Below are 57,671 nucleotides of genomic sequence, written 5' to 3' on the forward strand. Positions count from 1 at the left end.
AAAGCCGCCACGGCTGACCCGGTTCAGGCGGATGCCGAACACCTTCAGCGAATGCCGGATCGCGTTCTCGAGATCCAGAAACTTGCGCTTCAGATTGCGCCGGTGCGTCAGCAGCAGCCGCAGCCGGTAGCAGGCCGCGCTCTTGATATGCGCACGCCGGAACCAGCCGGTGCGCATGATATGGGCAATCCCGAGCGCGTCCGCCTTGTCGGTCTTGTTGCGCTGCGCCTTCAGCGCCGCGCGCACATGCAGGGTCTCCAGGCAGACCGCCGGCAATCCAAGTCTTAACAGCTCCGGATGCAGCCAGGGCGACAGCGAGCCGGCCTCGTGGCCAAGCCGCCGCAAGCGGCCGAGATACAGCGCCAGCGCCGCCTTGATCGCGTCGGGATCGGTCACCACCGCCGCCTCCAGCAGCACCTTGCCCTTGTCGTCCACCACGCAGATCGCCGTCTCGTCCATGCCGACATCCAGGCCACAGAAGAATTCCATCACACGCCTCCCGCGTTGCTGAGGCGACGCAGTGTGCGGGTTATTCAGCGTGCAGACCACTTGCGCTGCGGCCGCACGCTCCGCAGCAGGCCGATTACGGGCGGCCTTCCTAATCGGGCGTTCAAAGTCAACTCATTCCTACGCTTTTCCTCGTTTCCTCGACTCCTCGCAAAATAAGCATCGCTGCTTCCCTCCACCAATAAGCACAAACTTCACCTCAGCCGCGATCGCGACATGCATTCGCAGGCGGGGTCCATGCGTTCCTTCGCGTTCAGCACTTCGGCCGTCGCATGCTCTTCATCAGGTTCGTAAACAGGGCTGTCCAAGCACTTTAGCGCTCTCGTCCCCGAAGGGCGGCAGCAGGCAAGAGATAGCGGACATTCCCCGTTTCGCGGCCCCGCCAGGGGACGCTCACCGCGCGCGCGGATCTCTAATTGTGCTCCTCCTCAACCTACTGGGCGTTGACCCAGCACCTTCCTAACCGAGCCTGCGCCGCAGCTACGACGCTGGCCTTAAGCGCAGCCGTTGCGTGATCTTCGCTCCGAATCCGACGTGGAAATCGGTCTCGCTGACCAACATCCGGTGAAGAACGCCCGCGAGCTTTCGCGCGACCGCAGTAATCGCGCACAGCATGCTCGATCGCTTAGCAATTCGCAGGCCCCACGCGCGCAATGCCGACCATTTTCTGACCCGTAGCAGCAGACTTGCAGCCGCTTCGCACAGCGCCTCCCGCACGGAGATGTCGCCCTGTTTGCTGATGTGACCTTCAAAATCGATCGATGTACCGGACTGGTGGCGCTTCGGCGTCAGGCCAAAATGGGCGCCCACTGTGCGTGATCGGCTAAAGCGATGAGGGTCATCAACCCCGACCTTGAATGACAAGGCGACGACCGGACCGACACCGGGAACCGTCATCAGACGCCGGCAAACAGTATCATGCTGGACCACCTGAAGCAGCACGCGATGCAGTCGATCGTAGCCTTCGAGAAGCGCACGGCGCACATCCAGCATGACCCGGATGGACATCACGAAGATCGGGTCGCTGTGCTCGATCAGCTCGCGGGTGCGAGTCTCAAAGGCCGGCCCCTCGGGAGACGGCTCCGACGAGCAACCCATAGGCTGGCAGTGCACCGCGAACATGGTTCTCGAGGTCGACCAACTTGCGCTTCAGCAGCTTCCGGTTGGTCAGCAGGGTACGCATTTTCTGCATGTCGATATTCTTGACATGGACGGCGCGGTACCAGCCCAACCGCATGATTCGCGCGATGCCGCGCGCATCGTTTCGGTCGGTTTTGTTGCGCATTGTCGACAGCGAAACGCGCATGTGGCGCGCCTCCACGACAATGATTGGAAGCCCCGCTGACTGCAATTCGCGGTACAGCCAGATGCCTAGCGACGACGCCTCGACCTCCACTCTATCGAGGCGATCCGCGTAACCTTCTACAGCGGAGCGGATCGCCTCCGGCTCCGTACTAACCTTAATTTCGCGGACCGTGAGACCCTCGCTATCGACGATGCAAACGCTGGTTTCTTCAAGGCCGACGTCCAATCCAACGTACTGTTTCATCGGAGCTCTCCCTTGTGGCAACGACCTTCCAAGTCGTTGCACCAGGCTCCGGATTTGGCCACGGCCGTCCTATCCCCGTGCACCGCTATCTCGAAGCCCGATTTGAAGAGCCGTCTTAATCGGGCGTCTCGTCCCTCTGACCTCGGCCATTCTCGCTTCCTTTCTTTTCTGCGACAAGGCCCGCTGCGCCACGCGGCAACGCGATGCACCACCCCAACAGCGAGTCCCGAGGCGCCGAGCACTCTTCCGCGCTCAGCGACGGCCAGTCGTCGCTGCAGCAAGGCAGCGCGGACGCTATCGCGGCGCACTTTTCCATCGACTGGACGGAGCCACGTCACAGGCATTCCGGCGTGGTCCGGATCGCACATTGGGTGCGTGGCCACAGGCAAGATAGCGTGCGTTCCGTCGTCGTTGATCTGCACCAGGTCTCTTCCGCTGTCGCGGAGCTCCGTGTTCAAGACGTTGCGCTCATCGGGTCATCGCTCGGCCATCGGTTCGGGTCGGTCAGGCATGGTCGCCGAGCAAGCGGCGGTCCTTGGCCGTATACCTCTCGTCGAGATCCGCCTCCGATGCTGACGGATCACCGCAGCAGAATATACGGCGCCGCCACATCGCATGCATGATCACGGCGAGTTCGCGCGCCACCGCCACCGCTGCCTTGCGGTCCGACGAGCGCTTGGCCAGCGCCAGGCCCCAGCTCTTGAACCTGTCCGGCTTCTTGCAGAGAGTCAGCAATGCACTCGCCGCCTCATAGAACGCCCTACCCGCGTCGCGGTCGGCCGCCTTGCTGATCCGGCCCTGGACGTCGACCGAGATTCCGGATTGCCAGCGCCGCGCGGTCAGGCCAAAATACGCTGCCGCGTCGCGCGAGCTCCTGAAGCGCGTCGGATTGTCGGCAGCAGTCATGAAGCTGCGCGCCGCCACCGGGCCCGCGCCGGGGATCTGCACGAAGCGTGTGGCCGGCGACCAGCCGATCGTGCAGCCGGCAGTACTCCTTCCACAACGCAGCACGCGCGTTCAGCATGCGTAGATCAGCTCGCTCACCAGCGCATCACCGGCCACCGCCTCGCGCTCCGCTTGCACAGAACCGCCCCGTCCGACCTGGTTGAGGCGAATGCCGAACACGCTGAGCTGGTGGCGGATCGCGTTCTCGAAGTCCAAGAACTTGCGCTTCAGACTGCGTCGGCGCGTCAGCAACAACCGCAGCCGGTAGCAGGCCGCGCTCTTGATACGTGTCGTGCGGTACCAACCGGTGCCCATCAGATGGGCGATCACAAGCGCGTCCGCCCTGTCGGGCTTGTTGCGCCGCCCCTTCAGCGCCGCGCGCCGCATGCGGGGTCTCCAGGCAGACCGCCGGCAGGCGCGCCGCAGCAGAACTCGGTCGCTGCCGCCTCCACCATCACCCTTCCCCTGTCATCCACCACGCGAATCGCGGTCCCGTCCATGCCGACATCCAGGCCACAGAAGTACTCCATCGCACGCGTCCCGCGTTGCTGAGCGGCCGCAGTGCGTGCGTCCTTCAGCGTGCCGACGACCTGCGCAGCGGCAGCAATTCCTGGCGCACCGATTACGGGCGGCCTTCCTAATCGGGCGTTCAAAGTCAACTCCATTGTTCGACTCTTTGCACTTCAGCCAATGTAGACTCTTTGCATCGACAATGCGCTTGTCACTACATCGCGCTCGCGATCAGCATTCACCAGTCAGGGTCCATGCGTTCGTCCCGGCTACAAGGATGTCGCGGGCCTGGCACGGCTCGGTTTTCCGATCGGCGAGGTCGGCGAAGACGCCTCGCTGGTAGTGACCAAGGTGCCGGGCAGCGGTGGTGCTCGCGTTCCGCACTTTGGCCGTCGCATGCTCTTCATCAGTTCGTAAACAGGGCTGTCCGAGCGGTCTGGCGGTCTCATCAGGCAGATGGCAGCATGTAAGAGATAGCTGACATTCCCGGTTTCACGGCCCGCCAGGGGGACACTCAGCGCGCGTGGATCCCTATTGGTTACTCCTTCTCAACATGCCAACAGCAACACTAGCGCAGACCTTTTACGCCCTCGCTGCAGTTACCGCACAGGTTTCAAACGAAGTCGTTGCGTGACCTTGGCACCAAAGCCGACATGGAAATCGGTCTCATGACCTACATTCTGTGCAGGAATACCCGTCGCCCTTCGATGAGATGATTTGCGGACGTAGTACCTGGGGAGGTTGCTCGCGAACCGTTTCAAGGCGATGGGTGCGACAGCGCTGACGGGCGCGACCCACCGGAATTCCCTGCCCTCCTTGCCGATGAACGCCGCTTGTTCGACCAGCCACGCCATGCTGCCAACGGTCTTGCCGCGCTTGGTGCTGCCCTCGATCCAGGAATAGCGCTCAGCGCCGAAGAGCGCCGGCGGCCTGTTTGGCGCAGAGCTTTGGCCGTTGTAGACGTAGTGGCTGAGGCACGGGGTTAACTGTTATCGCTTTTGAGCGTGAACACGGGCGGCGATTTCTTAGTCCGCAGTGCGGTTCACGTCGACCCTGTCGCCATATTTCTTCGGCTGCGACTTGCCCATCAACCACTTTCGCGCTTCGACGTGAAGCTTCGAGCGCTCAGCGGCATCGCGGTTGAGCTTCGGGCCGAATTTGGTCTCCCACCAGTCGTTGCTGGCATCGTCTGTGATGTTGATGATTTCATCCGTACCGGCATCGTTTCGATGCTCCATCGCGCGCGCGTATTGGTCTTTAAAGGCCTCATCGTTCGGTAGTGGCTGGACAAAGAAATAGCTCCGGCTGCACAGCGAAACCAATTTGCTGAGTTTGAACAAGCCGACCTGACCGGAAAGGTCGATGAATCCCTCGAGAAAGGCGCGATTTCAGGTGCCTTCGAACACGCTGCGGTAAAATGGGGCGTGGGGCGATATCTATATGACCTTGACAGCCTTGGGTCGAGATCGAGCCGCGCGGCAACGGCTACACAATCACCGAGCAAGGGGTGGCCAAGCTCAAGGGGTCCCTGCTCGCCGCTGACCCCGAGGCCCGCGCAACCATTTGGGCACAGGACAATGTCGCCACGATGAAGCGTGCCCTCACCTATCCGGTCGCCGCAGAGTTGCTGGCGCCGGTTATCAACCCAACGAAAGCATAGAAAGTGAAAGTCGAAACCAATATCCCAACGCCCACGCGCTCGCATGGACCTACCAGAAGGACAGCCAGATGAAGTATGTGACCGAAAACGTCGGCAGCATCATCGAAACCTCCTAGGGTCTGCGGCTCAAGCTGAAGGCATCGTTTAATCCGGCCGGATGCGAGCACGACGGCGACGGCCACATCTCGCTTGCTCTGTTCGAGCCTAAGCCCAAGAAGGACGAACTCGACCATCGTACAGCGCACGAGGACTTCTAATGGACGACGCGAAGGCCGCGTGGCTTCAAGCCGAGCAAGTCGCCCTCAACGCCTACACGGCTTATCTATCACTTCGGGCTAATGCAGATGCTGCCAAGGAGCGGTACCGCAAGGTGTTGCTCGCACAGGAGCGTGCGGGATGAAAGGCAGTCGCCGACCAGGTGCCGGCCGGAAGAAAGGCTTGACTAAGGACTAACACGTTATTCACCCACTCTACCGATGAGCGTGATGTGTGCAAACACCCAGGTCGAATCCGGGTTCTTAAGGTCGTAGGTAACGACTTTGTCCACCTTCACTTTGCTGCCGGGACCTATGACGCCCTTGGAAGCCGTCATCTCTGGCCGACTTCCGTCTTTGGGCATCTCCGGGCTCTTCTCACGAAGATACACGGTCTGCAGTACCGCATAGGTGTCTCCTTCTTGAGGTAGTCCACCTGTCTGCAGCGTAAGCGGAGGCTCTTTCTCTTCTCGCTTTGTAACGTCCCACGTATTTCCAACGCGCGTGCCAACGTAGATCCAGCCGGTTGCTCCTATTGCTAAGCCGGTTGCCTTAGGTAGTTCACCTTCGCACCATGACCACTGCGAGATCTTACAAGACGCTGCTACAACAGCCTGATAGATTGGTGTGGCGGCCGCTATCAACGCTCCAACCGCAACTAGAACAGCGGTGACGCTGGCTAACTTCGCAGCAAGATCTGCAGGCTTCTTTTTTGGAGGCATCAATGACTCCATATTGAAGACGGCAGCTTAGAGTTGCGCGTATCGGACGTCTAGAGGTACCCGCCCAACGTGTGCTAGCCTACAGAGGTTCGGCGCCTTCGCGCCACCCCTCGGCGGCGACGAGCCCCGTAACCAGTCGGGGCTTTTTCCTAGGTCACTTATGGCTTCGAAGCGTTGTCTGTATATTTCGACTTTTGGCCCTCAAAAAGCTCCGCAGAACAACGCGGCCGAGGCCATTTTCAATGTGCTCGTGGCTCCCGTTTTTCGGCACGATTTTCCCGACTTTGAGATGATCCGGTACAATTCTGAGATCGTCCATGGCGCGATAAACGAAAAGATCCTGGAGGATGTCCAGACGGCCGATTTGGTCTTAGCCGACCTGACAGAACTAACGCCGAACGGCTTTTATGAGCTGGGAGTGCGGCATGCGACGGGCCTTCCGACGGTCCTGCTTGCACAGACCGGCCACGCAATCCCCTTTGACATGAAAGAGTTTCGCTTTGTCATCTACTCGTACAAAGCGACTGACGACGAGCTCGAACGGGGAACGAGCGAAGCACTCATTGAATCCGTCAGGAGCGCTCTTCGCACTCCCTTGGCTACGCCTGGCGCCGGCCTCCCCACAAGCACCCCGCGCGCAACGCGCCACGAACTCGCCGCTCGGATACAGGAGTCCGCCGATTTGCTCCAATCGCTGCGGATTAATTCAGCCGCAGAGATCGTGGCGTCCCTGCAAACGATAGCTATTGAGCTTGAAGCCATCGAAGACGAAAAGACACCGTCCGCGATCAGAGAAGCTGGCTTAAAGGTTCTGAAAATCCTCTCCCAAATTGCGGATCAACTTGCGACTGTTGCAGGCGCCCGCATCATCGTCACCGGCATCATTTCTTTTGTTCTGGGTGCGGCCGGCTATCCGGTAATGACGATCTACGGGCTCACTTTAGCGTTTTGGCAAGGACCGGAGATTTTTTCCAAAGCGATCGAGGCAATGGCGAAGCGCAACAGGTAGCCGTTCACGCTTCCGACCCCTTCCGTTCGCAAAGAACGAATCAGAATCGAGCAAATCAGAGCGACGCACTTCCTAACTTTCGATTACCACACTGCTCTGCGAGCTTGCAGATTAGAAACTCGGTCAAATCCTCCGTATGGTCGGCCTTCAAGATCCCCGGCTGTTCTTCCAGCTCACCTTGATGCTTTTGCCGGTCACCTTGATGTCCGTGTGGTCGGCGATTTCCGGCACGATCAGTAGATTGTCACGAGGCTGATTGAAAAACGGAAGATTGCGTTCAGCAGGGATCTTGCCCATGCCCACCAAGAGGTAAAACAGCTTCTGATGATTGGGATCTGCTCCATGCTCGCTTCCTGGCGCACCCATTCGGCATGGACCTATCGATCCAGATACACCCCGCTTTATCCACATACGAATAGCTCGCCATGTTATTGAGCCTCCTTGAGGGCGAATGGCGAGCGCTACCTTAACTTCCGCATCGGATGCACCGCCGTTGTACAGGGCGTGCATGATATCCCGCCAATCCCTCTCCTAAAGCGTATCCATGACGAGTATCATCGCATCGGCGTGAAGAGCTGGGAGGCGAAGTACGGGAGCCATGAGGATCTGCTGCGCAAGACGTGGCGCCGGCTACGTTACAGAGTGTAAAGGACCTCTCGCGCCTCGAAGGTGCGGTCGCTGCGGTACCAGCTCTCATAAACCTCACCTATCTTGTCGCCGTAGAACGCGGAATGGATACCGTACTCGTTGGTGTCCTTGAACCAGTACCCTTCCATCGATTCCGCGATGTCGTAGAGCTTGTAAACCGCAATTTCCCGCGATTCATAAAGCTTGTCGCCATCGGTTGATGAGAAGTCTGTGAGCTTGCTTGACCGCGCCGCGTCATATTCCCGGACCGCCTGCTTAAGACGATTCTTGAACTTAGTGTCCCTGACCTGCCGGATGTATTTGCCTAGGTGCTCTTGCTCTTGCTGGCCCAGCATCGGGAACAGCCGCCGCCACTCCTCTGACCCCGCACGCTGCAAAGAATGGAATTTAACGAGGTTGAGGAAGTGCTCCTCAATATCGTCTATGTCATAGCGCTCCAGTGTCTCGCTGTAGATGACGTAGGGTCGTGTCCCAACAAAATCGAAGTTCTCATAGTTGGGGTAACGCTCGGTCAAGATATGAAGCTGCGCCTCGCGGGTTGTTTTATCCGCGGCGAACAGCTTCTGTTGCTCATCTAAGGCCTTGTTGTAGACCTTGTAATACCGGTCGGGGTTGATCTGTACGAGATAGTTTGACAGCTCCCGCACGTACGCCTGCAAAAGATTGCTGCGATCGATTGCTGAAGCCCGGGAAGAGATTGAGGTGTCCTGCGACACCTTTGGCGTCGGCCGAAACCCATACCCCGCTAATGCCCCCATGCCGAAGGCAAGAAACCATCCCCACTCCATTTCTAATCCTCGCCCCGGGTGTAAAGTCGCTGTTCGGTCTTAAAGGTCCGATCGGTGCGGTAGTAGCTGTCAAAGTATTGGCCAGGCTCCCCAGCGAAGAAGCCGTAGAGCCCATATTCATCGAGGTCTTTGAAATAGAAGCCGACGCGGCTTTCCGCGAAGTGACGCACCTTGTAAGCGGTCCAGTGCGCGGTCTCCAGCAACAGCTCGCCATCGTTTGGCAGAGTGAAGCCCTTGTCCTTTTCGTGCCAATCCAGCTCGCGTTTCGCGGCTTTGATGTGCTCAAGCAGACGAGTGTCTCGGTCCAATCGAGCGTTCGCAGCTTTGGCTCGCTCTGCGTTCTTTGTATGCCGCCACCAGAAAAACGCGCCGACCAGCACCACCGCCAAAATCGTCCAGTCCATTACCACCCCCAGGCGCCCATTATCGCCCAAGGGTTGCAGCGGCTCAATACTGCGGTCGCCTCAGCAACTCAGGTAGTCTAGAGATGGCCTTTGCAATCCGCCTCGCCTCATCCCGTGAAAGGAAGTTGCTGGCGTACTGGTATCGGCCTTGGTGAAGGTCCTCTCGGTGAGCGATGCCGCAGATGAAGAAGCCGGTGGCGTCCCTCACCCGGAGCCGTGCTCGTCCTCCTCCATCACCCACGGCGCCGGAAACCGCCGGGGATTATCCATCACATCCTGCGGTGTGCTGGGGTGCCCCTCTTGCCCGGACCGTAGAGCTTTGCCGCGGCCTTCTGTCGGTCCCGCTCGGTGCAGAGGGTGTCGATCTTGTCCAGCATCCACTGCAGCAGCTCTTCCGCCGAGGCGGTCGGGATACCGGCCCGCTGGAGGGTCAGGATTTCCTTGCGCTGGCGGCCGACCTGCACGCGCATGCGCTCGATCTCCCAACGGAGATAGTCGAGTGTGGGCATGGTTCGCTCTGAAATGGCGGTGAGTGCCCACCGTGAACGAACCACGAACATGAGTCAATTTCGGCGCCGAAAATATTTTTCAGGAATCGCCCAGAATCTCCAAATGCTGCGATGCAGCAATCGATACATACTCACGATACCAACACCGGTATCTTAACCTATAAGGATAAAGATATTAAATGAAACAAGTACTTAAATCTAAGGAAATCCGTACTATCACCTGTGAGGATTGTGGTCCCCAGCTCGTGTTTTGGGCTTGGAGATGTCCAGGTGACGCTGAGATCACCTGCCCATCTTGTGGAAAGGGCTTGGGGATCAGGGTCAACAACATCAGGGACCAACTCCACCACCACGGATTGAGAGATGTAAAGAAAATTCTCAGAGGTTGATAATTGGAAGGGGGCCGAAAGGAGGCCCCCTTTCTCGTTCAGGGGCCGGTAGTTGGTCGCCATCCTCCAAATGAAAGGGCCGCCCCGAAGGACGGAACGCCGACACACTGGGAAGCTTCTCCCTCCCGGTCACCGCCCACTTCGCCGCCTTGCGGATGGCGAACAGCGGGTATTCACCTACGGCTTCGCACCAGTCGGCGACCTGCATCTTCAGCTTCGCATCGTCCCCGGTGTAGACGTTCATCACGGCGAACATACTGCCGATGGCGACATCCAGCTCGGGACCGCGCACCCTCGCCGGCTGCAAGATCTCAGAAATGGATTTCACCTGGTGGGATAGCTGAGACCGTTGTTCGCTCGTCAGCGCCGGAATCGCTGGGGGATGTCCCCCGACCGACGCCACTACCAGGCTGTGCTGCTCCATGGCGTGCAACCAAGCTTGAACGCATGGCGCCAGCAAGTCCCCGGTCAAGGCTACCGCTAGATGTTCGGCCTCCGCCGCGGTTCGCGGAGCGGCGACAGTGAGAGCGCCAGGTTGCTGGCCAATCTGCTTTGCGACCTCCATGGACGGCGTTGCCGCTGGTCCAGTAGTCGGAGAACTCTGCCCATTCGTTGTTGACCCGCTCAACACTCCATCCGAACTCTCGATAAGCCCATCCTCTCCAGTCGTCTGGCAACGCGCATTCGCTGTTTGGCAGAAACTCTTCATGACGGATTGCAGGTGTTGACCCACGTCGGGATGCTTTCGTTGGTTTGGGGGACACAGGGGGACTTACTTCATCAGTATTGGTGAGATCGATATTACTATTGCGCGTACCCATAAATTCGCCCGCCGAACGAAGTTCGTATTACCGTCAGAAGCGGACAAAAGAAGCTCGTTTGGTCAAGTCGGCCAAGGGCCAACAGGAGACGTCGTCGGCGGTGTGACAGCTTCTTAGATGACAGGCGATATAACCGAAATGAAGTCTGGATTATTTCACTCCCTGCGTTTCGGTGCCGCTTTCAAGGGAATCGTCATTAGGTCTTGCCCGATGATCAACTCCCCTGAGATCCTATTGCGCCCGTTCGTGTCGCACGACGGCACCACGAAACTGATGATGGCGGTGAGCGCTCTGACGGGCCTGAGCGTAATCCTGCTCTGGCGCTCGACGGGCGTTGCGGCGGTCGCGAGTTTGGGCAACCGGCGCGCTTGCCGTTTTGAGTTTGCTTGCGCTGGCCGCGACGCGCAAACGGTTTCCGTTTCTGGCGGTGATCGTGCTGTTTCCGCTGGCATTGGGCGCACTCAATCTCGACAACCATGCGCAGGTGTTCCCAAAGCCCTCCGCCCGGGTCCCGCTCGATGCCAGATCCGCGTTCGTCGACTGGGTGAAGAAGCGCGCCCCGCGGCCAAAAAGCCCCTACCGGCCTTCATCGTTGCGGCGGAGGGCGGCGGCATACGCGCAGCGGCCATGACTGCGATCGTGCTCAAGGAACTGAGCCTCCGAAATCCGAAGTTCGCGGACCACCTGTTTGCGATCGTCGGCGTGTCCGGTGGCAGCGTCGGAGCTGCGACGTATGCGGCAGCCTTGGCGCAGGGCTGGCTCCGTCAGGATGCCGCGGCTGGCGCTCCGTCGATACCGCCCAATTGGGAAAATACATTGCAAGCCGAAACCTTCTCGCCCCGACCGTGCGATCCTTCCTGAGCACTACGGTTCTCACGCAATACGTTCCGCAGCCCTTGATGGATCTGTCTGAGTGGGATCGGTCACGCGCCCTCGAGACCGCCTGGTCGAATGGCTGGCAAACCGCAACGAAAACCAGCGCCTTGAAGGATCTCTGGTTCAGTGACCTGCAGCGCGACGACGTTCCCAAGCTGATCTTGATGACGACGTCAGTGCAGGATGGCGAGCCGATGGCGATCAGTCACCTTTGCAATTTCGGTGTGCGGACCCTGCACGACGTCAAGCCAGGCGACATTCCGCTGACGACGGCCAGCATCATAAGCGCACGGTTTCCATTCATTTCGTCGACCGCGCACGTGCCTGATGGCGCCGGTGCCTCGGATTTTGTCGAGGGCGGCTATTTCGAGAATTCGGAACTGACGGCTGCGATCCGGCTGATCCGGACGCTGCGCGGCGGCCAGCAAGATCCGGCGGCGGCAGAAAGCTCCAGCTGTGGGCCCTTCAAGCCCGCCGTAACAGTTCACGATGATCCCCGTCTTGCGAATGCATCGATCATCGTCGTCAGGATCCGCAATGGCGCTAGCAAAGAGGATCGCCACAGGCAGGCGCCTTTCTTCGGGTTAAGCTCCCAATTGTCCGCGCTTTATGCAACCGGCGATGCGCGCGCCGCAGAGGCGACCCAGACACTCGACCAGCTCGAGGGTAATTCTCCGGCCGAGTGCGCCAACCGACCGGGGTGTCTGTTGGTCAAGCAGGTCACGTTCAGCCTGTCGCCAACCGAGATCCCGCTGCCGCTCGGTTGGCAGTTGTCATCCAAGGCCCGCGACGAAATCATTCGCCAGCTCGGCCTGCCTTGCAACCAGGAGGCCTTTACTTTCGTGAAGAATGCAATCGATAATGTGAGCGGCAGTTTATCATGCTGATAGGATGCAGCCAGCAACCGCTTATCGTTAGGACGGCTCGTTGACCTGGCGAACCGACAGCAGCCCACGATCAGCGCTGATGTCAAGGATCAGGTCGAAGATCGCCGGATCTCAGGATTCGAGATATTCGCCATGCGGCACCCCGAGGCCACGAGGTTTGAGCTGTTGCCGTGATGCCGCGCAGTCGAGTCGATCCAGCTTCCAAAGGTAACGGCATCAAGGGATCGCAAACCGGAGACCTCAGCCGAGACTCGCTCGCGGTTGAAGTCGGCGCGTGGCGGACTTTCGAGGCGGTCCTCGCTTGGGCGCCGGCTCTCACTGTCCTCCCTTGCTAGTCAATTCGAGTTTGTTGGCACTCATACTCGACCACGCTAACCTAGCTCCGCAGATCGAGCACTCTAGGGCTTGGGCGTTGGCAGCATTCCAAAGAGACCTTCGGCGACGCCTTTTAAATCTCGCTCAGCCTGTCGCGTCGCGCCCTTCAGAGCACCGTGGCGCTCATTTTGGGATCGGTAGCCCGCACGGCTCCTAAGAGGGCGGTCGGCTCAACGCCCTTTTCCCTGGCCCACTTAGCCAGGTTGGAGGGGCGATAGGAATTGTCGGCCCGCCACCGATCGAACACCGACCCGTCGATGGTCTCGTTGATCCTCATCGTCGTGGCTTGAGTTCCAACGTCCGGAGCGAGGCCGACGGGCCGATAGAATGGCCGCGAGACGAAGCGATAAAGCCCGTATGCGAAGTTACGATAAGAGTCGGTGACGGGCGGCACGATCTGCGAACTATCGATCGCGACCTGGTCTCGGAAGACGAGCCCGACTCCGGCGGCTTTGTCCATGAGCCACTTCAGCGGGCGCTGCGCCAACGCGTCGCTTGCGTACCCGCCGCCAACGTTCGCATGAGCGCCGACGAACCAGCGCTGCTCAACGTGTTCGATCGGGCGTTCCGGTGCGCCGGCCTGCCCGGCCCTCACCGTCCTGGTCCAGAAGGTTGGCTCGAAGTTCTTTCGGTGCTCGTCCAGTGCTAGCGCATGAAAGGCGTACCCGTTGTCGAGGCGCAGATGTGTATCCAGAAACCGATATTTATGGACCTTCGCCGCCATGCTCCAAGCCGGCAGCCCAAGCGAGCCGACGGTGTCCCAGACCCCGACGAACTTGACCTTCGTTGGGCGCGAATACTTCGTCAGCCACTGTTCCTCGATCGAGGCGCCCGCCGGCAAGGCCTTATCCAAGAGTGTCCTGATCGTCGGCGCGTCGTAGATTCGGTATCGCGCGTACAATTGCTCGATCGACAGCGGCGCGCCTAGCCTGAGAATGCCGCACTTGCAGATCAGCCCCGATAGACTGCGGGCCGTGTAGGCGCCGCGGCTGAAGCCGAAGATGAAAATGTCGTCGCCATCGTCGAAGTTCTGGATGAGCCATGTGTAGGCTTCAATAATCTCGTCGTCGATCCCCCACCCGGTGATGCCACCGCGCGCGGACTCGCCTCGCTTCGTCCCGACGCCCTGCGAGTAGTAGACCCGCTGGTCGGGCGCTTGCGCCGTCAAAGACTTCAAGCGCCACACGTTCGTGTTGTTGTTCAACGTGTTCCAGGTGCCATCGAGAAGAATCGCAAGCCGCTTCATGGAATTCTTTCCTGCTGCCTAGCGCGGGTAACGCCGCCGAGGTGCATACCTCTGGCGCAGCGCATCGCCGTTGGCGTCGAGAATGTGGACCTTCTTTGAGACGAATCTCGCGGTCGACGAGACTTCGGTGGACTTGGCCTTGAGATTGATGACATCGTAGACGCCGGTGTGACTTTCGGCCGACTGGACGATGACGTCGCCCGTCTTGGTCGTCATCAGCCGGATGCCCTCTTCGTGCAACAGCTCGCGGATTTCCTGGCGCGGATGGTCGTACTGGTTGTCGTAATTCGACGAGCAGATCGCCACTGTCGGATCGATGTGTCGCAGAAATTTCTTGGTCGTGAAGCCGTTGTCAGCGCCGTGATGGGCCAAGATCATGATGTCGGTTTCGCTTCTGAGGATCTGGCACCTCCGGAGCCTGGCGCTAATCAAGGAGTCCTCTACGTCCCCAAGACTCAGAACGTTGAAGCTTCCCTCGCGGAAAAGCTTGACCGTCGAGTTGTCGTTCGCGTTCTCCACGATGTGGTATGGGTTGTAGAACATGTTGCTGAAGCCCAACGCCGACGCGTGCTCCAATCCCTCGATGTAAGCCGGGGTGATATGCGTGACGGCAGGCACGAAGCCGGTGTTGCGACGTCTTGAACGGTACTCGGCGATCATTGCGAGGCAGTCCTCGCCGTGACCGTAGTCCTTGATCGGATCGTAACCGGGGCACTCGATCCGCCGAGGCCGGATCAGGTTAAGCAGCTCCGGCAGCTCGTACTTGTTGCAGTGGTCGGCATCCCAACTGGTGATGTGGAGGCTGGTCGCTTCCTCAACACCACAGATTTCCATCTCGCTCTCGACCTGGCGCCGGCTGTCATCGGTCAGCCGGCCCTCGATCATCGTGAAGCGCCCGTCGGCGAAGTAGGAGAAGGATGAGCCGGAGCAGCCGAGATGGTAGGCCCGCAAACGCGTTACGATGCTCCTCAAGCGGGGTCTCCCCAACACGACGATTGCGGAACGCGGACCGGCGCCGCATGAAGATTTCCCAGATCAGCGGACGCCAGCCAATTAGGAAACATTCCCAACCTATTGATTAATAATAAGAATAAAGCGAATTATCACGACAACCATTAGGTAGGTTGGCGCTCTCTGGTCGACATAGGATCGCAAATGCAGCACGCAAGATCTGGCCCGTGCATTAATTGCAGCCACCATATATATGATAGGTTTAGACTTTCAACGGCTGAAGGCCGATGGTCGGCGGTTACGGGGTTGGAACCGGTAGGGAAGCTGCCTCCAGCGTCAAAAGGTCAATAGAAGCCATTGAATTTTGGGCGCAAAAAATGATTGATCCAGGGATCTCGCACTGCATCCTGGACTAGGACGATTTCGTCGCGTCGGCGCCCAAGGCCCAAAGCCAATTCAGAACACGAGGCCTGCATTGTCGAAAGAAAGTGATGCGTTTGAACGCGAAAAGACAAGGTTCGAGCAAAGCACCGACTTTGCGATTTCCGTCTCGAAACTATACGCCGGACGAACAGCCAACATGCCGGTCCTTATGGCGTCTTACGTCTTTACAAGGATCTGTATTGGCGCCGATTCACTCCGATACCTGGTGCAGAGAGATATCGAGCAGTCGATCGAGGCGACTCTCGATCACTATTCCATCTCGGTCATAGCCAGAAACATCATCGAAGCCTCGTTGATGTTCCACTATTTGATGCAGGAAGGCGTCAGCGACGAGGAATGGTCGTTACGAGGGAAAGTGCTTTATCTTCATGATGCGACGCTCAAGCTGCGTCTGTTCAAGAGCATGAACGCCACAGAACAATACCAGCTTTTCAAGCAAGCCGCGGCCGAGTTGCGGGAGGAAATTAAAAATGCGCCGGCCTATGCCGGCCTGGATCCAACGCGCCAGGAACGGATACTCACCGGGCAGGAGCTGTACCTCGGTGGCTTACGTTCGACACTGCGGCTTGCCGACGTCGACGCCGCCTATTTCGACGGAATGTATGCCTACCTGTCAAGCCAGGTGCATATTGCGCCAACCTCGTTCTTGGAGACCAACCAGCGCTTGGGCTTTAGCAAGCCCGCTAATTATCAGTACTATTTTGCAGCCTACGCCTTGGGTCATGCCAGGATCATGCTGCTGCGAGCTGCGATACGACTTGCTGAATCGATTTCCGAAATCGCAACCAAGGTCGATAACGATACTTTGCAGTCAATTACGTCTCATTCGGCGACTGATCCAGGTCGCTGACCAGCCAAAGGAACGGCACGCCAACGGCTCCGGATTCAAGGACGCTAGGCGACGAGCGCGGTTCTTGAGGCTTCTGTTTTCGCTGGCAATCACCGGTTGGGCCCGTACCGGACCGAAGTCCGTCTCTTTACTTCCCGCTTAAGTTGAAGATACCATGGGGTTTTAGATCGCATATTGTGGGGCATAGTTTTGTCTTCGATCTCGAACATCATTGCACCGGTAATTCTGCTGCTTTCCGTGACCCAAGCATGGGCGGCGGATTGCGGCTGTCGCTTCCAGAAGGCTCATTCGGAGTCCAGCGCGGGGACATGCGCTGTACGCGAAGACATGGCTCGCGACTGCGATCTGGTATGGGGCATGCCGCCCGGTCCAGCCTCCAAGGAGGCCCGAGCATCGTATTTCGACGACAATTCGATCTTTGGCGAGATCATGCGAGCCGCCGCGCTGGCCCCCTCCCCTGAGGCCGAGAGCCTTGCGCCCGGGGTTTCGCGGATGTCCGACGCAAGCTTTTGGAGCCAGTACCAATCCGAAATCCGTAAGCGCACCTCGATCGATGATCGCGTCAAACCGGGCACATTCGATCTGTCGCTTGCCTTTCTCGCCAACTCCGACGCTACCTCGGACTTTCGTCAGTTCACAATTGGAGCGCTCACATACGTAACCGTCGTCAACCTTCGACAGGCAGTGACCGATCCGGAGATTCGACAGCAGATGCTGGTCACAATGATGCGCAATCGCGATCGGCTCGCAGGCTTCGCAAGCAATGCACAAGGATCGTTCGAACAACCCGGGAAGGCCAAGCTCCCTAACGGCGAATATGGAGAATTTCTGATAAGAGCGCGGACAGTTCCGGGCTGCTTCGACATTTGGAGCGACCAGCTCACCGTCAGCTCCATGATCAAGACACCCTGGTCGCCAACCAAGGCACGACGATGCGATTGATGCTGAGCCGGACGCTTGCGCTGTTTTTCTTGGTCGTTTCCATATCACCTCAGGCGCGGGCCCAGACGGTCCGCGTCTTCGAGTGGAACAAAGGGCGGTCGCCCATCGCTTTGCTCTTCATTCACGGCATCGGCGGCTGCGCCGTTCCGTCGGGGCAGAAAGCGGCCAACGCATGCGCCGCGGGGTCTGTAGACAGTTTCAAGAATCCGAAGGCCGCAAAAAGCTGGCCAGAAATGATCGCGAGCGACGACCATCAGCTCGCGGCAAATCAACTGGACGACATCCTGCCCTCATCCTTGAAGTTGGGCGATCTTGGCGTCTGGGGGGTCGATTACAGCCGGCTGACGAACGCCGATTGCGCGCCCTTTAGCATTCCGCAGACGGCCCGGCTGATGCGTTTGAAAATCGAGTCCAGCGGACTGTTCGACCGCTATGAACAGATCATCATCGTTGCCCACAGCATGGGTGGTTTGCTGACAAAGAGCATGCTGCTCGAATGGCAGAACGCTGGCGACCCAGACGGCATGTTGGCAAGGACCATCGCGGTCATGTTTCTGGGTGTCCCTTCCCAAGGAAGCCAACGGGCGCCGAATCCTGGCATCCAGAGTTACTTCTACAAGCTGCTCGGCGCGGACACGATCGGAGGCGTGTGCGGGCGGCAAGCACAGGACATGTTCACCGGTCACCTCAACACCTACCTGGGTGACCTCGAAGGGCGATGGGAAGGACTCCTCAATACACGACGCGCCGCTTCGCACTCGACCGCGCCTCTTGTCGACTGCGCTTACGAAACAGTTCCGGAGCCATTGCTCTACGGAATCACGGAAGCCATGATTGTGGACAAGCTCTATGCGCAAACGCAATGCAGCAGCTCGCAGATCGCCTTGCCGACCTATCACACCATGTTGCCAAAGCCAGAAAACTTGCAGGACGATGTTCACAGCGCCTTTCTGACCCGAAGCCTGGACGATCTTTTCAGGCAATGGTCTCAGTGGTCATTCACGCGCTTCGAATTTCTTCCGACCGACACGTTCGAAACCTTCGCCCGAGTCATCAATCGAAATCAGAAATCTTTTGTGCTGCGCACCGAAGACGTGCGCGGTTTGAAACCTGCGCCCGGGTCGTTCGATGGTGCTGATAATTTCGTGGTGATGGCCAAGGTTGCCAGAGCCAATCCGACGATATGTCTCGATATCGAGTGGCCGGCGAATGGTCCGGGCCAGGCGGCCTTTCATCCAGCTGGCCAATGCCGCCGCTAGCCAAATATTGGCGGACCTAGCGACCGCCATTTCGGACCAGCAGTCACAACGGGGCCGCCGTCCAGGCTAGCCTGCGTCTTAAGCATGAAATCCGCTATTTGACGCGCTCGCCGCCCGGCCAAATTGCTTCCGCTCGGCCCATTTCTTATAAGGAAAAGCACAACCGTAAGGTGGTGGGTTCCAACATGCGATTTTGTGTCGTCACTGTTTTAGCGCTGCATTTCCTTTTCGCTGTTCCCGGCATTGCCCTCGCACAGAGTGCCAACGATATTGCCAATATTTTTGGTGGTCTCGTGCGGACGGGTACGCGGATGGCAGCACAGAGCGCCTGGGAGCAAATACGGCCCGGTGAGTTGGTCTGCATCGACAGAAACCTTCACGAGCGTGGGTGGTCCATCAACGGCGCCATCGATCAGGGAATTGGACCGGCTGATCCGCGGGTCGCGGACGCGCGTGCTGTGTGTCGCGGGGCACGCGTTGAGCAGTCTGCGTCGGTCGAGGGACCCAGTTTCGATTGTTCGAAGGCAGGCTTTCCCGACGAACGGCTGATCTGTTCCAGCGTTGAGCTCTCGCAGTTGGACAACGCAGTCGCCAACGGGTTTCGGTACGCCCGCGATCACTCCGGCGCGGCGATCGCGGATTCCATCCGGGGCCCCTCGCTTCAGGAGCGTCGTGCCTGCGGTGCGAATTTCGAGTGCGTCAAGCGGGCCCAGCTGGCGGCCATCGATGCATATCGACGTAGCGGCGCGCCCGACGTGGCGCCACGCCTTAGAAGCACGCCGACGGCCCATCCCGAATATGTGGTCGACGGATTGTCGCTCGGGGCCCAAATCAACGTCTCGTCGCCCGCGCTCCAGGGCTACCAATGCCGGCCGAGTGAACAGTTCACCGGCTTCGTCCTTTGTCAGCGCCGGCGAGAGATGCGCGAGGCGCGAGGGCAATATACCTCGTCCAACACCCTGCTCTACTCACTCGACGGCTCTGCCGTCTACATCAATCGCAGTCTGGAGCCGGCCTTCTTCGGACCTAACGAGGCGCAAGCCGATATCGACGGGCGCACCAAGCATTTCGGCCGTGCGCCGCGCATCATTCCGATTCCCGCGCAATCGAACGTTCCGAATGGAATGATTGCCTCCTGGGGAGACGTCGTTCTCGAACCGCTCGACAGCGCTACTTTGCAAGATCTTGCGGCCGGAAAGCGCATTCGCGTCGGGTTCATGATCGATCATATCGGCAATCTACGCCGCTCGGCCCAGCTTGGACTCCCCGTCTATCGTCTGCGCGGAGGTGCCGGCTATGTTTGGGCCGCATGTTGGAACCAGAACGGCGTAGGCACGCTGCAATTTCTGACGGTCGACGCGTCGACCTTCGACTCGGAGCCGCCGCAGGTCGCTTCTGGGCCCAGCGCGGCACCTGCGAAGGTCGACGAGCCAAGACCGGAAGACGCGCGTCGCGCTGCCGAGAAAGCGGCTTCAGATAAGGCCGCCGCCGACAAAGCGGCGACAGATAAGGCGGCGGCTGACAAGGCAGCTGCGGAGAAAGTGGCAGCCGAAAAGGCAGCCGCGCAGGCTGCTGCCGACGAGGCTGCACGAAAGGCCGAAGTTGAACTCGCACGGCAGGCCGAGTTACGCCGAAGGGGCGAGGAATATGCCGCGCAGGGTGAGACGAAGTGGACGATGACCCGCACCCCTAACGAAATGACCGACAAGGTCGACGTGGTCGTCCGGTCTGTCCAGAAGAACAATCAGGGATTGGTGATCGAAGTCGTAGGGTCCTGCAAGAACGGCGAGGTCGGGTTTTCCGGGCTCATTGTCGACGATGAAGGTAAGGCCACGGTTCGTCTGGTCGGCAGGACGTCGTTCGGAAACGGGCTCGGCTCCGGCGTGCCGGCGCTTTACCGTGTCAATGACAAGCAACCGTCGAACGTCTTGGTTCCGGAGCTCGAGTTCGTCAACAAGCTTCAGCTGGTCATCTTCGCAAGGGCCGCGGGAAAATCCGAAACGGTTGAAACCAGCGCGAGATTGGTAACCGCCTTGTTAGGCGCCAACATCTTTGTGAGTCCTGCAGAGACTTGGCGGATCATGACCGAACTGAAGACGGATCGGGGCAGCATTATTGTAAAGATCCCGGTCTTCGATCCCACCATCCAGGCATTGTTTCAGTCATGCGGCCCTTGACGATCGCCGCCCTGGATCCGGTCGGGGTCTCGAACAGCCATCGCGACCTGTGACCGCGATGACCGCTCTGGGCCAAGGGCTGCGATGGCTTGTTGCACCGTCGTTAGCCAAAAGTGACGTCCGCTCGTCGTCAACGCAACGCTATGATTTGAACAAGAGCGCCAAAAACAGCGTGATCAGCGGCGGCACGACGCCAACAAACAGGCGAAATGCCGCATCGAGCAACGAGTCGAGCGTGGACTGCTTCTGCTCGTAGCTTTTGGTCAGCTGAGCGATTGGAAATGCTTTCTGGTAGGCGTCATTGAACCTTCCATAGATCACTTCGCCAGAAACCCACACCGTGCCGAAGCGACTGATCAGATTTACGAAGCCTCGCTTCTTTCGAAGATTTTGCCTTACCTGAGTCGTGAACCGGTAAGTAAAAGCGAAGATACAAAGCCCAAAGACGAGAGACACGGCTAGTTTTACGTATGGCTCCAGCGGCCATATTTTGAGAGCAGCCAGGGCGAGCAGAGAAGCAAGCGAAACCGCCAAAATAAAATTCCAAATCCCGGGCCGTAACTGCTTCCGAGCGCTATCGAGATCGGCCTCGAGTATGGCGTTCACGCGCTGTAGGGAAAACAGCTGCATGACCGGGACCTCAGCCAGGAGCATCAGCTGGAAAAGGTCGCCGTGAACCAGCTCTTCCACGGTCGTACCCGGCTTAGGATGGTGGAAGGGCACCTCCGCATGTATCTCGACCGCGCTCGCGCGCGAAACCAGGATGACACCATAGTCATATTGCAGCAAATTGGTCTTGAAGGCTTGCTCGACTTCATGGTCCGAGATGGTCTGATCGAAAAGGCGGTACCGATTGTTGATCAGAACGATCTCACGCCCGCGGTCCTTTCGGAGGCCCGCGGCGTTATCCGTTCCCGCGACGGAGGATGCATATAGGAACGGATAGCAGAACGGCGGATCAGCGTTCGCAGTTGCCCTTACTGGAAATAGACCGGCGTATTCCTTCTTGAATTCGGTCAAGTATTCTCGTGCAAGTTCGGAAGCCTGCTTGAAGTGTTTTTTCTTCACAAGCAGACGGCCGCTGGCTGTGGGAGGATCAGTGAATTTGAAGAGGTCCAACGCTTGCAGCGCGTCGCGCGCGTTGACCGACCCAACCTCCATCCAGAACGCAACAGTGCCGACACCCAATCCCAAGAAGAGCGTAATGACCGCCCGGAATTTGGGTTGCTGAACTTTAAATTCCCCGTCTTTTTGAGATGCATAGAGATCGAACTCGTCGAGCGGCACCTCGACGGAAAAATGAATAACGTTGCGCCAAGCCGCCTGGGCCCTGTAGACGCTACCTCTCGCCTCTTCGAACTGCGCGACCCAATCGGCCGCACGTTCCCCCGGCTTGACGAGCTTGAAAGGTCCAGCGCCCTCCAAGCCCTTAAGCTCTCGAATATCGCTCCGGTAGCGAAATGGCAGCATTGCCGCCGCGAAGACGCCACGGTACGGCGTACCGGTGGCCTCGGGGTCGGCGACCCCTGTCAATTTTGGGCGGCCTTCCGTGACGCCATCCGCCTCGCGTCCGCAGTTGCCAGAAATCCGGCAATCTCATGCACAGGCAGTTGCACGACGGCCGACTGCTCGGCAGGCGACAGCAGCGCGAATTCGGGCATAGCGCTGATTTCGTTGACGAAATCTCCGGATTCCGAGAGCAACAGTTGTTTCGCTCTCGCTAGCACCAGCTCAAGTGAACCATTGATCATTGTAGCCTGCTTGTCTCAAAAAGCCGCGTCCCCCGCACAAGTAGGGTCGACCGGTGGAATGTACAACGTTGTCGCATAGGTTATCCCGGCAGCAGCAAGGCTCCAAGCACAAAGCGGCACAGTCAGGAAAATCGGCTCTGTGCCGGTCTGATCGAGATCGCAGAAGACGACGCGATGGTCAGCGGGATAGTGACCCAACAGTCTGCTCATGAGGGGCAGCAACGATGCAGCGTTCAACTCACGCTCGCCATTCGCGGTGTGCACGCGAAAGCTGCCGATTTGCGCGACAAGGGCCGGCCGCGACGGATCAATTGCAGCCGCGCCTTCGAGCAGCAAATCGGCCGCAATAACCTGGAAGCCTGCCGCTCCCACTGCAAGCGGCAATCGGGCGACGATGGAATCGACAAACGACAGGCCGGGCACAACGCGGGTCCGTAGGCCATATCTCGGCGCAGCTGCCAACATGAGCCGGACGGGCTCGTCGAGATACATCGGATGCCCGTAGGTTAGATACGCGATCGGACGCTCCTTCGCCGCCTTTTCCAATACATAGGCGGCCACATCAGCATAGATTTGCGACCGCTCTTTCCCCTCCTCGTACAGACGCTCAATGTTTGCATAGTCCAACCCGTTGCTCTCGAGAAAAAGGCGAAGCCCAGGACTCGGCAGCGTTGTGTATGAAACGAGCTGACTCAGGATCGAGAAGGCTTCCAGCGTCACGTCCCGGGCCGGCAGAATTCCGCACCCGACGATGTACAGGTCGGCGGCGTCTATCGGCGGGACGCCTGCCGGAGCAGGACGACTTTGCGGCATGACAGCACTCCTCGAAGTTGCGCCGGCCTTGGTTCTGCAGAATGCCGGCTCGACAAATCTGCAGTCCGGAGCACAGCCATAGTACACGATCAATATACGCAATCGTGGCCTACGGCGAGGACCTCCCGATCCCGTATCGCCGGACGCGGGCTTCATTCGCCCCCTTCCGTTCGGTGGCTTGAATCTTCCGTTCGGTGGCTTGAATCATGGCTCGGCTGTCAGGCTCAACTCGTCACTATCACCCGGAAGCGGACCTATTATGCTCACCTTGAGTTTTGTCGTTGATGACCGAAGCAGACACGAGACCGCACTTGGGAACTGTGATGACCAAGTTAAATCAACAGGGGGACGCTCGACGCGTGGCGGCGAAATCACGGAGCGGGCTTCGGTCGTCCAGTCTTCCTATCAAAGATCATCCCGTTTGGGCTTAGCAATTCCCAGCGAGAATAGCCGCCGTTCCCTTGCCAATAGCAGGTGTAACTGTAGCCGGCTTTCCGCTGCACGTCAGTCAGCGGTGGCGGCGCCACCTTAAGACAATCGGGCAGACACGGGTCAACCTGCGGGATGGGCGGAGCGGCCGCGGCTGGAGGAGACGGGTCGCCTCCCCGCGCTTGTTCTCGCCTATCATAGGCAAAGACCCATACATACGAGAAGGTCGTCGTCGAAAATGCTCCCACCCTTAGTTCCCAGACCGGCGCGGTCATCGAATAGCATCTGGCGCCCCTGACATCTGGCAGATGATTTATTCCACCAAGACCATCTATGTACCAAACTGCCGCATTTGCTGGCGCCCCGGTCATGGTCTGAAACATCCGCAAGCAGATCACCTGCTGGATATTGTACCCCGTGGCTAAAGTGAGAACGTTGTCCTTGCAGGCAGAAAAGGTCTCCGCCACTGCGGCACAAATTCCACCCAGCAAGATGACAATCGCAAAGATCGATGAGAGCGTCCGCTTAATTATCGTCATGCCATTTTGTCTCAATGAGCGCCTGTGCGGATGTCTGTGGGCAGACGCTTGGGCGCGGCAATCGCATTCATAGGAGCCGCGGACTACACGGGATTCGCAATGAACTCCCCTCATTCGCGAGATTCGTCGGATCTCGAGCTCGTAGCTGGCGGCCTACTGAACCGATTTGATCGAAAAGTTCGCGGTGGCCTTGGACGCAATATCGCTCTTCGGGATCGGGACACCGACCGATCCGGGTGGGCACTGCTTGAAATCGTAGTCGATATCGTAGCTGATCACCTTGCCATCTGCAGCATCGACGAAGCCGATCGTTCCAGAAATCGGAAACGTCCGCTTATCCTCCGAAATCGCGTCGGAAAGCAGGTGATATTTGTCGTTTGCGTTCAGGTCACCGTCGACGGTCGCCACAGTGTGAAACGCAACGATGTAGTTCACGGGCCAGGTTTCCAGAACCGCACCGAATGCTTTTCGCGGGGCCACCGGGGTCGATATTGCCTTCTGCCTCGTAACGGTCTGCGCATAGGAATTCGTATCGATCGTCCCCGTCGTGGCGGTGTCCGTGACCTGTACATTTCCGCCGAGAGTTACGACATCGTAGATCTTCACCGAAAAGTTCAGCTGCTCCGACTGGGCGTGCGAGACCGTTTGACTGACTGCGACACTCGACGATCGTTGGAAGGATACCTGCAAGTTTTCGGAATCGGTGAACGTCTGTGTCGTCGAGCAATTTGCCCACGCAGTGGTCGATGTTGTGAGTTGGTTGGGCAATTCAGTTGCGACCGGCGGATCGAACTGCAGGTCTTGCCTTTTGACGATTCTCAGAGTGGAAGCAGTCAGCTGGACGCTATCGGTCTGCTGTCGGGTCTCCCAGCAGTGTACCTTGATGGGACGATCGCCCGGACCGACCTCAGTGCACATGTGCAGCACTTGAACTGTATGGGTCCACGGAACGTTGCCAAGCGGCTGCAGAAGCTTCCTTACCGTATCCCCTGCATCGGTCGTCGTCGTGGACGTGGGTCCGGAGCCTGGCGACTGTGCCGAAACCTGCGTGATTTGGCCAATGGCACAAACTACACCGGCGGTCCACGCAATATGCCTGAAAGCTTGCTTCCCACGAGCCCCGAATATGTCAAATCGACGCTTCATTTGGAATCTCCTTAGGCATGGCTCCGCATTGTCGCGCCCTGGCGCGACCGGAAACAATCCAGCAATGAATGAAGGTCCTGCCCGATGAAATAAAACATTGTCGCCTGCAATCGCCGACATGTTGCCAGCCGCACCGCGATAACTCTTCGTTGCGATACTATACACGCACTATCTCTTGTTGCAATCCCCTCCTCCAAACCGACCGGCTTCGAGCCGAATGAAACAAGTGCAACGCAGCTCGTCGCATAGAAGCAGCCAATCACGCACGACACACTTCGATCGTGACCAGGATTCATTCGCATCTGTGCTCTGGCTTGAAGCAGAGTGTGCGTTCGCGCATCACGCGCTGAATGCCGCGACGCGCCGACGACCAACCAATCGAACCGACCACGCTTGGCGAACCGGTATGCGCCGAGCCAATTTCCTCCCGGCCAACACATTGTTACACTGTCGAAGGCCGCCTCTTCGGCTGGCAGTCGGCGAGCCTACGCACGGCAAAGATGCGATGGGTCGGCCGGTTACGAGCGCGCTCAAACATGAAGTATCCTTTCGGCAAACACGATCGCCAAAAATGGCAATCGCAATGCCGCGCCTCACAAGGCGGCTAAGAGCGAAGCGGTCAAATCCGCAATGGAGGCAGGCCGTAGGCGGGCGCCGTTGGGATTTGACAGCGAGCGCCGCCTTGTATGGAAACGGCAGAGCGTGCGATTGCCATCCGGCGGGAGCGAACGGCCATCGTCGATGTGGGCCGCACGACCGCGCGCGTCTCAACGCAGCGCAGCCTCGCTTCAGGCGGCTTAAAGCCAAGCCCTCAGGAAAGCACTGGTCCGCACGCGGTCGAGTTTGCTGCGTTGCGGCTACCTCACCTGGAGTAGAGTGCCGTAGTTGTCACGACTTGAAGTCGGGCAGCGGCATCGGTAGATTCGGAAAAAAGCAGCGCCTTGCCGCCTCTCAGGAGCCATGACGATGCAGGATCTGGGCGATCGGATCGGGCTGGCGCTATCCGGCGGAGGATTTCGAGCGACCCTATTTCATCTTGGCGTCGTTCGATTGCTTTTCGAAGTTGGTCAGCTGAAATTCGTCAAACTGGTAAGCGCCGTCTCGGGGGGCAGCATCTTGGCGGCTCACCTCGTTCTCAACTGGGAAAAGTACACGGGCTCGAAAGAGGAGTTCGACTCGGCGGCCGGCGACGTTCTGGATTTCGTCCAGGCCGATATCCGCGGACAGGTGCTTCGGCGATGGATACTCGGTTGCGCGACGGTGGCGCCCCGCTTCCTGCTCCCCAAGAAATGGCAATGGTCGCTGGTCAATCTGTTGCAACGACAATACGCGCGGCTTTTTCGGGTGCCGGTTGTGAACGCTCAGGCAACTGTCGCCACACCGTCAACCAAGCCGGCTCCTGACAGCGATGCCACCAAACCTGTTGGTATCACGACATATCGCGAAGCGACGATAAGGGATCTTCGCGGCGCTCGCCCGGCCGTGCGCTTCAATTGCACCAGCCTGACGACGGGGGATGCGTACTATTTCGATCAAGCCGGCTTCGGCCGGTACAAGGAAGGCTTCATAGATCCGCCGATCCCAGCGCTCGGTTTGCGCCTGGCCTATGTCATTGCGGCGTCTTCGGCATTCCCGCCGCTGTTCCCGCCGGTTGAAATCTCATACAAAACGCTGACGTGCGATCAAACCGATTTCGAGCACGAGCACCGTCTCACAGACGGCGGCGTTTATGACAATTTGGGAATCGAAGCCCTACTTGCGAAGTACCGGGATGGCGAGCCCGCGGCGGCACAACAGATATCGCTCGGGAGCATTGTCATCAGCGACGCCGAAGGCAATTTCGACTCGGATTTTGATACGAGATACTCGTTTCCCGTAAACCGCAACGTGAGGGCCAGCGACCTTCTTATGAAGCGGGTAAGCGTGTTTCAGCTCGCCGACCTTGAGCGGAATGTAGAGGGCGCCGCCAAGGCAGAGATCCCGTTCGTCAGGGTCAAAATCAGGGAAGAAATTCGCGATCTGGATGACAAGACGGTGCTCGAGCCGGAAGCTCAACGCGCCTTGATCAATGTCAGGACCGACCTGGATCGCTTTACGCCTGATGAAATCACGGCGCTCATCGCACACGGGTATAGCAAAGCGCGCGAAGCGTTGATTGACAAGAAGCTGCTCGGGACGGATGCGCCGAAATTCAGCTGGGACCCGCTTGGAAACTGGAGCATGGTGAAGCCGCTCCCCGGCGGCGCATTCCAGCAATCGCGCGAACGGAAGTGGCGATTGTGGTCGGCGGGCGATGTCGCGAGTTGGTTGAGCGCATTGTATGCGCTTTTCATTTGCGTTCTGCTTGTTGCACCAACTTTGGTGCTTGCCGTGCAATTCTCCAACGCCGCGAAAGAGGCCGCCGAAGCAGCGCAAGCCGCGGCTACGGCGAAGGCCGCAAGGGCAGCCGCGCAGACGGAGCTGATAAGTGGTGCAATCTCTCAAATCCAAAACGTCGTCGCGTCGATGAGCCGCGGGTGCCCAGGCGGTGCCTATGGCATGCCCCCGGCGAATTGGGGCAATCTGCAGTCGCACGGAAACAAGGCCGTCGCAGCGCTCAACGCGGCGCAATTGGCCATGGCGAAAGCTCAGCCATCGGAAGCCTTGCAGCAGATCAATACTGCCAAAAGCGAGCTGGACGCTTTGGTCGATGGCGCGCAACAGAGTTGCTCTGGGGGCGGCCACGGACAAGATCCCGTCGCCTATAGCGGGTATCTATCGACCAGGACCACGGTGAAGGGGAATCTGGACGAGTTGAAGCGCTTTCTCGGAGACTAGAGTTCGGCTCAGGCTCCTGGGGTCGCTCCGCGGGGGCAACTCTGTCCCGCCCCCGGAAGGCCCGTACGGGGTCCTAGCTAGGGAAATCGCCAGGGATTGGGCGGCGGATCGGTCTCCCAGGGGGTCGTAAACGGCGGGAGCGGTTGCGGCGATCGCTTCTTTGTCAGAGCCAGGGCGGTCAGGAACTGGCCGGCATGGTAGAGGACAGCGGCGTGAGCCAGATCATGCGGTTGATTGGCTTCCGCCTCCTTTGCTTGCATCATCTGTTTTCGATATTCGCTGCGGTGCAGTGCACGCACTTCCTTTTCGAAATCCAGTTTCTTCTGCTCCGAGCCGAAGAGTTCATAGAGCGATTTGCCGTCGTTCACGATCTGGTAGCCGTTGGGCAGGGTGTCGAATGGCTTCGTTACCTTCTTGAGGTGATCGAACTGAACCGATCGTGGCCGGTGCCAGGATTCGAAAAACGAAGGATGCACAAAATCGCTGACGGCGATGCCGTCGATTTCGTATTCCTCGCTCTCGACAGCATCGCACATTTCATACGCGTAGAGCTTACCGTCGACACCCTGCGCCCAAAGCTGCGCTCCGGGATCAATCAGCATCTCCAGCAGTTCGTGAGATGCCGTGGTGCTGACCTTCTGACTGGCAGCCAGCGTGGTCTTGACGAAGACCTTCGATATCGGCTGACCGTCCTTGGTGATGTCATGATAACCGAGTGCGTCGGCGGCGTCCGCGTCATCGAGGAAGACGATTTGCCATTCGTCAGTCTTTGGTTCGTTCGTGACATACAGTTTGGCCGGATATCCCCAGATCGGCACGAAGTGCTGATCCAGTTGCTTCTGCAGCGCAGCAACCAACTTGTCGAGATTCACACCGAGAGGCGCGGCGGCCTTGTTGACGAAAGCGATTGTTGGAAATCGATCTTGATTAAACGCAGCTGCTTTGATGGCCATGACTTGCTCCCGTTACCGAGATAAAATGAATTGAACTTCCCTATTCTTGATCTGATCCAAACTGCTGACCGCGATGTCCTCGGCCACGGTTCGTACGCGCGCCGTTACAGCCGATCCGACCACCGTTGTTGGCTTTCGGGGGCCCCCTCCGGCGAAACGGGCCGGGGCTGACGGAAACAGATAGCTGTGAAGCGCCGTCGAACTGACGGCCCCGGGCGGCTCCAATGCCAATGCTACATACACCTTGTGCGTATCGGTCCGCCGGACCAACCCCGTGAGCGACGCATCGCCAACCTGGAAGCCGCTTCCCACAGGCGAGAAGGTGACCTGGGGTGTTCCAGAAAGATCGACAGTGGTTGTGAAGGTCAGCTTGTCGGTGAAGGTCGGGGCGGCAAGCGCGGCGTTGCTCGACTTCGATCCGTCGGACGCTGCGATATTCGCAAAGACATTCAGGTCGAGGAAGGTTTTCAGGGTCTCGTCAACGCCGATCCGTCCTGCGACAGGATAGACGTAGTTCTCGCCGACGAGTTGCGCCTTCCCGCAATAGGGAACGTCGAATTGCTTTGCGTTCAAGTTCACCAGCAAGTCCCCCAACGTATCGGTCAGGGTGAAAAGTCGCTGGTTCTGCCGTTCCCGGTTGGCATTGCCCGTGACACCGAGTGCGAGCTTGTTGGCCCACGGGCCCACCAGATTGACGGTAGAGCCGATGTTGTTCGTCTCATCGCCAGTGAGATCGAAACTGTAGGCGATCGCGGTGGTATATATCATTGTGAGATAGGCGCGTCGCTCGGCCTCCAGCGGCCCTGCGAGCATGCTGGGCCTGAAACTGCTGATATCCTCCCCGCCATCCCCGTAGCGCGCCAAAAGCTGTTGCGCTTGCGGGTCTCCGGCAATGTATTGGCTGCCTTCAGCGAGGTTCTTGATGTAGGTGACCACACGCTCCCGCGCGGCTGCCCGGGTCTCGCAGCGGATTTGCCGCGCGATCGCATAAGTCGAAACGCCCGTCACATCATCGGGCACTGGCTTGATCGCACAGCCGGTCAGAACCAATATCGTCCCAAGCGAAGCAAAGCTCCGCCCTGGGCTGAAAATGCGCCCCCGCGTCATGAAATTGCTCCCTCAAATGCGGGCGAACATAGCGAACGGCGCACGTTCTGGCTGTACCAGAAATGTCACAACTTAATGTTTTATTAATCTTTGCGCTAGCGGCTACCGAGCACCCTCTCCGGCTTCGGGGCTTATCGGGCGAATAATTTGGCCCAAGTTTCCCGGAGCCCGGCACCACTCGTCAGCGAGTGAGTCAGTTCGCGCGCGCTGCGATCACTGCGTGACGAAACATGGAAACTGGATGGCCGCGCTCACTCTGAACGTCCGGGAAAGCTGATGGTGGTGACCTGAATGGCCTGGACGTGGTGATAGCACTAGCCTTCCCGAGTCGAGAGCTGCCGCACCTCATTTAAGGCTTTGAGAAACGCCGGAGGGTCTTCCACTTCGTCGAAGCACTCCGGTCGCTCCCTTACCATTTCCGTCCTCCAAGGACCCTGCCCTTCGGCTTGGGCAGAGCGGCCTTCATGCGGTCGCGGTCGGTGTGCAGAGGGTATCTATCTTGTCGAGCATTCGCTGCAGCAAGGCTTCGGCCGAGCTGGTTGGAATCCCGGCGCGCTGGAGAGTCAGGATCTCCTTGCGCTGGCGGCTAACCTGCACGCGCATGCGCTCGATCTCCGAACGGACGAATTCGACTGTGGGTATCTATTTAACTTCAATGGCTTAGCAAGCCATAAAGGATCAAAACAAGAACGTAGAGTCAAGCCCGGAATTGACCGGATGACCGGCTAAAGCAATTCGTCTGCGGACGTAGTCAGGTCTCCAACGAGCACGGCCCGCTAGGGCGCATCGACGGCGCGATTACAGCATTCGTGGCCCGCGCCACATGCGACTGGCGAACGCTCGTTCGTCCGGACCGCAGACATCGCAATAGATGACTGTCGATTTCGGCGAGGCATGGCCGAGCCAGCGCCGGATTAATTGCTGCGGTACGAGACTGGTGGTCGCGTTGACACCGAAGCCGTGCCGGAGGCCTTTTGGCATTGCCGCCGGACCGAAGACATGCGCTCTCGCCATCACTTCCTTGACGCGGCGCCAGGCCGTGGTCCGGCTCCATCGCCACAGCCGCGTCGTGGCATGTGACGGGTCGCGCTGACGGAGGCGGATGTTGAAGGCGTGGTTGAGCTTGACAATCAGGGCGCGCGGCAGAGGAACCCGCCGTACAGCACCGGGCTTTCGACGCTCCAAGGTATGAATGGTGACAGCGCAACAGTCCAAATCGATCGCGACAGGTGTGAGAGCGAGGATTTCGGAGATGCGTACGCCGCTGAGAGAAAGCGTGAGGCAGCAGAGAAAGACTTCGGTTGTGGACTTCGCAGCCGCTTTCGCAAAGCGCTTTCGGTCGGCGGCATTCAGGTATTTGCGGGCGCCAGAGGGGCTATAAAGGCTGGATGCACCGCTGGGCTGCATGGGACACCTCTGCTGAAACAGAATGACCTGTAGTGTTTCAGCACGAGAAATCCCCTAACAATCTGCGAAGATAATCCAATCGGCGGAAAACTCACTTTAGATTCTACCGGCTTTCTGCAGCGAATATCAAGGTCCTTCTGCCACTCTGAAACACTATAGGTCATTCGGTTTCGCGGCAGAAGCGAACGGCAACCGCAGGCCACCGTCTTCCTACGCGCGTCGTATCAGTACGAGCTGCGCGCAAAGCGCGGGCAATATTCTCAAGTTAGTGTTCTATCTCGACCTCTGGCTAAGGCCTCGCAAGCGCTATCGCATACCAGCACATGCACCACCGCTTCGGCCATCACGGGCGGCCCACCGGATTCCACGTGTCGTTTGGTTGACCAACTACACGGCCGACGTGACGCTGTCGGTCTATGTCAATTACCTGTTCAATCGCTGCATGGCGCCGACGCATGAATTCCGCTTTTGCAGTGACGTGGAATGCGAGGCGTTTGTGAGGAGCCAGCATCCGGAACACATCGAGACCTACCTCAGTTTGCGGATTGGCGCGGCGCGAACGGATTTCTGGCGTGTTCTTGTGTTGCTCGCTCATGGTGGCGTTTACGTCGACATCGACGCGGCATTTTGTTGGCCGCCCGAGTTAATGCTTAGCGTGGATCAGTCCGAACTCTTCGTGCTGACGAAGGATGACAAGCTGACGAACTATTTTCTCGCCGCCGAACCAACGCATCCCGTGCTGGCTAAGATCGCCACGAAAATCGCGGAGAATATCACATCGGGGACAATGACGAGCATCTATGACATGACCGGCCCCACAGTGGTCGATCTAATCGCAGGTGGCATCCTCGTCCGCGCCGAGCCGTTCCGATTGGTTTGCCTCGCCCTAAAAGGTTACTGGGCACGCGAGGAAGAGAAAGGTCCGAACGTCGTGAGGCGACGGCTAAAGCCGGCGATACCGACGGTCACACCTAAGTAAGATAACTGACCTCCTTTGCGAACGAGTGGCTGCCACTGCCGTTGCGCGGCGAAATCAACGGTCAAGGAATGGTTGCTGGTCAGCGCTGCGGGATCGCCGCCTTGGGCCGCGGCTAACTCACGCGGGCTGTTTGTCGGTTGCGGTTGTATCTTCTCCCATCGGCAATCGGTCACCAGTTCGATACGCTGATCAGCCAACGTTCCTTATTTAGGTGATCAGGTCCGCTGATCTCGCTCATGCGGCTCGCCTCCCGCTCCGATACGACGTGGAGTTCTTTCTTTGCTGCCTTGGATGTCTCCCGAACGGCAGCGGAAGGGCGTTTTTTGCTCTCATCGTCCTGCGCATTGACGGTCACAAAATGTCGAGCCTTCCCGGCAAACGTCAGCAACTCCGCATTGAAATTGTCTTCAGCGCCGTGGTGCGGAACCATCAGGTGCCCGGTAGAACCAGACGCGAAGCTGAACGCATCCTTCCATTCCTCCATGCGAGCTTTTGCCTTGAGTTTAGCGTCACCTGTCAGCAACCAGCCTGCCGGCTGTTGGCCAGGCGCAGCGCCAAAGCCTCGCCGTACTTGCGAACCCGCATAGAGCGAAAGCGATGTCTGGTTCGAGTCAAGTGAGGCAAAGATCGATTTAACCCCCATTATGCCATCCTTGGTCTGCAACTGGCCCGACAATCGATCATTAAAGCCATCTTCGTCGGGCGCCAGGCCGACGACCTGCTTCGCTACATTGCTCAATTCAGCATGGTTCTCGCGCCATTCATAAGCATATGGCAGGAACCACCAGTCGGCCCACACGTCGTTCGCCACAACGCCGCAGACCGTGCCATACGCAGCGTTCGCCACTCGAATTTTGGTCTCGGGATCTACCTGCTCGGCAAGCTGGGTTCCGTCCCGGTTCACAAAGACAGGGGTCAGCACATCTGGCAATCCAGACACCGGGGGTCGCCCACGCGGCGGCGCAGGTGGCGGATCGAGTACAGGATCGGCGGGATTGCCACCGCCGTCGAGCCGTTTTGGCATCTGAAAGATGACGCGCTTAACGCCTCTTGAAGCGAAGAAATGAACCGGCCTAATTACGACCTCCATCAGCTCCGCCGTGCAATTGTTCTCCGATACTGCCTTGGCGAGGACTGCGAACGAGGCCTCCGGCGACATGTAGGGAATAATGACGGTGTGCACGCGTATGGGCGTCGCACGGCTTCGGCTGAGCAGATAATCGAGGCCCGAGACATGATCCGCATCGAAGTGCGAGGCAAACAGGAGGTCGATATCCCTGTCGCGCACCCTATCGGGCGTAAGACGCGCCGCGTATTGATCCACCCTCTCCTTCAATAACTCCTTCTTTGTCCAGGACCCGCAATCGTAGACCCAGCGCAGTAGCGGGTCTTGCGTGCCGAGCACCCCGGTATGGAAACAACCATGGCCAACGGCTTCCTGCCGGACCAGCGCGAAAGGAACAACGAGCAAAGGTTCAGTGGCGTCTCTGGCGGCCACACGGAGAGCGTCGCTCCGCTGTAGCTCTTCGCGGAAGAATTTCAGTTCCTCGCAAAAAATAGCCTCGACCTTCTCCTTACCCAAGCGGGCCTCGGCTTGCCTCTTGTTCGCCAACAGCGTTCGCACAAGCTGTCCTTGCGTCGGCATCGGAATGTTGTTCCAGGCTTGCTCAAACCACTCAGGCGCGCATCCACCACTGTGACCGATATCGAAGAGAGCGCGGAACGTCGAATTGAGGCGATCCATGGAAATCCCCGTTCACGTTTCAAAACTGCTACAAGGACGTGTTTTGCGAGCGATGCCGTTAGTTTGCCCCGACGCAGCTGCGTGCGACTTGCCGGCAATCCAGCGCTCCCCTCACGACTTTCAACGGGCTCATCCACCGTCATCTCGCAGCGGCGGGTCGCCGTTCGAAGCCCGCAATGCGCCGCCTATCGAGTACCGAGGCCAACTCCTCGAAGCAGGCGAGCGCTTGGGCTGGAACAGTGACCGGACAGCCGCCCCGGTCGACTTAGCAGTCTAACATCCCCATCCTGATTGCATCAGCGCGCGCAGCAACCGCCGTGAAATGCTGCGCCGCGCGAACCGCCCTACGGCGCTCTGGATCGTTCGTGTTGATATCGGGATCGTTTATCAATCGCTGAAGGCGCGCCCGACGCCACGCCTGGACGCGGCGAAGCCGCGCCAGCATCGGCTCGCCATCAGAGCGCTGCAAAACTCTCGTGTTCTTATCGGGCATGACCCAGTCTCTACCTAAGGGCGAAGCTAGCCCATTTCACCCGACTTGTCTCCTAGGATCCGATAGTGGAAGCCGCGCTTCAGAACGTCCCGGCGAATTTCGTCGCTTACGGCCCGACGGCCTGCTTCGTCTTGCGCCAGTTTCCGCGTAAGTCCGGCGGGATTATATCTCCGCGCGGAACGACCAAGAGCCGCTTCCTGCCACTCAAATAGACATCAAACATCCAACACCTCAAACAACGACAGCGTAGTCCTCTGTAAACAGCATTTGGTGGCGTTGAAACAACACTCATCACCAAATCCCGCCGCCTACAGCTGAGAGTGACTAAGATTGAGATTTCATCGCAGTGGCCTGCACTTCTAGCCGCGCTCATGTGAAAACGCCCTTGCCGGAAATCCGACAAGGGCGTTGTGCAGCCGGATAAAGCTCCAACTGCGGAACCCGACCATCCTGCGCGATCCGCCTCGACCCCGCTGCGGCCGTTTGGCAGCCCGCGCCGGTTTCGGCGCCTCCGGCCGCGGCGCCTCCTCCTTCGCCTCCGCGAGGATCACGGCGATCACGCTTTCCGGCTCGGTCACAAGGAGTTTGCTTTGCTCTGCGCCGGCGAGATCGTCCCATTTCAAGCGGGTCTTGTAAGGCTTCGCAGGTTTGAAGCTCTCTGTCGGCTCGAACAGCTCGACCTTGAAGTTGATCGTTTTGCTGACAGCCACGTTGTCCTCGGCGAACAGGTGCAACCCGTGCTCCGCGGCAAATTTCTGTGGCGCCTGCTCTGTCAGAACGATGTCGCGCGATCGAGCAGCACGACGCGACCCTTGTACTCTTTGCCCGGCTTGAACTCAGGATTGGCAGCGGGATCGAATGTCCCGACGAATGCGACGTGTTCGATAGGCACGAGCCTTTTTCCGATTGTAATGGCCTTCATAGAACCCTCCTTTGTTGAGATTTGCGATGTCCCGAGCTTTGCAGAAAGGGCACGCGAAGAGCACCGGAAGGATCGGGACTTGATGCGGAGATTGCGGGAATGTCTTGTAGTTGGCGCCGCGGCGCATTTACGCCAACGCACATTCCACCGAGACCCTCGGCCTACCGAGCTCTGTTCCGCCGACTGGGCCACCTGGAGCCGCGCTGGAGTATGCACCTGTACCCAAGGCAAGCGGATCAGCGGCCGGGCCAGATGCAAGCTCCTCCGTCTGAGGGCGAGAGAGCTTTGCTGTGCATAACTGCGCCCCCAGGGTGCAACTCGGCAGGATAGTTGAGGCAACACTGATACAATCTGAAGTCGATTATAGACAAATCGCTTGTCACGCCATTTCGGAGAGACGCATTGTTTGCCTGGTCCGGGAAGCGTCCCGCCATACACAACCAAATTCTGTTCCGTACTTTTCGAGGAATGGCCGGAGCGGCACTGGTGGGCTGTCTCCTGCTAGCCGCGTTCCCCGCGCATGCCGATCCGGCAACCACGTCGGCTCCCGCCGCGAGCGAAAAGACAACGGGAACAAAGGCAGGCAACACCGGGACTGGCGAGCCGCCCGCCACGGAAGCAACGGGTCCGCAGGGATCAGCCAGCACCGAGGACGCAGCGAAAGCCAAGCGTAAAGCGGTCGCCGACTGTGCCGGCGGCGAGGTGTTCAGAACACTTGCCAACACGGCGAATAGCCCAGCAATCATTTACAACGCAAATCTGGTGCCGGCGGGAAGCTCGGTCGATTTCGGGCTTGCGACCACCCTCGATGTCGACAGCCCCTACTTCGCGCTGCTGACCGTTGACGATACCAAACCGCGCGATAGTGACCGTCATGGCGCACGCGCGCGAAAAGCGAGCGATACCGACGACCTGGTCGCCAAGCACCTGCTCTCGGCAGGCGACACGATTGTCTCGGTCGATGTACCGGCAAGCGCCGCCGGGTTCTGGACCCGGCAGAATCTTTACATCTATCAATGCGATCATCGGCGACCGGTTAATGTGTCGTATCTCCCGGTGTATGTGAGCCCGATGGCGACCAGCATTCTGCTGACCGTCACCATCGTGGGGATCGTTTATTTTCTCGCGGCAAGCGCGCTCGCTCGACTGACAGGTCAGTCGTTCCCTTGGCCCCAGGCCGTCAATCCAATCCGCATCACTGCCGGCGCGGACAATCGAGGCAGCCTCTCAGCCTTCCAGGTGTTCTTCTTCAGCATTCTGGTCTTTGGAATGCTGGCCTTTGTGCTGCTGCGCACCGGCGTCCTATCTGATCTTTCGACCACGATCCTCGAATTGCTTGGCATCTCCGGCGTGGGCGCCGCTGCGGCCAAAGGCGCCGATTCCTCCAAAACCAGCCTTGATCCAGCCAACCGCGCCTGGCTCTTGAGCAAGGACTGGTATGCGAGTGCCAGCCCGCAACCTGCAAACCAGCCAACTTTTTACGATCTCATCTCGAGTGATGGTGGCTTCGACGTCTATCGGTTCCAAAGCTTGCTCTTCAGCGGGACGGTAGGCATTGCGCTCTTGATCGGCGGCATCACTCAGCTCGCATCATTCACCGTCCCGCAGAACATCCTCGGAATTCTCGGTCTTAGCCAGATTGTCTATATTGCCGGCAAGCTGGTCTCGACCAACGGAACCTCGGATCTCAACACCGTGTTAAGCGACGTTCGCAACGCCGAAGCCGAATTTCGCGAGGCGGCGCTAGCTGCCCCGCCAGCAGGAGGTGCAGCGGTCGCCGCCCCGGCCAATCTTCAAGAAGCGATTGATCGCGCGAGACCTGCCTACACAAAATATCGCGAAAAGGTGCGGGCCGCAGCACGGCTGTTCGAGCAGGTGACGGGTATCACGGTCGGCGACAGCAAGATCGAGCCTGGGCTCGGCGGTGGGGTAACAGGTTAGACGTCTCGACCACTCTGAGTGATCAATCAGATAACGTGCGCTTCAGCGTTGCTGGCTCGAGGCCGTCGCCAAAGATGCACAAACCGCACGCCGATCTTGTCCAGCCTGTCGCGTTCACCGAACGGAACGCCATTGAACTTGGGCTGGCGGACTTCGATGAGGGCTTCAATGAACTCGTGCATCAGCCGGTGATGAGTCGGACAGAGCCAGCACGACTCCTGTATCGGAGCCGTCTCCCCCGCGTCGAATTGGAGCGCCAGCGGGAATATGTGATCGGCTTCAGTAATGCATTCACACTGAGCGCAAATCGCGCACGGACAACGTGGGCCGGGATCAAACCGAGCCGTGCCGCCGCTGTCCATAAGTGGCGGCGATTGCGACGGCTTTCATGAGCCTGCCGTCCTTCCGTCCAAACATCCGCGGCCAACATGGCCCCACCCTCCAGCTGCCGTCCTTCGATAGCTTCCGTGAGCGACGGGAGTGCCATGCCAACGACCCAATCACACAGAACAGATACCAGCCATCGCGGCGAAACAAATTCCGGGCCTCCAACCGTACAACACTTGCAAAGTCCAGCACCAGTTGCACACCAACGATCCGCAGCACTATCCGGTCCTACGGCCGGCTTAAGCAGAACAGATGCTCGGCGGGATAGCCAACTTCGGCATGCGCCCAAACCTCGATGATCGGCAATTCCAAAGCCTCACTCGCAAGGCGGTTGATCCGCTCGAATGTTCGCGCAAGGTCACCATCTCCGTAGATCAGAAAGATCGCCCGCTCATAACCTACGATTCTTCGAAACAGCGAGAGCGTCTCAATATCTTTCCGTATTCCACGTAGGCTTGCCTCTCGCGATTTGACCTCTATGATCGTGTGATTGCGGACCATGTCTCCCGGTCCGTGAACGAGCAGATCGGGCTTCGCGCGGCTCGCCCCGAGTTGAGACAGGTGAGGATGCGCAGCCTTGTCGACTTCTCCGTTGATCCGAAACGAGCCCGTCATCCGGCCAACGCATGCGCATATGGTGATATAGTTCGTAACAATAGACGCGCTCGCGATATACCGGTCTGCCGCCGTAGACAGGAAGACGAAAATCTCAGCGCAGGTGAACATATTGCTGGCGCGTCGAAGCGGGCTAAGGTCCGACGAATCCCCAAAATTCGGCCTCACCTCGGCACAATCATCACGCAGACATCCATCCTGTCTTCGCGGACACCTAGATCGTTCTCGACTCCGCGAGGGTTTGAGATGCGAGCCGATGGGTCATAGATAATACAGAAAAGCCGACGGCACATGGGGTGCTGTCTATACTTTGCGATATCAACGATAAGCTGCTCCCCAAGCTGCTTCGTGGACAGACTGGAACGCGTCATCTTGATCTCGACCACCGCCTCGACTTCCGGCAGTAGGAAGTCCATGCGTGACCCGCCCCCGGCATATGTCGGAGACCATTCTTCTCTCCGAATATCGTCGAAGTAGATCGCCAGGAGAGCGTGGATCAGATCCTGAACATCATACTCGTCCACGACATCCAGCGTTGACCGGTCTTCGCGCCTGTGGCGGAGTTGGCGTATTACGATGTGGAGGCGCTCTGCTAACTTTACGACGGTATCCGAGTCTTTCACGCCAGCGGCTTTGGCGGCCAGTGCCGCCGTCTTCAGTGCGAGTGGATGGCGCTTTACGCGCGAGACTGCGGCGCTAACCAGAACTTTGACACATTCAACACCATGATAAGATGGCGTACCAGTGAAGTTCGAGATGCTTTCGTTGTAGTCTGCAAGAAGCGGTTGGGAATGACGCCTGCCGTCGACAAACTTATCGTCGAAAAGATCTCTCAGTTCGAACGCAATCGCCAGAAAACGGGCATCGTCGCCTCGCGCAATGTGAATGCCGTCGCGTGTCTTTTGGAAACGCGACAAGATGCGTTCTAGCTCGCTCTCGTACTGCTGTAGAGCTGCGATCACTTCATCTTTCTGCATGCTACCCTCATCGTCACGATCAGCCTTCCAGTCTCGATCACTTTGGCGATGCGTTAAGCCCCTGGATCACATGATACACCGCCGTGAGTCGTCTTGCGGGCAGCTGGGGAGCTCGAGCCTTCTGTCGGCCTTGTAGTTGACTACCGAATTTTTGGCGATCTCGGTGATCTCGCCGTTGCCGTCCCGGGCGCATCAATTCGCAAAGGTCTTGAGTTCGACGAGCTTGGCCGCCAAGCCGCCCCCGGCAAACTGTGAAAAGGTGAGCGGCTCACCATGGACAACCCAAGGTTTTTCATGATCATATGGCACAGTTTGACGAAGCGCATTGTTGATTTTGGAGCACGAATAACTCGTTACCGCAGAGAATTGACGTTCGGTTGGATCGGCTTGCTGATTAGCGGCTCAACCGACCTATCTGACAAATTTTCTAGTTCAATCTGTTTCCGCCTCATCCGGACGACATGGGCTCATTCGACAATTGCAGCATCGCTATCAGGGTAAAGAGCCGCGACGCGAGCGACCTCTCCTACCGGGATACCGGCGAGAGGTTGGGCCGCGCTGGGAAGATCAACCATCCATTCCGGCACGGGAAATCGCAACCAATAGCCGGGCCGCGCTCACCTCACACCTTTGCTCGACAACCTACCGGTTGACGCCGCATGAATGACGACGCGCCCAAGATCGGATTGGCCCTCTCTGGGGGCGGTTCGCGAGCGATCGCTTTTCATCTCGGGTGTTTGCGGGCACTCAACCGGTTGGGCCTGCTCAATCGAATCTCCGTTCTGTCGACGGTTTCCGGAGGCAGCGTTATCGGTGCCTGCTTCCACGCGCACAACGGCGACTTTGCGTCCTTCGAAGCCAAGATCCGTGCAGTTTTGACGGCCGGGCTTGCAAAAGCCATGGCCAAGAAACTCTTCAGCCGCCTTGGCCTGCAAATCATGGGCTCGGCTCTGCTCGTTGGACTTGTTGCGTTCTGCGTTTTGGTGCTCCGGCTTTTGCTGACTGTGCTGCGCTGGCTGATGCCAGCTGAATTGACGCGGCACTTCGAGCGCGTGGAGATCCGGTCGCCACTGCATCGCTTCAGAAGCCGGACAAGCCTCTTGGAAGCCGTCCTTGATGACGTGCTGTTTCATGAGACGCGTTTGAGCCAGTTGCCGGCAACGCCCCAGTTTGTCATCAACGCAACCGAGCTTCGCACGGGGTCGGCCTTCCGCTTTAGCACAAAGCAATCGGGGTCCTGGCGATGGGGCAAACTGCACCGCAATGACGCGTCGCTTGCCCACGCAGTTGCCGCTTCGGCCGCCTACCCCTTGTTTCTTCCCGCCTTCGACGAGACATATGTGTTCGAGAAGAATGGGATGCTCACACCCGAACGTGTGATCCTGTCGGATGGCGGCATTTACGACAATCTCGGTCTTGGCTGCCTGTGGCCTGATCGCTCACCGGACGTCAGCTTGAACGTTGTGTCGGTCGATACGATCATTTGCTGCTCGGCCGGCTATGGCCTTCACCAGGAGCCACCGAGCCAGTTTTTCTTCGCGCGCCTGCTGAGCGTCTTCAGCACGCTGTTCGACCGCGCGCAAAACGCATCGATCCATCGCCTGCATGAGATCCAGCGTTTTGGTCAGATCAAGCACTTCATCTTCCCTTATCTCGGCCAGAGCGACCGGGCGCTGCCTAACCCACCGCCAGACCTGGTACGGCGCGAGGAGGCACATTGGTATCCGACCGACTTCAACGCCATGCCGCTAGACTGGATCGACCGGCTGGGCACGCGGGGCGAGCAGCTTACGTTGTGCTTGGCGCAAGCCTATCTCCCGCATTTGCTCACGCGCGCCAATGCCGACGTGCCATCAGCTGCGGCCCCTTAAGCGCGCCAGCTCCCTAGCCCGCGCCCGGCATATTTCCCCTGGCTTCCACAACTTGCGGTTCTACCGCGGGTTGCGTTGATGGGTGAAATGCGCCAAGGTCGCGCAGAGACAAATTCTCGTTCAGTTTTACACCAACACGGCGGCCTTCGGTGAGCGACGAGGTTGCCGGATGCATAGTCGGCGGGCCACCACCGGCGCAATTTTCCTGAAGGGTCCCAACGTGACCTAATGACCACACCTATTGCCTGACGACTCTTTGCGAAGTTCGGACTTGAGCCGACCGCCTACCGCTAGGCCGCTCCAGGAGATTGTTCTTTGCCGTATGAAATTGACTTTCTTCGCGTCGGCGACGGTAACGGTGACGCGATCATCATCAAATGGGGCGACACGAAAGACGGCCCTTATTCTCTCAACGTGATCGACGGTGGCTTCGCCGATACTGGCGACCAGATCATCAGCCATATCGAACGGTATCACACCAAGAATGCGATTATCGCGAATGTCGTACTCACCCACGCAGACAATGATCATGCCACTGGCTTGATTAAGGTCCTCGAACACCCTGCCTTTACGGTCGAAAATCTCTGGATCAATCGCCCTTGGGACTATGTAGACGATGTCATAGATCATTTTCACGGTGCCTATACACGCGACGGCTTGATCAAGAGAATGCGTGATATGCATCCGTACCTGGTGGAGATGGAAGCGATTGCGGCGAAGCGCGGCCTCGCCGTCAGAGCGCCTCTACAGGGTGCGAGCATCGGGCCCTTCACAGTGCTCGCGCCCAGCCGCGCGCGCTACATCCAGCTTATTCCAGACCTGGATAAGACCCCGCAGGCTTACAAGAGCGAGTTCGGCAGTGGCCTGTTGGGGACTTTTGGCAGCGCGCTGAAGGCGGTGGTTGACGGCATCAAAGAGGCGCTCGACGTCGAGACCTTGGACAACAATCCACCGGCAACGTCGGCTTCCAACGAGACGTCGGTTGTTCAGATGGCGATGTTCGGAGCCAAGCGTGTGTTGCTGACCGGTGACGTCGGGCCTGGAGGGCTCAATGAAGCTGCCGACTTTGCCGAGAAGCTCGGGCTAAGCCATAGTCCAGACCTGGTACAGATTCCGCACCATGGAAGTCGGCGCAATGTGACGCCCGCCGTGCTCGACCGCTGGCTCGGGTCCTTTCCCGCAGAGCGTCGGGGCGATGCAATTGCCTCGATCGGTGTCTCGAAGGCCGACTACCCTCGTAAGAAGGTTTCAAACGCCTTTATCCGCCGCGGCTACGACGTCTACCGAACGCAAGATGGCTGGATCAACTTTTATGACGGCTATGACCGGCGGCCAGACATGGGATATGCGAGCGCCATGCCGTTTTCGGAAGACGTCGAGGATGAATGAATGATGCGATTGCAGATCGGACGCCGAATTTCGTCGTCCTGCTTTGCGGCCGAGCTTCTGCGCGCCGTATCGTCTTGTTTGCGACGTTAGGCGATGATGCATCGAGTCGAACAGGACGTCGACTTTCAACAAGCTTGATTGGATATTTCAAGCTGATTTGCGCGGTGGTCTAGACGTAGCGAATGTAATCGCGAAGGCGCTTCTATCATCGGATCCGACGATCGGCTTGTCTGGTAGACTTTAGGGCTTACCTCATTATGCAAAACCGAACCCACGGCCAGTCTTCTTCGTCTTCGACCGTTCCGATCATGCAGACTCCCAGCGGATCCGCCGGGGGTGGACACCAGCATGGCGGAGGGGAACCAGTCCAACCTTACTGCAACCCTTTTCTCGTTTTTCAGCCTTTGCAGTCCAAAGATCCATCGGGACCGGTCGGCCGGGCACTTGGCAAGTCCGAGCTTCCCAAAATGTTATTTGGCGTGCTCGACCAAGCCGAAGTGTCTGACGACGGCAGTGTCTGGCTGATGTTTGGAACCGTCTCAGGCGATTGGCTGCAAGGACAGCTCGCACAGCAAGCCGTGGTCCCAAGCGATGAGGCGGGACGAACGCAATTCTTCGTCGCTATGCCGCTCTATCTACTCGAGATCCAGCTGTCGGCGAACGACGTTCTCGCGATCGGACGCCCAGGCGGCACCAGACTTCCCCCACCTCCGGGGCGGACTAAAAGAACCTTGGAACGTACCCTGCTGAACCTTGAAAGCAGATGGGTGAGGATCATACTGGCGGACGGTGGGCCGCCAGCCAATCTGTACGACAATCTTTTCGGAGCCCCGATCCCGGTTGGTGTTGGATCGATACGGCCACCGACGAAAGAACAGACGCGGTTCTTGGATGCTCTTGATCCGCTCGACAAGCTGTCCGACGCGAGTGAGGAGCAGATCGAAACTGCGCTCACATCCGCATCGCGCGTCAAGGAGATCGCGGTTTACGATGTCGGACAGGGCGCCGCCAATGGCCTGATCTCCGCGCATGAAGTTGTCTGCTATTTTGATTTCGGAGGCGGAGTAGCTGGCCATACACCGACATTTCCCACCGGCCTTCGTAGATTTTGCCAGTGCAACAGGCCACCGATCATCCTTTCACATTGGGATCACGATCACTGGTCGTCGCAGGGACGCGACAAACGCGTGCATGCCCAGACCTGGATCGTGCCGCGCCAGGCTAGCAACGGCAAGCGAGCTCCTCATCATTTGGCTTTGATCAGCGCCATCTTGAAGCGAGGAGCCATTTTGGTGTGGCCGTCGACATTGTACACGAAACGGATTGGGCAGCTCGAGATCAGCCTCTGCACGGGCAGCTCGAAAAATGCTTCCGGACTGTCGCTGACGGTTTATCCCCCGTCTACGGCCTCTGCCAAGCCTATCCTGATGCCAGCAGATGCCGGCTATAATGATCTCAGAGCGTATCTGGGCAGCGGCGCATATGACGCGGTGGTCTGTCCGCATCATGGCGGCCGGTCGAACTCGCCATCGGTTCCGACGCCGCCCTCCTCAGGATCATATCAACGGCTGATCTATTCGTACGGCACGCCGAACAGTTATGGCCATCCGTTGCCGGCGACCTTCACAAAGCATGACAGCGCGAAGTGGATCGACAGACGAGTCACACCACCGCCTGCTTCATTCATCGTGCGGAATACGGCCGACAGAACCGTCCCTCCAAATTTGGGCCATGTCGGCTTTGATTGGACAACGAGCACGTCGTTGACCGCGCTCGCGTGTGCCGCCGGCTCCGACCTGAACGTCCAACAGAAGTAGTGGATCGCGTTCGATAGAACGCATCTCGAGGCCGCGTCGACAGCCATCCGTCTGATCGAAAGTGGACGATTTGCCGTGTTCGGGTGACGCGCCGACGCTAATCCTGCAGCCGCGCTTCAGCCGCTTGTAAAAATCGAATCCGGAATGTCGCAGCCGAACAGTTTTGACTGCCGTGCGGATTGCCACTTCTTGACGCGCAGTTCAATGCCATCCCGGATGGTGGCAATGAAGCGTGAGAAGACATCTCCTGAAGCCCCGCAATCCCTCTCCCACAGGTCGAAGCGACCGTCGACAATCTTTGTGAGAAGCACTGCACACCGCCAAAATTCCTCAGGGGTCGCTGAGACTTTCATCTTGCCATACCAATACCGCGACCAACGGTTTCTCAAGTAAGCATTTGTCGCGGTCCGATGCGCATCGCCCACGAACCCTCGAAGTCCTTCGAAGCGCTGCAAGGTCTGACTTGCATGGTCATTATCGTCCGAATAGCCGCAGGCTAGCAGCGCCCTTGCCGTCTTCGCGGGCTCCCCGGCCGACATCCTGGTATCAACGTACCGCTTCACGTATTCCTGCGCCCCCACTTTGCTGGCAGCGAGGAGTTCGATCGCGATTTGAGAATCGTTTGCGGCTCCGTCGAGCCGAGCGAAGCACAGATCGCGCACCGCGGGGATCGACGCTCGGGTCCACGCAGCAAGTGCGTCCGCCGGAATCCTGGAAAGCCCAGTGCAGCGGTTTACAAGCGGCCTTTGTGCAGCGGTCCGCGCAAACAACTGCGCCGCACCTTCGGGATCAGTCGGCGCGATCGCCCTCGCAAGCCCGGTCGCAAAGGCGTGCATCGCACGGAACACGCTGTCGCCGACATTCAGCAGTGAGTTTTTCCAGCGCTCTGCAAGAGCTGGATCCGAAGCCACGATTGCATCGAAGCCTTCCCAGGAGAGATCGTCCAGCATGATGCGCGCGTTCGCGTGCGTGATGCGATCGACAAACCGGTCGAACGCCTGCCAATGGCGCTTCTGCCGTTGCTGGAACCCCTCCTCGCTTTCCCCGAGGATCTCGAACGTCTGCCGGATGCTGCCCGGCGGCTGATCTACCAGCGACAGCATCGGCGGCGCCTGCCCCTCCTCCACCGTCATCGGCTGCTCGACCAGCGGGAACTGCGGGACGTCGTTCAAATGGATTGCACGCTGGAAGGCAGCGTCGACCCTATCGGCCGCCACCTGCGCCGCCTCATCGTTCATCCGCGCGGCGAACCCGTAGAAATTGGTGCCCATGCGGTCGACTGCCTCGGCAGTATCGAGCATTTTCAGCTCGGCTGCCGCCAGCAGGCAGCGCGAACCATACCAAAGTTCATGGTATCCTTCTTTCGGATCGCAATCCGCCGCGTCCCATCCCGTGGCCAGAAATAGCTTCAATAGATCGGCGTCGCGTGTCTGCCCCGTGAGGGCCAATGCACTCGTGCGCACGCCACGGTCCTCGGACAAAAGCAGTGGTCCCAAGCGCGATTTCTCCGTGCTCGAGAGCGGCGTTTTGCTGAACTGTGCAAAATTTAGAACAATAGCAATTCTGTTGTCGTCGCCGGACGCGATCGCGCGGTCGAGAGCTGCATCCAACTCCGTCGCGCTGGCGGGCACGGTCGCCTCCAGAAGATCAACCAGCGCCCCGTGGCTTGCACCGGCCTCGAGAATCCGTAGTTGCTCGTCTCCAGTTATGTACGGGAAGGAAGCCCGGAGTGCGTATTGCTGCACGAGCCACTCGTCCCCGATGGCTTCCTTGTCGGAAAGGGACTCGGACGTCGGCGGTGTCGACCCGATAGAAACTAGTCGATTGACGATGTCAGTCTCAAGAATTGCGCTATCCCTCAGCAGCGCAAGCACAGCTTGCCGTAGCGGCATGAGCTCTGTGCGGGCGATTCCATCCCGAGCGAAGTTGCGACGCATTTCGATGGCGGCTGCGGGATCAAAGCGAGCGAGCGCCGGCAAGGACCTCGAGAAAATATGATCTTCCGCAGTCGTGCCGCGCCCGGTGTTGAGAACGGCGACATCGATGGTCTTGTTTGCGGCTACGATCGCGCCGATGTTGTCCGGTGTCTGCGCAGTCGGATCGCATGGATCGACCGGACTATACGTCGGATCTGTGGCGAACGAAAAGCGCGGCTGGTCGCGATTGAGAAGTTTAAAGATCGGATGGGCTTGAGCCGCGTCATCCGGATCACCGGTGGCATTCAACATGAATGCAGCCGCGCGCCTTGCCGTGTTCGATGCCTCCGCGGTCAGAAATGGCTTACAAGCAGCCCGGATCGCGTCACGTGTGCGAAGCCAATCCACGGCGTTGAAGCGCAATAGCTCGCGAAATTGCTTGTGGGGTCCGTCGATGTCGCGGTTCAGGGCATCGGCAAAAGCCCAGCCCGCAAGTGCGGGCACTGCGTTCTCAAGCGATCTTCCCGCCAGCAGTTCGATCGCGTAGCGGTGAAGCTGGGTCAAGCCTTCCCAGGACTGTTCCTTCAGTCTGCTCCTGACGAATTCGTGTTCCGGCGCAGACAAGGCCGAGCGGCGATCCTCGAGCTGCTGTCGTAGCCGCGCCAGTTGTGTGGCTTCCGTCGCTGGATCCCGACCAGCGTTACGGAACATGCCGATCTCGGGCGCAAGAGAGTGGCGACATATCCACTCCTGCACCGAGCGCGAGATCTCGGAGGCATTCGCCTGGTCCGTCGCTGCGGCATGCAGCGCGACAATCAGCCATCGAGCATTCGGCAACCTCACCCGCGAAAAGGCGGCGTCATGGGTTGCCATCAGGAAGGGCGCGGGCGCGCGTTTTACCAACGCCTCGAATGCCGCATACAGGTCGTCTGTCAGATTTTGCAGACCGACGAGGTATTTGGCCAACGCCGCCTGGACCTCTGGTGGGCAGCCGTCTTGCAGGAAGGAGAGCTGCAGAGCGGAGAACACCACTGCGGAGGTCTCCGACAATGCGTTGATGGGCTCTGTCACCTCGGCCAGTCGCGCTCCGGGGTCTCGGCCTGTCCGGACCTCCTTGCGAAGGATGCTGGTCAACGCGAGGCCGAGTGCCAGGGGAAGTCCTTCCTTCCGGATGGCATACAGATCGGTTTCGCCGGCGACCGGCTCGAAAAAGCGGCCCCGTGAAACTGCGCCGAGGTCCTGTCCGAGCTTGAAGATGGTGAGATCGTCACGCTCCTGCCTGCTCAGCCGCTGCAAGATCTCTTCGGCGCGTGTCTGCAACATTCCAACGAATTCGCGCGCCGTCGTACCGCTCATGGCGTCGCGTTCATGCCGCAGGATATGCTCAAAAAGTAACCGTCCGACGGTCAGTTCATCGACACGCTCGATCTCGTTAGCGTCGAGCAACTCGATGGCGATGCCGAGGATCCGCGGATTTCGGAGGAAATCGAAGACGTCGGCAGCCAGAGCGTCCGATTTGATGCCCTTGGCGTCCAGAATCGCCTTGAGCTCGGACTCGGACCAGTCATCGACCAACACGCGTTCGATCGGAGAGGCCACCATCGAGCGGATTTGGGCATGATGCCAGTTGGTCGTCGTGACGATCAGCCGGCCGCCGATCTCTTCGAGAAACTTGGCCATCGCGTCAATCCAACGGGGCCAAGGAACGCCTTGCACTTGGTTGAGGCCGTCGACCCAGACCAGGAGCCTGACATGCACAGGCCCGGGGTTCGAGCGCCACCCTCTGAAACGTCGTGCCCAGCGTTTCCGCAGGTCGTCGGTCATGATCTCACGAGTCAGCGACGCCAGCTTGGTGATGAGCAGCTCTTCCATGTTCATCGCCTGGGGCATCGAGAGGTCGGCCGCCATGAAGGCCGCAAGCAACGGCGCGGGCTCGCTCGCGCACCATCCTTTGGCGACCAGCCATGATTTGCCCGTGCCCTCGTCGCCGAGCACGAGGACAACCCCTCGAGCCGGCGGACCGGAAACCGCGACCTGCACCTTCTGGACAAGCGTCGGCCGCTCGGCCCAAGGAAGTCCGGATTTGTCCAACGGTGCCAGCGGCTGGCCGAATAGTCCTCGCGCCTGTCGCCGATCCGAGAATGCCCTGGTGAGGGCCGATCGATTGGCTGCTTTCGCTAAGCCAAGCCCGACCGATCCGTCCCGCACCATAGACCGGAGGTTCGTCGACAAATCGGTAAACTGGCCGTCGGCTGCCACGGCATCGAGGTCGGCTCGGATGCCCGTCACAGCGGACGGATCCTGCGAATGATCGAGCACAAAACGCTCGACACGCGACGCGGCCATCGCCAGCAGCACGGCCAGTGTCGGCAGTGTTTCCGGCGGCCAGTCAAGGATCACGCAACCGATACCGAGCGCGGCAAGCGAGCCATGATACTTTTTCGCATGTTGCGAACTCACCGGACTGGTCGCGCACAGAATCCAGGTGTCGACTTGGCCTTTGTCGTCGTTAGCGAGGTCGACAATCTTGCTATTCACCGCATCTTGCCGGACGGCGTCCTCATAGAGCTTTGCCTCGAAATAGGTCGCCCCCTGGTCGAACGCCGAGTCACCATCCCGACCGCGCTGCGATCCGCTCGATGCCACGCGAAAAGGCTGGCCGCAAACCTCCGACAGGACAGCCGCCAGCAACCCCTCGAAGCCGTCCGAGCCGCTGTGCTTCAGGGTCCGCAGAGCGGTCTTTAATGCCGCAAGATGAGGTTCGGTTTTAGCGTCCATCGACTATCTAGATAGCCGGAATGGCAGCCGTCAGAAACGAAAATCTGGGCACCAACGCAAGCGCGCCGTCCGACGGGTCGTGGCGACTATGGCGCTCGGGTCTGCTCCCGGACGACCAAAGATCAGCCACGGCGCGATCCCGCGCCCGGCAACGTCCCCGACGCGTGATGGCAAACCCAAGTGAACCGGTGCATTCTCGGACGGTGCAGCGCAGGTTAAACGCAACACCGTAAGACCGTTCGTCGACCCGGTCTTCTGGCAAGAGCCGAACCGGAAAGGTTGCGAATCCAACGCCGTTTCCCGACCACTGCGAGAAGAACGGGGGCTACATCGCTTAAACTCGGCGCATGTGGAGCGATGCCCTGTTACAACCGTCACTGACAGAGCGCATTGAACGCGCACTAATCCTGCTCGCATATTTCATCGAGCTCGATGGTGACGTGCATCTGCCAATGTACGAGAAGTTCGAGGCCGAGCTCCGGGAGCTAAAGGCTCGCGAAGACACGCGCACGCGCGCGCGACGGCGGCTGTTGGCCTACACCGATGCAGGAGCCTTGAAAGCGATCCGCTGAAGATATTTGAGCTTCAGTTCGAGCGATGGACCCTTGCTGTATTTCGGCTTGTAGGTCTTGTGCCCCATCAAACTGTCAATGAGGCTGTCCGGTGCCTCGGCCGCAATCAGGCGGTCTTTGAAGCTATGCCGCAACGAGTAGACGGTATGGTCCTTCGACGGCCGCAGCCCGTGCTCGAACAAGTATTTATTGAGGGTAGCCGATAGGTTGGATGACTTGTCGCGATAGCGCGGAAAACCCTGAGGCCATTTCTCCATGGCAGCGAGCGCTACACCGACTAGGGGAATTTCACGTTGTGCATCGGTGGTCTTGAGCCGTCGTCCGTCAGGCAAGATCTTCACGTGAGGAATTGCGCCTTTCAGAACAATGGCCTCCTCTTGAAGGTTGACAACCTCAGACGGCCGCAGACCAGTGTCGGCGACGACATAAAACACCAAGCGAGCATCTTCGTTCAGTCCGTCGAGCGCTCCGCGTGCCAATAGACGTTTCTGAATGAACTCCGCTTCAAACGGCATCCGCGACCGCTCGACCTCACCTTTCAGCCGGAGGCCCTTGAAGATATCAGGGATGTTGAGGCGGCGACGTACGTTAATTTCCTTCAGCATACGGCTCAGCTGGCCGATATCCCCAAGGGCGGGGACTATGTCGCCGTTGCAATGGCGAAGTTAGCGGACCTCTGGCGAGGCTCGAGTGGCTAACTCGTTCCTGTTCTCAGTAAGCATCTACCCATTCAAGCCGAACGCGCTGACCTCCGAGTATGGGAGCCTCACCGACTACTTGTTGGAAACGACGGAAATCCACGTAATTTCTTTCGTGACCATCACTATCGGGGGCGGCAAACGACTGAACTATCATCCACGCGTGCGATATGCTGTTGGAACGCGCAGTAAGAGCGGTTGCCAAGGTCCTCTGCAGCAGTTGATACCTGACGTGCAGTAGGTCGTCGAACGCAACACCAAATGCCTGCGCATATCTCTCAATTGTTTTCTTTCGATGAGGCGGCGATCTCACATTCTTAGCGTTTCGCTCGATCCACACCGACACAAGGTCATCAAATGGTTCGATAACTTTAGCCTCAACGGCGAGAACACAATCAGGCGAGAACGCCATAACATCCGTCATCGCGGTACCGCGGCCCCATACCAGCGTCGGAAATTCAAAATGCGCCGAGTTTAGCTTGTCGCTTCCGACGAGCGCCGCAATCGAAGTTGGAACACGCCCAGCCGCTGCCACCCAACATTTCGCAGCCTCCGCCATGCTGAAACCATCCTGATACTGGTACTTCAGGTCATCTCGCAAATATTCGCGCAGGTCGGTCGCGCTAACTATCGGATTGCTCGTTCCCTGCCCGAAGAATAGCTTCGAGGACTGCATGCCCCGCCCCACCCTTAGTGTAAAACCGAAAACCTCGATGAGGTCGAACTGTCCCTCGAATTCGATCAAGAACCAGCTGTCCCTCGGACCGCCCCTTTGGTAGACTAACGTCGAATAAACTTCAATTAAATCAATTAGTTAAAGAATCAATTCGAATCTCTCCGAGCGCGCGAGCGTTTTCATCGATCGTCCAATGGTTTGGGACGAACCAATTTCGTTCTGGGTGATCGTATTCGTGTTACGAGCAAGCCCAACTCGCTGCGAGCAAAATCAGGACATTACCAACCGCCTCAAATCACTCCGCGCGACAAGGGCGCAACAGGGCGGATTGGCGTTTGTTCTGAAATGCGATGTGCGCAATGAGGAACGACCCCGACGCGGACGGCGCGTCGAGGTCGCCATTCTGTCAACTCCCGACCGGGTTGGGGGTGTAAGGGTCGGGAGCCGACAACCTACCTCCGATATCGCCGCTCGTTCCGCCCCCAAGCAACGCCATTAAGGGTTACTCCCGCCCGGCCTGCCGGAAAACGATATCCATTCGCCGCCTGTCGAGGGCTGGCCGAGCGGGCCGTTAGCAAATCAGCAAGCAGGTCGGCGCAGGCTTCTCAGAGGGACGGGACCGGTTTGGGGAACGTCTTACGGTCTCCGTTTCGGAGGAGCTGGCGTACAGGCCCTGGCGCCGGCTCCTCTTTCTTAAAATCAGTCTATGCACCGCAACAGTCACGGCGGCGAGGCAATCAACTTCGCGAAGGGCGTTTCGGGCTAGTTCAACTCGGCTGAAGGTTCCAGGTCGCCAGCCGCTGCTTGATCTGCTCGGCCTGCTCCTTCGTCAGTTTCTCAGCCAAACTGTAATCGTTCAATTGGGCCGCCCCCTTGCGTTGTCGATCGTAGACCATCCAGTCGGTGCTTCCTTTTCGAACGAGGAACCTTGGCTGTATCGATGCCGTGCAATTCATCGTGGACTCCGTCAGCAATATGAACGACCGCAATATCTTCTTAAATATAGCACTTGGTTTTCGATGCTTCTGTGAACCTGCACACACGTGGCCGAACGCCACATGTCGATATTTCGACCGATGCCCCCTACCCGAAACCGCTTGAGATCCCGCCCGAGGTTCGCCGCGCAGGTTCACTGCTGATACGCCGAGTCCGACCCGGTCAAGCGCAATAGGACATCTGCGGGGTCACCAAGAGGTGGGAAACATTTCGGCCATATGACCACTGCGAAAGCCGAAAAGTTTCGCGAAATCCGCACCACGCTCCTGCACAAGGACCAGCATCCGATCAACGTCGTGCGGCGCGTAGTCATCATCGTCGTCGAACCGGATTATTATCCCGCCTCGCGCAGCCCGGCATCGAGATTTCCGCTCGCTCCGATCGTCATCGGCGCCGGCTCGTGAAAACATCGAACCCGCGCATCACCGATTGCATCGAACATGGTTGCGCGGATCGCGGGCGATGCAGATCGCTCCGAGGTCACAGAAGTGTGTCGCGCTCGCAACGTCACGACAGTTCCCTATGTGGATAGGCGTGTTTGGACTTCACTGGGTAGCGCATTTGCCTTCTACTTATATCGGACCTTGGGCGGCGATTTTTTTGCCAAGACGTTCATTTGAAATCGGGGTCCAGGAGGCCGCTGTTCAGCGGCCGGCGGCCTCCTTCGTTATTTGAGATACATCGATTTGCAATGACATCTTCCGACGCCGAGCTGCGTCAATCGGACTGCCATTAAGTCGTGGGGACAAAATGATTGAAGAACGCAAACCTTACGTGGCATTTGGAGTAGACCCGGCCGGCGTCGCCCGCGCAACGTATGAACTTCGTTGCAATGACGACGAGGAGGCAAAGCGCCGAGCTGAGAGTTTTTTGGACGAGCACGAATTCGTCGAGTTGTGGATCGACTACAAGAGGATCGCTCGCCTGAAACGAAGCTAGGACGAGCGTAGACGCGGCATCAAACTCCGAACGAACGCCTCGTTTGAACTGCCATGCGTTGGACGGCGCAAGTGTATTTGCCCTGAGCAAATTGCTGACCGCCTGCGCAGGGCACTATGACAACGCCGCATGATCACGGAGGCCGTCAGCGTCTGACTGTCGTGCTCGCTTCAGCAAGGCGCCGTTTCTCGACCCTGGAGAAGCTGCTTGGCCGTTCGCGAAGTTCAACGGTTGAAGTCACCGGCCGGACTGGTTGCGCAGAACGAGCAGCAGTAGAAGCTGGCCCGCTCCGATCCCGGCGATGCCTCCTGCAACCTTGAAGAATGCGTCGGCCAGGTGGCCGTGCCGGTCAGGGGTTAGCAATTGCATTGCTTCGAGCGTGAACGCACTGAAAACGACTAAGAGCACGATCGGCATGGCGCGCCGGGGATAGCCGACCACAAAGGCCAATGCCATCACCGCGAATGCGGCGAAATGCTCGACGTGCGGATCATCAGCAAACGAGGGGCGGTCCCGGATCGGCGACAGTGTGGCAAACGCAATAAAGGCCAGCGTTAGCCAGCCAATGACCATTCCGAACGTCCTGATCCTTGATGCAGGCAAGCAACGATTTCCAAGTCGTGGTGCTTTAGATGCACCGTCGCTGAATTAGCCCATCGCGGGCGTCAGCGACAGGCGGGATCGCCGCAATACCGGGGTGGCCCACAAGGACTAATCCCGATGGTGCTTCCTGTAGACCCACCGTAAGTCGAAATTCCAACTTCGCGGTGCGCAGCAAGCGCTACGATGAACAACGAGGGGGCGGCACCTCACCTTGAAAGGCAGCGAGGCCGTTATGGAGCGCTTATACCTGGGCATCACCGTTACAAGCACATACGTCTTGGTCACGATTGCGCTGATGGTGGCTTTCATGCACTGACCGGCAGATAGGCTTGGCACGATTGGTCTGTCGCGAGCCACAACAGCTTTCACCGCTCACGCGCGACTGACGACGAAAGCCAAGGTCCCTATCTCTCTGGCTTGCCCATTCCCCGAAAGCCGATTGAGGTCCCGCCGGAGGTCGCCCGCAAGTTTGGTGCCGACATGCAGACTTACCACGCCGGGCAGGACGACATCCAACGAGATCGGATCACAGTTGGCACCCGACATATGCTGCTGCGGCACGTTGTCGGCACCAGGTTGCGGTTGAGCAAGGTCAGACCTTTTGAGTTGATGCGATGAAAACTGTCTGGATCTACACGGACGCAGCGAAAAAGGTCGGCGACGAGAACCATATCAAGGTCTTCGCAACGATCGAGGTCGCTGAAAAATGGCTAGAGGAAAACGACCCTGAGGGCATAGCATTTGAGTACGACGTCCTGGAGTGACAATGGCAAAGGACTTCTTGCTGTCATTGCAATTGCCGCATTGGCTCATGATCGCCGGAGCACTGTTAGCGGTCGTCGGCGGCATAGGACTCTTGATCCGCCGCAAGCAAGCTCATGCCGGCGTGGCTCGTGCGCGGTCGACCCGACCACAGGAATAGACCTGCATCTCCCCGACCGCGAAGATCTGCGGCGTTGGACCTGGCTGGTTTCCTGCCCCGCCCGGCGACCTGGAACCGGGCCGATTAACGCTCCCGCTTAACGCTTCTTGCGCTTGGGCTTTCCTTCCTATTGACGTTGTTGGGAGCCGAGGTGATAGGCTACCGCTATTTCAGGCGGCCATTTTGAATGCGCGATCTATTTGGACTGACTCAGCTTTTGCTGGCGGTTTTGATCTTCGTGCCTTTCGAGCGACTGTTCGCCGCGAGGCCTCAGAAGATTTTCAGACGTGGCCTGCTGACCGACATGGCCTTCCTGTTCATCAACGCCGGGCTGGTGCTGGCCGGTGTGATCGCCATCATGACGGCGGCCATTCTGGTCAATCAATCGATCCTGCCTGCGGCAGTGACGCAGACGATCGGCGATCTTCCGTATCTGGCTCAAGTGCCCCTTGTGATCCTGATCGCCGACCTCGGCGTCTACTGGACGCACCGCATCCTGCACGTCGTGCCCGCCATGTGGCAGATCCATTCCGTTCACCACGCTGTCGAGGAACTGGATTGGCTCGCTGCGATTCACCAGCACCCGCTCGACGTGATGTTCATGAAGGCCGGCGCGCTGTTTCCGCTTTACGCGCTCGGTTTCTCTACCGAAGCGATCGCGACCTATCTGCTCGTCTACTACTGGCAGGCCTGGCTGGTTCACGCCAATGTTCGCCTGAACTATGGACCGCTGCGCCACGTCCTGGTGTCGCCGGAATTTCATCACTGGCACCACAGCAGCGACACGGCAGCGAGAGACAAGAACTTCGCCGGGCTGTTCTCGTTCTACGACGTGCTGTTCGGGAGCGCCTACCTTCCGAAGGGGCAGCATCCGAACGCGTTTGGCGTCGATCATCCAATGCCCTCCAGCTACCTGGCGCTCCTGGCCTACCCGTTTGTCGCATGGACCGCGAAGCGCAAGCGCGACGATCCGCCAGCCACCCAACCTCTGTCGAACGGTGGAAAGCCTGCACAGCCGCGCCAAAGCGCGCCGCTGAGCTAGCTGCGCAAGCTCTTCTCGCCGAACCAGCGCCTGCAGGCGCGGCTGAAGCTCGTCGCGTCGGTGTAGCCGAGCGCGGCCGCCATCTCGTCGCGCGACTGTGAATCGGCCGCGAGCATTGTCCGCGCGCGCTCCCGCAGCACGCCGTCGAGCAGCGGCCGGAAGGCGCAGCCCGCCTCCGCCAGCCGCCGCACCAGCGTCCGCCGCGAGGTGCCGACGAGGCGCGCGGCTTCCTCCTCGCCGAGGCGCTGCGGCAGCCGCGCCGCAATCAGGCTCTCGACGATCCGCGCCAGCGCCGCGGTGTCGGAGCGCGGCTTCTCGATTTCCTCGAGCGCTTCGATCGCCTTGGCGTGCAATTCCGGATCGGCAAACGGCGAAGGCCGCGCGCATAGCTGCTTCGGCACATCGAAGATGAAGGCGGCGGCGTTGAACTTCACCGCGCAGGAATAATGCTGCATCAGCCGCTCCGCGCCCGCGGGCGGCGGCCAGGGAAACTGCAAGGTCGCCTGGTCGATCGCATCCTCGAGCAGCTGCGCATAGACCGCGTGCACGTTGAGGCTGACCGCCAGCGCCACGGCGCGCCACAGCGCGCCATCCATGGCGACCGCGGGAGAGATTTCAATCTGGATCGAGCGCGGCGTTGTGCACAGCCGATTGCGGATGAAAGGCGCGCGGGTCGACCCGAAGCGCGCGCCGGTGTTGAGCGCATCCGCAATGGTCGGCGCCGTCCTGGTCGCGACGTCGAGCGCGCCTTGCAGCGATGTCGACCAGACCGCCGCGGCCGACAGCGGCCACAGCTCGCCATGCCGGCGGGTGATGTTGGCGGCGAGGATCACCAGCGACGACACCGGCATGTGAGCGCCGGGCTGGTCGAGCACGTCCTGCTGGATTGCGATGCCCTGCAGCAGCTCGTCGCGCTCGCCGCGCGTCTTGCCAAACGCCCGCACCAGCGCCCGCGCATAGCTCACGGACACCGGGGTGCGAAGGGCATCGGCCTCCGATCCCTGCATTGCCTTGGCGCCCTCCCTCGCGAACGTCCAGCCGCTTGGCGCAAAATGCCACAAAATTGGCCTATTGGGAACTGGCGGCGCAGGCCCGCCTCGCGGCATCCTCAGGGAAACAACGGCGAACGCCGCCTCGACAAGAGATGCTGGAGGGAATGCGATGATATTCACAGGCACCAATGCCACGGGCGAAACCATCACCTACCAGGACGGCAAGCGCTATCTGTGGATGCTCTCGTTCATCCCGCCGCTGATCCCGCTGTTGTCCTACTGGTGGTTTCTGCAGACGCACAATCCGCTGGTGACACTGATTCCGTTCGTCTTCATCTTCATCCTGATCCCGCTGCTCGATGTCCTGTTCGGCGAAGACACCCACAATCCGCCGGCAGAAGTGGTCGCGGCGATGGAGGCCGATCCCTATTACCTGCGGCTGGCGCGCATCACCGTGGTGTTTCCCTGGATCAACTACGTCGCCCTGATCGCTTTCTTCGGCACGCAGGAGCTGCCGTGGTGGTCCTATGTCGCGTTGCTGCTTGGCGTCGGCACCATCAATGGCGGCGCGCTGTTGATCGGGCACGAGCTCGGCCACAAGGCTGACCGGCTCAACATCTTGTTCGGCATGCTCGCCAACTGCGCGGTGGGTTACGCCCATTTCCGCGTCGAGCATAATCGCGGCCATCACACCTGGGTCGCGACCCCCGAGGATCCC

General features: G+C 58.9%; 50 protein-coding genes and 2 pseudogenes (2 of these 52 only partly in view). 21 read left to right on the plus strand and 31 right to left on the minus strand.

The window, feature by feature from the left end:
• The 3 genes and pseudogenes from ACVIGA_RS02955 to ACVIGA_RS02965 form a co-directional block, all read right to left on the minus strand.
• On the minus strand, positions 1-489 hold the 5' end (the start) of the coding sequence (locus ACVIGA_RS02955; protein WP_456665228.1) for an IS110 family RNA-guided transposase. The gene continues 600 nt to the left of window position 1, outside the view; 489 of the gene's 1,089 nt are visible here — the first part of the coding sequence; the start codon lies at positions 487-489; the stop codon falls past the left edge of the window.
• Between the two features lie 498 nt (positions 490-987).
• Positions 988-2,056, minus strand: a pseudogene (locus ACVIGA_RS02960) (IS110 family RNA-guided transposase).
• Between the two features lie 504 nt (positions 2,057-2,560).
• Positions 2,561-3,531 (minus strand): annotated as a pseudogene (locus ACVIGA_RS02965) (IS110 family RNA-guided transposase).
• Between the two features lie 175 nt (positions 3,532-3,706).
• On the opposite strand from ACVIGA_RS02965, the gene ACVIGA_RS02970 reads away from it, so the two are divergent.
• The gene (locus ACVIGA_RS02970; RefSeq protein ID WP_456670726.1) at positions 3,707-3,928 is read left to right on the plus strand and encodes an acyclic terpene utilization AtuA family protein; all 222 of its coding nucleotides are present in this window, start codon (positions 3,707-3,709) and stop codon (positions 3,926-3,928) included.
• Between the two features lie 608 nt (positions 3,929-4,536).
• On the opposite strand, the gene ACVIGA_RS02975 is transcribed toward ACVIGA_RS02970, so the two are convergent.
• A complete protein-coding gene (locus ACVIGA_RS02975; RefSeq protein ID WP_456665229.1) occupies positions 4,537-4,851 on the minus strand; it encodes a terminase small subunit-like protein in 315 nt (104 codons plus the stop codon).
• 167 nt (positions 4,852-5,018) lie between these two features.
• Here ACVIGA_RS02975 and ACVIGA_RS02980 point away from each other — a divergent pair, with 167 nt between their 5' ends.
• Entirely contained in the window at positions 5,019-5,171 is a 153-nt protein-coding gene (locus ACVIGA_RS02980) for a hypothetical protein (RefSeq protein WP_456665230.1), read from the plus strand.
• Positions 5,172-5,427: 256 nt separating this feature from the next.
• Positions 5,428-5,571 (plus strand): hypothetical protein, encoded by a 144-nt coding sequence (locus ACVIGA_RS02985; RefSeq protein ID WP_456665231.1) that lies wholly within the window; start codon positions 5,428-5,430, stop codon positions 5,569-5,571.
• 57 nt (positions 5,572-5,628) lie between these two features.
• Here the strand turns inward: ACVIGA_RS02985 and ACVIGA_RS02990 are convergent, their stop codons facing one another.
• Positions 5,629-6,147, minus strand: a complete 519-nt coding sequence (locus tag ACVIGA_RS02990) for a hypothetical protein (protein WP_456665232.1) — start codon at positions 6,145-6,147, stop codon at positions 5,629-5,631.
• A 160-nt stretch (positions 6,148-6,307) separates the two neighbouring features.
• Between ACVIGA_RS02990 and ACVIGA_RS02995 the strand changes: the two genes are divergently transcribed.
• Positions 6,308-7,156, plus strand: a complete 849-nt coding sequence (locus ACVIGA_RS02995; RefSeq protein WP_456665233.1) for a hypothetical protein — start codon at positions 6,308-6,310, stop codon at positions 7,154-7,156.
• Positions 7,157-7,303: 147 nt separating this feature from the next.
• Here the strand turns inward: ACVIGA_RS02995 and ACVIGA_RS03000 are convergent, their stop codons facing one another.
• The 5 genes from ACVIGA_RS03000 to ACVIGA_RS03020 form a co-directional block, all read right to left on the minus strand.
• Positions 7,304-7,666, minus strand: coding sequence for a hypothetical protein (locus ACVIGA_RS03000; protein ID WP_456665234.1), 363 nt, complete (start codon positions 7,664-7,666; stop codon positions 7,304-7,306).
• Positions 7,667-7,791: 125 nt separating this feature from the next.
• Positions 7,792-8,592 (minus strand): hypothetical protein, encoded by an 801-nt coding sequence (locus tag ACVIGA_RS03005; protein ID WP_456665235.1) that lies wholly within the window; start codon positions 8,590-8,592, stop codon positions 7,792-7,794.
• Positions 8,593-8,594: 2 nt separating this feature from the next.
• Complete coding sequence (locus tag ACVIGA_RS03010; protein WP_456665236.1) at positions 8,595-8,996, minus strand: hypothetical protein; 402 nt, start codon at positions 8,994-8,996, stop codon at positions 8,595-8,597.
• Positions 8,997-9,265: 269 nt separating this feature from the next.
• Positions 9,266-9,505, minus strand: coding sequence for a hypothetical protein (locus tag ACVIGA_RS03015; protein WP_456665237.1), 240 nt, complete (start codon positions 9,503-9,505; stop codon positions 9,266-9,268).
• Positions 9,506-9,883: 378 nt separating this feature from the next.
• Positions 9,884-10,318: a hypothetical protein gene (locus ACVIGA_RS03020; RefSeq protein WP_456665238.1), complete on the minus strand. Its 435-nt coding sequence runs from the start codon at positions 10,316-10,318 to the stop codon at positions 9,884-9,886.
• A 535-nt stretch (positions 10,319-10,853) separates the two neighbouring features.
• Between ACVIGA_RS03020 and ACVIGA_RS03025 the strand changes: the two genes are divergently transcribed.
• Positions 10,854-11,576 (plus strand): hypothetical protein, encoded by a 723-nt coding sequence (locus ACVIGA_RS03025; protein WP_456665239.1) that lies wholly within the window; start codon positions 10,854-10,856, stop codon positions 11,574-11,576.
• A 38-nt stretch (positions 11,577-11,614) separates the two neighbouring features.
• On the plus strand, positions 11,615-12,478 hold the full coding sequence (locus tag ACVIGA_RS03030) for a hypothetical protein (RefSeq protein ID WP_456665240.1): 864 nt from the start codon (positions 11,615-11,617) through the stop codon (positions 12,476-12,478).
• A 481-nt stretch (positions 12,479-12,959) separates the two neighbouring features.
• Here the strand turns inward: ACVIGA_RS03030 and ACVIGA_RS03035 are convergent, their stop codons facing one another.
• Positions 12,960-14,099 (minus strand): DUF2235 domain-containing protein, encoded by a 1,140-nt coding sequence (locus ACVIGA_RS03035; protein ID WP_456665241.1) that lies wholly within the window; start codon positions 14,097-14,099, stop codon positions 12,960-12,962.
• A gap of 18 nt (positions 14,100-14,117) precedes the next feature.
• A complete protein-coding gene (locus ACVIGA_RS03040) occupies positions 14,118-14,984 on the minus strand; it encodes a hypothetical protein (RefSeq protein WP_456665242.1) in 867 nt (288 codons plus the stop codon).
• Between the two features lie 541 nt (positions 14,985-15,525).
• Between ACVIGA_RS03040 and ACVIGA_RS03045 the strand changes: the two genes are divergently transcribed.
• The 4 genes from ACVIGA_RS03045 (at position 15,526) to ACVIGA_RS03060 (ending at position 20,722) form a co-directional block, all read left to right on the plus strand.
• Positions 15,526-16,344 (plus strand): DUF5677 domain-containing protein, encoded by an 819-nt coding sequence (locus ACVIGA_RS03045; RefSeq protein ID WP_456665243.1) that lies wholly within the window; start codon positions 15,526-15,528, stop codon positions 16,342-16,344.
• Positions 16,345-16,533: 189 nt separating this feature from the next.
• Entirely contained in the window at positions 16,534-17,286 is a 753-nt protein-coding gene (locus ACVIGA_RS03050) for a hypothetical protein (RefSeq protein ID WP_456665244.1), read from the plus strand.
• Complete coding sequence (locus ACVIGA_RS03055; protein ID WP_456665245.1) at positions 17,286-18,545, plus strand: hypothetical protein; 1,260 nt, start codon at positions 17,286-17,288, stop codon at positions 18,543-18,545. Before ACVIGA_RS03050 ends, ACVIGA_RS03055 begins: the two co-directional genes overlap by 1 nt.
• A 98-nt stretch (positions 18,546-18,643) precedes the next feature.
• Positions 18,644-20,722 carry a lysozyme inhibitor LprI family protein gene (locus ACVIGA_RS03060; RefSeq protein WP_456665246.1) on the plus strand — a complete coding sequence of 693 codons (2,079 nt, stop codon included), beginning with the start codon at positions 18,644-18,646 and terminating at the stop codon, positions 20,720-20,722.
• Between the two features lie 141 nt (positions 20,723-20,863).
• On the opposite strand, the gene ACVIGA_RS03065 is transcribed toward ACVIGA_RS03060, so the two are convergent.
• The 4 genes from ACVIGA_RS03065 to ACVIGA_RS03080 all read right to left on the minus strand — a co-directional run bounded on the left by ACVIGA_RS03065 (position 20,864) and on the right by ACVIGA_RS03080 (position 25,400).
• Positions 20,864-22,255, minus strand: coding sequence for a hypothetical protein (locus ACVIGA_RS03065; RefSeq protein ID WP_456665247.1), 1,392 nt, complete (start codon positions 22,253-22,255; stop codon positions 20,864-20,866).
• Positions 22,252-22,473 carry a hypothetical protein gene (locus ACVIGA_RS03070; protein ID WP_456665248.1) on the minus strand — a complete coding sequence of 74 codons (222 nt, stop codon included), beginning with the start codon at positions 22,471-22,473 and terminating at the stop codon, positions 22,252-22,254. The genes ACVIGA_RS03065 and ACVIGA_RS03070 overlap by 4 nt, the downstream gene beginning before the upstream one ends.
• Before the next feature lie 15 nt (positions 22,474-22,488).
• Positions 22,489-23,286 (minus strand): SAM-dependent methyltransferase, encoded by a 798-nt coding sequence (locus tag ACVIGA_RS03075; protein WP_456665249.1) that lies wholly within the window; start codon positions 23,284-23,286, stop codon positions 22,489-22,491.
• A gap of 1,121 nt (positions 23,287-24,407) precedes the next feature.
• Positions 24,408-25,400 carry a hypothetical protein gene (locus tag ACVIGA_RS03080; RefSeq protein ID WP_456665250.1) on the minus strand — a complete coding sequence of 331 codons (993 nt, stop codon included), beginning with the start codon at positions 25,398-25,400 and terminating at the stop codon, positions 24,408-24,410.
• Between the two features lie 966 nt (positions 25,401-26,366).
• Here ACVIGA_RS03080 and ACVIGA_RS03085 point away from each other — a divergent pair.
• Positions 26,367-28,217: a patatin-like phospholipase family protein gene (locus tag ACVIGA_RS03085; RefSeq protein WP_456665251.1), complete on the plus strand. Its 1,851-nt coding sequence runs from the start codon at positions 26,367-26,369 to the stop codon at positions 28,215-28,217.
• Between the two features lie 77 nt (positions 28,218-28,294).
• On the opposite strand, the gene ACVIGA_RS03090 is transcribed toward ACVIGA_RS03085, so the two are convergent.
• The 4 genes from ACVIGA_RS03090 to ACVIGA_RS03105 form a co-directional block, all read right to left on the minus strand.
• Positions 28,295-29,170, minus strand: a complete 876-nt coding sequence (locus ACVIGA_RS03090) for a hypothetical protein (RefSeq protein ID WP_456665252.1) — start codon at positions 29,168-29,170, stop codon at positions 28,295-28,297.
• 12 nt (positions 29,171-29,182) lie between these two features.
• Positions 29,183-30,277, minus strand: a complete 1,095-nt coding sequence (locus ACVIGA_RS03095; RefSeq protein WP_456665253.1) for a hypothetical protein — start codon at positions 30,275-30,277, stop codon at positions 29,183-29,185.
• Between the two features lie 462 nt (positions 30,278-30,739).
• Positions 30,740-30,880, minus strand: coding sequence for a hypothetical protein (locus ACVIGA_RS03100; protein ID WP_456665254.1), 141 nt, complete (start codon positions 30,878-30,880; stop codon positions 30,740-30,742).
• Positions 30,881-31,075: 195 nt separating this feature from the next.
• Positions 31,076-31,684, minus strand: coding sequence for a tyrosine-type recombinase/integrase (locus tag ACVIGA_RS03105; RefSeq protein ID WP_456665255.1), 609 nt, complete (start codon positions 31,682-31,684; stop codon positions 31,076-31,078).
• Between the two features lie 379 nt (positions 31,685-32,063).
• Here ACVIGA_RS03105 and ACVIGA_RS03110 point away from each other — a divergent pair, with 379 nt between their 5' ends.
• Positions 32,064-32,663 (plus strand): glycosyltransferase family 32 protein, encoded by a 600-nt coding sequence (locus tag ACVIGA_RS03110; RefSeq protein ID WP_456665256.1) that lies wholly within the window; start codon positions 32,064-32,066, stop codon positions 32,661-32,663.
• Between the two features lie 169 nt (positions 32,664-32,832).
• Here the strand turns inward: ACVIGA_RS03110 and ACVIGA_RS03115 are convergent, their stop codons facing one another.
• The 3 genes from ACVIGA_RS03115 to ACVIGA_RS03125 form a co-directional block, all read right to left on the minus strand.
• Positions 32,833-34,407, minus strand: a complete 1,575-nt coding sequence (locus tag ACVIGA_RS03115) for an MBL fold metallo-hydrolase (protein ID WP_456665257.1) — start codon at positions 34,405-34,407, stop codon at positions 32,833-32,835.
• 852 nt (positions 34,408-35,259) lie between these two features.
• Complete coding sequence (locus ACVIGA_RS03120; protein WP_456665258.1) at positions 35,260-35,634, minus strand: hypothetical protein; 375 nt, start codon at positions 35,632-35,634, stop codon at positions 35,260-35,262.
• A 38-nt stretch (positions 35,635-35,672) separates the two neighbouring features.
• Positions 35,673-35,822 (minus strand): hypothetical protein, encoded by a 150-nt coding sequence (locus tag ACVIGA_RS03125; RefSeq protein ID WP_456665259.1) that lies wholly within the window; start codon positions 35,820-35,822, stop codon positions 35,673-35,675.
• Positions 35,823-36,224: 402 nt separating this feature from the next.
• Here ACVIGA_RS03125 and ACVIGA_RS03130 point away from each other — a divergent pair, with 402 nt between their 5' ends.
• Positions 36,225-37,763 (plus strand): hypothetical protein, encoded by a 1,539-nt coding sequence (locus tag ACVIGA_RS03130; RefSeq protein ID WP_456665260.1) that lies wholly within the window; start codon positions 36,225-36,227, stop codon positions 37,761-37,763.
• A 615-nt stretch (positions 37,764-38,378) separates the two neighbouring features.
• Here ACVIGA_RS03130 and ACVIGA_RS03135 read toward each other — a convergent pair.
• Together ACVIGA_RS03135 and ACVIGA_RS03140 are read right to left on the minus strand one after the other, a co-directional pair.
• Positions 38,379-38,765: a hypothetical protein gene (locus tag ACVIGA_RS03135; protein ID WP_456665261.1), complete on the minus strand. Its 387-nt coding sequence runs from the start codon at positions 38,763-38,765 to the stop codon at positions 38,379-38,381.
• 164 nt (positions 38,766-38,929) lie between these two features.
• On the minus strand, positions 38,930-39,742 hold the full coding sequence (locus ACVIGA_RS03140) for a PD-(D/E)XK nuclease domain-containing protein (protein ID WP_456665262.1): 813 nt from the start codon (positions 39,740-39,742) through the stop codon (positions 38,930-38,932).
• 659 nt (positions 39,743-40,401) lie between these two features.
• Here ACVIGA_RS03140 and ACVIGA_RS03145 point away from each other — a divergent pair.
• The 3 genes from ACVIGA_RS03145 (at position 40,402) to ACVIGA_RS03155 (ending at position 44,819) form a co-directional block, all read left to right on the plus strand.
• On the plus strand, positions 40,402-41,613 hold the full coding sequence (locus tag ACVIGA_RS03145; protein WP_456665263.1) for a patatin-like phospholipase family protein: 1,212 nt from the start codon (positions 40,402-40,404) through the stop codon (positions 41,611-41,613).
• A 315-nt stretch (positions 41,614-41,928) separates the two neighbouring features.
• Positions 41,929-43,002 carry a ComEC/Rec2 family competence protein gene (locus tag ACVIGA_RS03150; RefSeq protein ID WP_456665264.1) on the plus strand — a complete coding sequence of 358 codons (1,074 nt, stop codon included), beginning with the start codon at positions 41,929-41,931 and terminating at the stop codon, positions 43,000-43,002.
• 467 nt (positions 43,003-43,469) lie between these two features.
• Positions 43,470-44,819: a hypothetical protein gene (locus tag ACVIGA_RS03155; RefSeq protein WP_456665265.1), complete on the plus strand. Its 1,350-nt coding sequence runs from the start codon at positions 43,470-43,472 to the stop codon at positions 44,817-44,819.
• 116 nt (positions 44,820-44,935) lie between these two features.
• On the opposite strand, the gene ACVIGA_RS03160 is transcribed toward ACVIGA_RS03155, so the two are convergent.
• The 4 genes from ACVIGA_RS03160 to ACVIGA_RS03175 form a co-directional block, all read right to left on the minus strand.
• On the minus strand, positions 44,936-49,513 hold the full coding sequence (locus ACVIGA_RS03160; RefSeq protein WP_456665266.1) for a hypothetical protein: 4,578 nt from the start codon (positions 49,511-49,513) through the stop codon (positions 44,936-44,938).
• 535 nt (positions 49,514-50,048) lie between these two features.
• On the minus strand, positions 50,049-50,690 hold the full coding sequence (locus ACVIGA_RS03165) for a tyrosine-type recombinase/integrase (RefSeq protein ID WP_456665267.1): 642 nt from the start codon (positions 50,688-50,690) through the stop codon (positions 50,049-50,051).
• Positions 50,691-50,796: 106 nt separating this feature from the next.
• On the minus strand, positions 50,797-51,528 hold the full coding sequence (locus ACVIGA_RS03170; RefSeq protein WP_456665268.1) for a DUF6946 family protein: 732 nt from the start codon (positions 51,526-51,528) through the stop codon (positions 50,797-50,799).
• Between the two features lie 698 nt (positions 51,529-52,226).
• Complete coding sequence (locus ACVIGA_RS03175) at positions 52,227-52,355, minus strand: hypothetical protein (RefSeq protein ID WP_263009970.1); 129 nt, start codon at positions 52,353-52,355, stop codon at positions 52,227-52,229.
• A 318-nt stretch (positions 52,356-52,673) separates the two neighbouring features.
• Here ACVIGA_RS03175 and ACVIGA_RS03180 point away from each other — a divergent pair, with 318 nt between their 5' ends.
• Together ACVIGA_RS03180 and ACVIGA_RS03185 are read left to right on the plus strand one after the other, a co-directional pair.
• Positions 52,674-52,859 carry a hypothetical protein gene (locus ACVIGA_RS03180; protein ID WP_456665269.1) on the plus strand — a complete coding sequence of 62 codons (186 nt, stop codon included), beginning with the start codon at positions 52,674-52,676 and terminating at the stop codon, positions 52,857-52,859.
• 346 nt (positions 52,860-53,205) lie between these two features.
• The gene (locus ACVIGA_RS03185; RefSeq protein ID WP_375775186.1) at positions 53,206-53,394 is read left to right on the plus strand and encodes a hypothetical protein; all 189 of its coding nucleotides are present in this window, start codon (positions 53,206-53,208) and stop codon (positions 53,392-53,394) included.
• A gap of 237 nt (positions 53,395-53,631) precedes the next feature.
• Here ACVIGA_RS03185 and ACVIGA_RS03190 read toward each other — a convergent pair whose 3' ends face one another.
• A complete protein-coding gene (locus tag ACVIGA_RS03190) occupies positions 53,632-53,967 on the minus strand; it encodes a VanZ family protein (protein WP_456665270.1) in 336 nt (111 codons plus the stop codon).
• A gap of 644 nt (positions 53,968-54,611) precedes the next feature.
• On the opposite strand from ACVIGA_RS03190, the gene ACVIGA_RS03195 reads away from it, so the two are divergent.
• Both ACVIGA_RS03195 and ACVIGA_RS03200 read left to right on the plus strand, forming a co-directional pair.
• Complete coding sequence (locus ACVIGA_RS03195) at positions 54,612-54,761, plus strand: hypothetical protein (protein ID WP_223967418.1); 150 nt, start codon at positions 54,612-54,614, stop codon at positions 54,759-54,761.
• A gap of 462 nt (positions 54,762-55,223) precedes the next feature.
• Positions 55,224-55,961 carry a sterol desaturase family protein gene (locus ACVIGA_RS03200; protein ID WP_456665271.1) on the plus strand — a complete coding sequence of 246 codons (738 nt, stop codon included), beginning with the start codon at positions 55,224-55,226 and terminating at the stop codon, positions 55,959-55,961.
• On the opposite strand, the gene ACVIGA_RS03205 is transcribed toward ACVIGA_RS03200, so the two are convergent.
• Complete coding sequence (locus ACVIGA_RS03205; protein WP_456665272.1) at positions 55,958-56,968, minus strand: helix-turn-helix domain-containing protein; 1,011 nt, start codon at positions 56,966-56,968, stop codon at positions 55,958-55,960. The genes ACVIGA_RS03200 and ACVIGA_RS03205 overlap by 4 nt on opposite strands.
• Positions 56,969-57,122: 154 nt before the next feature.
• Between ACVIGA_RS03205 and ACVIGA_RS03210 the strand changes: the two genes are divergently transcribed.
• Positions 57,123-57,671: the 5' portion of an alkane 1-monooxygenase gene (locus tag ACVIGA_RS03210; RefSeq protein ID WP_456665273.1), read on the plus strand. The gene runs 597 nt beyond the window's last position; 549 of the gene's 1,146 nt are visible here — the first part of the coding sequence; its start codon is at positions 57,123-57,125; the stop codon falls past the right edge of the window.

This window comes from Bradyrhizobium sp. USDA 3240 (assembly GCF_054063295.1).

Bases quoted from the DNA above. Each gene is read 5' to 3' on its own strand.
- ACVIGA_RS03035 (WP_456665241.1), bottom strand. From the start codon at position 14,099: ATGAAGCGGCTTGCGATTCTTCTCGATGGCACCTGGAACACGTTGAAC.
- ACVIGA_RS03115 (WP_456665257.1), bottom strand. From the start codon at position 34,407: ATGGATCGCCTCAATTCGACGTTCCGCGCTCTCTTCGATATCGGTCAC.
- ACVIGA_RS03155 (WP_456665265.1), top strand. From the start codon at position 43,470: ATGTTATTTGGCGTGCTCGACCAAGCCGAAGTGTCTGACGACGGCAGT.
- ACVIGA_RS03070 (WP_456665248.1), bottom strand. From the start codon at position 22,473: ATGATCAATGGTTCACTTGAGCTGGTGCTAGCGAGAGCGAAACAACTG.
- ACVIGA_RS03145 (WP_456665263.1), top strand. From the start codon at position 40,402: ATGAATGACGACGCGCCCAAGATCGGATTGGCCCTCTCTGGGGGCGGT.
- ACVIGA_RS03020 (WP_456665238.1), bottom strand. From the start codon at position 10,318: ATGGAGCAGCACAGCCTGGTAGTGGCGTCGGTCGGGGGACATCCCCCA.
- ACVIGA_RS03200 (WP_456665271.1), top strand. From the start codon at position 55,224: ATGGCCTTCCTGTTCATCAACGCCGGGCTGGTGCTGGCCGGTGTGATC.
- ACVIGA_RS03160 (WP_456665266.1), bottom strand. From the start codon at position 49,513: ATGGACGCTAAAACCGAACCTCATCTTGCGGCATTAAAGACCGCTCTG.
- ACVIGA_RS03030 (WP_456665240.1), top strand. From the start codon at position 11,615: ATGGATCTGTCTGAGTGGGATCGGTCACGCGCCCTCGAGACCGCCTGG.
- ACVIGA_RS03080 (WP_456665250.1), bottom strand. From the start codon at position 25,400: ATGAAGCGTCGATTTGACATATTCGGGGCTCGTGGGAAGCAAGCTTTC.
- ACVIGA_RS03095 (WP_456665253.1), bottom strand. From the start codon at position 30,277: ATGACGCGGGGGCGCATTTTCAGCCCAGGGCGGAGCTTTGCTTCGCTT.
- ACVIGA_RS03190 (WP_456665270.1), bottom strand. From the start codon at position 53,967: ATGGTCATTGGCTGGCTAACGCTGGCCTTTATTGCGTTTGCCACACTG.
- ACVIGA_RS03010 (WP_456665236.1), bottom strand. From the start codon at position 8,996: ATGGACTGGACGATTTTGGCGGTGGTGCTGGTCGGCGCGTTTTTCTGG.
- ACVIGA_RS03000 (WP_456665234.1), bottom strand. From the start codon at position 7,666: ATGCACGCCCTGTACAACGGCGGTGCATCCGATGCGGAAGTTAAGGTA.
- ACVIGA_RS03175 (WP_263009970.1), bottom strand. From the start codon at position 52,355: ATGGTCTACGATCGACAACGCAAGGGGGCGGCCCAATTGAACGATTAC.
- ACVIGA_RS03075 (WP_456665249.1), bottom strand. From the start codon at position 23,286: ATGCCGCAAAGTCGTCCTGCTCCGGCAGGCGTCCCGCCGATAGACGCC.
- ACVIGA_RS03180 (WP_456665269.1), top strand. From the start codon at position 52,674: ATGACCACTGCGAAAGCCGAAAAGTTTCGCGAAATCCGCACCACGCTC.
- ACVIGA_RS02990 (WP_456665232.1), bottom strand. From the start codon at position 6,147: ATGCCTCCAAAAAAGAAGCCTGCAGATCTTGCTGCGAAGTTAGCCAGC.
- ACVIGA_RS03205 (WP_456665272.1), bottom strand. From the start codon at position 56,968: ATGCAGGGATCGGAGGCCGATGCCCTTCGCACCCCGGTGTCCGTGAGC.
- ACVIGA_RS03015 (WP_456665237.1), bottom strand. From the start codon at position 9,505: ATGCCCACACTCGACTATCTCCGTTGGGAGATCGAGCGCATGCGCGTG.
- ACVIGA_RS03135 (WP_456665261.1), bottom strand. From the start codon at position 38,765: ATGACGGGCTCGTTTCGGATCAACGGAGAAGTCGACAAGGCTGCGCAT.
- ACVIGA_RS03195 (WP_223967418.1), top strand. From the start codon at position 54,612: ATGAAAACTGTCTGGATCTACACGGACGCAGCGAAAAAGGTCGGCGAC.
- ACVIGA_RS03025 (WP_456665239.1), top strand. From the start codon at position 10,854: ATGAAGTCTGGATTATTTCACTCCCTGCGTTTCGGTGCCGCTTTCAAG.
- ACVIGA_RS03165 (WP_456665267.1), bottom strand. From the start codon at position 50,690: ATGCTGAAGGAAATTAACGTACGTCGCCGCCTCAACATCCCTGATATC.
- ACVIGA_RS03140 (WP_456665262.1), bottom strand. From the start codon at position 39,742: ATGCAGAAAGATGAAGTGATCGCAGCTCTACAGCAGTACGAGAGCGAG.
- ACVIGA_RS03085 (WP_456665251.1), top strand. From the start codon at position 26,367: ATGCAGGATCTGGGCGATCGGATCGGGCTGGCGCTATCCGGCGGAGGA.
- ACVIGA_RS03090 (WP_456665252.1), bottom strand. From the start codon at position 29,170: ATGGCCATCAAAGCAGCTGCGTTTAATCAAGATCGATTTCCAACAATC.
- ACVIGA_RS03005 (WP_456665235.1), bottom strand. From the start codon at position 8,592: ATGGAGTGGGGATGGTTTCTTGCCTTCGGCATGGGGGCATTAGCGGGG.
- ACVIGA_RS03185 (WP_375775186.1), top strand. From the start codon at position 53,206: ATGATTGAAGAACGCAAACCTTACGTGGCATTTGGAGTAGACCCGGCC.
- ACVIGA_RS03055 (WP_456665245.1), top strand. From the start codon at position 17,286: ATGCTGAGCCGGACGCTTGCGCTGTTTTTCTTGGTCGTTTCCATATCA.
- ACVIGA_RS03125 (WP_456665259.1), bottom strand. From the start codon at position 35,822: ATGAAGGCCATTACAATCGGAAAAAGGCTCGTGCCTATCGAACACGTC.
- ACVIGA_RS02995 (WP_456665233.1), top strand. From the start codon at position 6,308: ATGGCTTCGAAGCGTTGTCTGTATATTTCGACTTTTGGCCCTCAAAAA.
- ACVIGA_RS02985 (WP_456665231.1), top strand. From the start codon at position 5,428: ATGGACGACGCGAAGGCCGCGTGGCTTCAAGCCGAGCAAGTCGCCCTC.
- ACVIGA_RS03105 (WP_456665255.1), bottom strand. From the start codon at position 31,684: ATGCAGCCCAGCGGTGCATCCAGCCTTTATAGCCCCTCTGGCGCCCGC.
- ACVIGA_RS03040 (WP_456665242.1), bottom strand. From the start codon at position 14,984: ATGATCGAGGGCCGGCTGACCGATGACAGCCGGCGCCAGGTCGAGAGC.
- ACVIGA_RS03100 (WP_456665254.1), bottom strand. From the start codon at position 30,880: ATGCGCGTGCAGGTTAGCCGCCAGCGCAAGGAGATCCTGACTCTCCAG.